This window comes from Cognatundibacterium jejuense, assembly GCF_014284255.1.
GTDB classification, from domain to species: Bacteria; Pseudomonadota; Gammaproteobacteria; order Burkholderiales; family Burkholderiaceae_D; genus Undibacterium; species Undibacterium jejuense.
In genome coordinates this window covers 1-57671 of record NZ_JACOFV010000011.1, presented here as the reverse complement: position 1 = coordinate 57671, position 57671 = coordinate 1, and the positions used below count along the sequence as shown (strand labels likewise).

The window sequence follows — 57671 nt, the reverse complement described above, 5'->3', positions numbered from 1 at the left end:
AGTGATTAAGCGCGAAAAACATGAAAAAGCGACGACAGCAAAAGAAGTAAAAAATGGTAGTCTGACTCAGGCTCAGGGCAAACAGTTGAACAAAGAAGACAATTCAATCCGTCGTGAAGAGCGTGCCGATGCAGCGGCTGATGGCGGTCATATCACTAAGGGTGAACAACGTCAGTTGAATCGTCAGGAGAACGCTGTCAACGCACAACGTAAAGCAGACATTCAATCTAATCAGGCTGGTGTTTCAACCGGCAAGTAATTCCAACTAACGGTTCAGCATTTGATGGGCGGCCAGAATAGGCCGCCCATCATTTTTTACAAGCACATGCTCATGCTCAGTGATCTTGCTCAGTGCTCTTGATGAATATGAGGTTTAATCACCTTCAACTCAATTTGGTTCTGCTCAACTGTTTTCATCTCCGCATGTTGGCGTAAGGGTGTATCAATTGCACCTTGATATTCATACGCGCTTGTTCCCTTTGGATGTTGGTACCAACCGGGATCTTTATAATCGCCATGAGCCTGATTGTTACGCACTTTTAAAACGCTAAACATGCCGCCCATTTCAAGACTGCCATAAGGACCATCGCCGGACATCATTGGCAAAGTATTTTCTGGTAATGGCATCTGCATCTTGCTCATGTCACCCATGCCGTTTTCACCCATTGCCATATACGATGGCATGAGCTGACTGAGCTTTTCCATCACAGCAGTCTGATCCACGCCTATCATGGTTGGCACGCTATGACCCATCGCGTTCATGGTGTGATGACTCTTGTGACAATGAAAAGCCCAGTCACCTTCTTCGTCGGCGATGAATTCTATCTGGCGCATTTGTCCGACCGCAATATCAGTCGTCACTTCTGGCCAACGCGCCGTTTTTGGAATCGCCCCACCATCTGTTCCGGTGACATAAAATTCGTGACCGTGAATATGGATGGGATGATTGGTCATGCTTAAATTACCGACACGAATTCTGACCCTGTCATTCTTACGTACGTTCAGGCTATCAATGCCCGGAAACACCCTACTGTTCCACGACCACAAATTAAAATCAGTCATCGTCATGATATTCGGTCTGGTAGCGCCAGGTTCAATGTTATAAGCGTTGATCAGAAAAACAAAATCACGATCTACTTCATCTATCAAAGGATGCGCATGGCGTGGATGGGTTATCCATGACCCCATCATACCCATTGCCATTTGTGTCATTTCGTCGGCGTGGGGGTGATACATAAAAGTGCCCGGTCGCCTCGCAACAAATTCATAGACATACGTTTTTCCTGGCTGTATTGCCGCTTGCGTTAAACCAGAAACGCCATCCATGCCATTGGGCAAACGCTGTCCGTGCCAATGCATACTGGTAGCCTCGGGCAAGCGATTCGTGACAAAGATACGTACACGATCCCCCTCCACCACCTCAATTGTTGGCCCCGGGCTTTGCCCGTTGTAGCCCCACAGTTGGGCTTTCATGCCAGGTGCCATCTCTCTCACCACTGGCTCGGCAATCAAGTGAAATTCCTTGACACCATTGTTCATGCGCCATGGCAAAGTCCAACCGTTTAAGGTCACTACCGGACGATACGGACGACCATTTGTGGGTGTCAACGGTGGCATGGTGTTTGGGCTCACCTGGCTCACTACTTCTGGTAATGCGGCGAGTGCAACTTTGTTGACGCTGGCTGCTGCCATCGCGCCACCTGCAATACTACTCAGACCAGCTGCCTTTAAAAAATGTCTTCTTGAATTCATAGCTTTTACTCTTGGGAAAAGTTGGAGCAGCACATTGCACAGATGTGTTGAAATAAGATGTGGGACTCACTCATTTATATTCCTTGAATCCTGGCCGCTCGTAATATGTGGCGCACCAATAATTTCCGCTTGCAAAGCTGCGTCCGCCAACCAAAAATCTTGTTCTGCCTGAATAGCAGCGATCACGCCATGGACTTGCGTACGCGCGTCATCCAGCAACTCAAAAACACTGACCAACATACCGTTGTAGCGCAATTGGTTTTCACGCAAAATTTGTTCATGCAAAACCAAAACATCAGTGTGGTAATGCTGAGCAATGTCATAGCTAGTCAGATAAGCAGAATACGATTCCCTCAATGTTGAGGCCGCATTGCGCATCACATTTTCTAATTCAAAACTGGCGGCGCGTGTATTGGCGTTCATCGAATCGCGTTGCAACTGTCCTTGATCAAATAATGGCAAGCTAAAGCTAATCTGTGTAGTGCGTTTTGTGCCCGCATCGCTGAGACTATTAACGTCAACGCGTGTGCCTGAGCTGTCCGAACCAGTTTCACGCGCCACACTTAGCTGCACATCAGTCCAACTAGTCAAGGAGGTTAAACCTTGCCGCTTGGCCGCATACTCCAAATGATTTTTTGCGAGTCGTATGTCCAATCGCTCTGCATTTGCAGCGTCTTTGATTTTTTCTGCATCGATAGGCACTGTAGGTAAGTTTGGCAAACGCTCTGGCAAATGGAGCATTTGCTTTTGCTCATCTGTCAAACCAAGTAGGCGGATTAAATTCTCGCGACTACTGACCTCACGCTGTTGTGCCGCTTTAAATTGCATAAAGGCATCTGCATAAAATGCCTGCTGCCTTGCAGCTTGCAACTTACTGAAATTTCCGGCATCACGCATCTGTTTCGCTAACGTCGCGCTCGATTGCGCCACATCGTTGACTTGATTTGCATAAATAAAACTTTGTTTCGCAGCGACCGCATCAACCCATGCCTTACGTACTTGAGTAATACGATTTACCACCTCGATACTCATTTGCAATTGCCCTTCACTGATCTTACTCTGCGCCAGATTCTGTCTTTGCGATAAGCTCAACAAATCAACTAAGCTAAAACTAATCATACGCGAAAGATCTGAAGCATCGCCGCGACGAATACTTTCCAGTGTCAATAAAGGATTGGCAATCTGCCCGCTCTGCGCAGCAATAGCGCCGTTTGCAGCATGTCGTGCCAGCAATCCCTGTAAAGCCGGATTATTGACCAGTGCGATGTGAACCGCATCATTTTGCGACAAACCTTGCTCACGACTTTGCGTCAATAAATCTTTTGTTTTGGCTTCTTGGATACGAAATTGCTGGCTCCCTCCAACCATTTCAAGGCGACCTCCAGTGAAAGCCGGAATCGTCTCATTCACCTTCAAGATTGCATTCTGCGCATCAAAGCTGCCGCAAGCTGATAAGGTGAAAACTATAACTGAGGCGCTCATCAATGAACGCGTACTAAGTGAAAAAAATGGCGGCATATCATTCCCGTCAATATTCTGGGCAAATTAAATGCCTATGCAAGAGCAAAGAAGGATCTGTTACCCATCCTTACAGCAAAAAGCATTAAATCATAAACTCAAAAAAGAATCCGCTAAAAAGCGGGATCGCGTCATCAGGAAAGCAAAGATTTGGGGGGACGTTCCGGTGTGCCAGACACCAAAGAAGAAAATGATGAGGGATAACTATTATATGCAACAGGAGAAAAATCTGACGGTATCGTCAGGCCAACTGAAGTGAGCAAAGCAAGCCCACTGCAACAAGCTGCATTCGCTTTGCAATGGCCATGTAAATCAAGTTGATTTGAAGAAATTTTTTTAACGTCGTTTTCAACACCTTGCGAGCTAAGCGAGATCTGCCGGTGCTGTTTGCACGGTGACATCGATGCTACGGATACTGACGGAAACCAAACCTGTCCACATAACGACATGCTACTGACTGCAAACCCTTGCAAAGGTAGCATTATCAGCAACAAATATATCGTCAATGAGCGCAATGAAAATCGTTTCATAGGCGGAACTTATCACATTTGAGCTAAATACTCAAAATACTCACCACTGCCAGTAGTTTTTCAAAATGCAACACACTTTCTATGTCTTTTGGGCAATATTTGCACGAGTATTTTTCGTAAGTGCTGAGTCAAGCTCCTTATTTGTTGATTGTAGAAAAGTGAAGCTTTTTAAATAATACCAATTCTGAACCGAAATCACGTCCCGATCAAAATCATCTAAGTAACTGTTTTATAAGGATTAAAAAAAATCTTATCGTTTTTGTCCTTGAAATACCAGCACCTCGCCCATATAATTAGCACTCGTTGGGAGAGAGTGCTAACAAAGTCTTTCCCCAGCTTAAATTGAATTCAATAGTATTCCCTCGTAATTACTCGCAAATTTAAAGGAGCTTGTATGAACCTTCGTCCCCTGCACGATCGTCTGATCGTTAAACGTCTGGATCAAGAAACAAAAACTGCATCCGGTATCGTTCTGCCTGACGCGGCAGCAGAAAAACCAGATCAAGGTGAAGTATTAGCCGTTGGCTCAGGTAAACAATTGGATAACGGCACTGTGCGCGCACTCGAAGTCAAAGTTGGCGATCGCGTATTGTTCGGCAAATACTCTGGCCAATCTGTCAAAGTTGACGGCAATGAAGTGTTAGTTATGCGTGAAGAAGACATCTTCGCGATCGTACAGAAATAATTCCTGTATTCCTAAGTAGTTAGAAATCCTCAAGATTCCGGAGAAAATAACATGGCAGCTAAACAAGTAATTTTTGGCGATGACGCACGTGCGAAAATCGTTAATGGCGTAAATATTCTGGCTAACGCGGTTAAAGTAACACTGGGCCCTAAAGGCCGTAACGTCGTTTTGGAACGCTCTTTCGGCGCACCAACAGTGACTAAAGACGGTGTTTCCGTTGCTAAAGAAATCGAACTCAAAGACAAGCTGGAAAACATGGGCGCGCAGCTCGTGAAAGAAGTTGCTTCCCGCACTTCTGACAACGCTGGTGACGGTACAACAACAGCAACAGTATTGGCACAAGCTATCGTTCGCGAAGGCTTCAAATACGTTGCAGCTGGTTTCAATCCAACAGACTTGAAACGTGGTATCGACAAAGCAGTTGTAGCTATTGTTGCAGAGATCAAAACTCTGTCCAAGCCAACAACAACGAACAAAGAGATCGCTCAAGTTGGTTCTATCTCTGCTAACTCTGACCAAAACATCGGCGATATCATCGCTCGTGCCATGGACAAAGTAGGTAAAGAAGGCGTGATCACAGTTGAAGATGGTAAATCTCTCGACAACGAACTCGACATCGTTGAAGGTATGCAGTTTGACCGTGGCTACTTGTCACCATACTTCATCAATAACCCAGAAAAACAATCCGTTATCCTGGAAAACCCATACGTTCTGTTGTTCGACAAAAAAATCTCGAACATCCGTGATCTGCTCCCAGTTCTGGAACAAGTGGCAAAATCTGGCCGCCCACTGTTGATCATTGCTGAAGATGTTGACGGCGAAGCGCTGGCAACTCTGGTTGTGAACAACATCCGTGGCATCCTGAAAACAGCTGCTGTTAAAGCACCTGGCTTTGGTGACCGTCGTAAAGCAATGTTGGAAGACATCGCTATCCTGACTGGCGGCCAAGTAATCGCTGAAGAAGTTGGTCTGACACTGGAAAAAGCAACTCTGGCTGATCTGGGTCAAGCTAAACGTATCGAAATCGGCAAAGAAAACACCACAGTGATCGACGGCGCAGGCCAAGCAATCGGTATCGAAGCACGTGTTAAACAAATCCGCGCTCAGATCGAAGAAGCAAGCTCTGACTACGACCGTGAAAAACTGCAAGAACGCGTTGCCAAATTGGCAGGCGGCGTTGCAGTGATCAAAGTTGGTGCTGCAACTGAAGTTGAAATGAAAGAGAAAAAAGCACGCGTTGAAGATGCGTTGCATGCTACTCGTGCAGCGGTTGAAGAAGGCGTTGTTCCTGGCGGTGGTGTTGCTCTGTTGCGTGCACGTGCAGCTGCTGGCGTGATCAAAGGCGACAATGCTGATCAAGAAGCCGGTATCAAACTGGTTCTCAAAGCAATCGAAGCTCCATTGCGCGAAATCGTTGCCAACGCTGGTGGCGAACCAAGCGTTGTTGTTAACGCGATTTTGAACGGCTCTGGCAACTTCGGTTTCAATGCTGCAAACGACACCTACGGTGACATGATCGAAATGGGTATTCTGGACCCAGCTAAAGTAACTCGCTCTGCATTGCAAAATGCAGCGTCTGTTGCTGGTCTGATCCTGACGACTGATGCTCTGGTTGCTGAATTGTCTGAAGACAAACCAGCAGGCGGCATGGGTGACATGGGTGGTATGGGCGGCATGGGTGGCATGGGCGGTATGATGTAATATCGCTTGCTACTCGCTACAGAGTCGCATTCATCAAAGCCCCGCAGCGCAAGTTGTGGGGCTTTTTGCTTCTTGTGGGTAAATGTAACTTAAAACAATGCACTCTACACCATCGCTGCCCCACCATTACCACGTCCTTCTCCTTGCGGGAAAAGAGGTTTGAAGGGCTGCACTTGCCTCACAACGATAACCATTTAATAAATTTATCGAACTTCTTATATCGCACTGCATCACAAGCAAATTGTGGTTTTCTCCTGATGATGCTTGACAGTCTGATGACAGACTTAGATACTGCGGCACCTGAAAGAAAACTTTCATTTTTACTCGATTAAAGTCGTCTTTTTGATGGTTTTATCAAACAGATGCTTTACCCTCGCTTATTACCCTAAACACGACGCTGGAGACATAATGGCGCTGCAACATCTATCCGATGAACAGATAAAAACCTGGACCCGATCCCAAAAGGACGAATGGTGGTTCACCAATATTTACCGTGGTGACATGGCGCAATTGACACTGCGTTCCGCGCTGACTGGTTTCATACTAGGTGGCATCTTAGCCGCGACCGCTTTATATATTGGCGCTAAAACGGGTGTCGGTATTGGGGTTGGGCTGACATCCGTAATTCTGGCTTTTGCCATGTTTAAGTTGCTGGCACAAGCAGGTTTGGCGAGTGATTTCACGGTGCTTGAAAATAACTGTACTCAGTCGATTGCTACGGCTGCAGGGTATATGGTGTCACCATTAATGGCTAGCCTGACTGCCTTCATGCTGGTCAGCGGAAAAATCATCCCATGGTGGCAAATGATGGTCTGGATGGTTGTTGTGGCTATTTTGGGCGTCTTGATTGCATTTCCGATGAAACGCCGTTTCATCAATGAAGACCAGTTACCCTTCCCTGAAGGGCGCGCCTGCGGTGTCGTTTTAGACTCTTTGTACACTGGCAATGCCGATGTAGGAATGTATAAAGCGCGCTTGTTAGCCATGACAGCAGTATTTACAGGACTGTATCAGATGATCGTCAGCGATGGCTGGATGAAATTGATACAGTTCAAAATTCTACGTATGGACCAATGGGCCGGCATGAAAGAGCCATGGAATTTACACGAGCGTTTTGATGATTACTATTACGCTGCGATGGTCAAATACGATCTGTGGTCACCAAAAATTGCTGGCGTTGATTTTCGCACGCTAGGCCTGCGTTTTACGGTAGATGCGGCGATGTTCGGCGTTGGTGGCTTGATGGGTATCCGCGTCGCCAGCAGCGTCTTATTGGGTGCTTTCATCAATTTTGTGATCCTGGCTCCCATCATGATTAACCAAGGTGAAATTGCACCACGCATTGGTATCGATGGACATATCGTTGCACTCACACGCGCTGAAATTGTGAACCAATGGTCGCTCTGGTGGGGTGTCTCGATGATGGTGGTTGGCTCATTGGTAGGCTTGTTGGCTAAACCTGAAATTTTTACTAACGCTTTTAAGAGTCTGAAGAAAAAAGCGGCGCCCGAACCGAGTAACGACGTCCTAAAGGAGATTGAACTGCCTTTATGGGTATCGTACGTTGGCGTACCTATTTTCAGCGTCATCGGCGCCGCCGTAACGCACGAATTTTTTGGTGTTTCCTGGTTACTGTCCTTCATCTCATTGCCATTGATATTTGTGTTGACCATTATCGGTATTAACTCGATGGCGCTGACATCATGGGTGCCGAGTGGTGCACTGGCAAAAATCACGCAATTCTCAATTGGTGCGATTGATCATGTGAACCCAGCCAATAATATTCTGCCCGCTGGTATGACGGCCGAAGTAGCCATGAATGCGTCGAATTTGCTGTCTGATATTAAACCTGGCTATATGCTGGGTGCAAAACCACGTCAACAAGCGATTGGTCACGTGATCGGTATTTTCTCCGGCGCCTTGGCTTGCGTCCCGCTTTACTACTTGTTGTTCCTGCCCGCCGACGCAAATGGTGTTCGTAGTACAGCCACTATTTTGACTGAACAGTTTGCATTTCCATCAGCGGTTCAATGGAAAGGCGTCGCAGACCTGATTGCCAAAGGTGTCCACAGTCTGCACACCTCTGCGGTGATCTCTATGGTTGTGGCTGCGGTGAGTGCGGTAGTCATTGAGGGCGCGCGGATTGTCACTAAGGGACGCTTCCCGTTATCCGCCGTATCGATAGGTCTTGGTGTTGTGTTGCCACCAGAATCATGCCTGGCGATGTGGATAGGTGCGATGGTGTTCTGGTACATGGGTCGCCGCAATGCGACACCTGGCACCAAGGGCTATGACTTCTGGGTCGATGGTTGTGAACCTATCTGTGCTGGCTTGGTTTCTGGCGCAGCATTGGTCGGTATCGGTAATGCAATTATCAATGTGCTGATCTGAGTCAGCGCACCAATGAAAAGCCCCGCCATTGTGCGGGGCTTTTTTACTTGCGTGGTGGCATAAACTGCATTTGCTGTTCGACAAAACCATCAAAGGCTTCGAGCAATGGCAAATATTTTTCTTCATCGTTTTCAAGCCGCATTAGCGCGTAAGTACTCGCTTCCAGACTGGAAAGTTGATCAGGCTTATGGGCTTTACGTATGCGGTAATGGGATGCGGGCATCGCTGTCAGACTGAGCCTTGGCAAAGTTTGCAATACCGGATTGAGATACAGCATCTTGCGACTTTTGCGCCAGGTGGCGTCCAGAATCACTAAACGAAGTCCGCGAGGGTCTTGGTTTTCCTGAAATCGAGTCTCAGTTGACGTAACCAGGTCAATAGCTTGATTTTCACCGGTATCCGGATACAGAAGCACAGGTTGTAACGCATACGAACCAGGGTTCTGACAAGATGGTGCATGTAATACACTTAAAAGCTCATCAGCCGCAAAATTTTCACCGATGATAATTTGCGATGCTTGCAAACAAAGATCAAGTAAGCGAGCACTTCCTTTCGCATTATTTACTTCCATTGGATGTTGCAAAATCAACACTTCGACCAGATTCGCGATCGGTTTTATCCAACGGCAGATACAGTTAGTAAGTGGACGCTGACATTGTGCACAAGCCTGGCGAGAAAGACTGGCATGAAAGATAAATTTGGCATTGCCTGTACTCATACGAAAATCAAAAGTATCGCTTTCAAAAAAACTGGAATTGTATTTTGCTTAACGAATATGAAACACACTTTTACACGGTTTCACAACGCCAGTCTGCAGCTTAGACTATCATACCTAGATCAGTCATTCGTTTTTTTGCTTACATGAAACTATCACGCTTACTTATTTTTGGCATTTCCGTGCTGATCTCCGCTTGCGGCGGTGGAACAACGACACCAGTCAGTGACACAACAACGTCAACGACGATTCCGACGCCACCCTCCACGCCACCAACGCCGCCTCCAACGACACCGCCAACCTTGCAACAAAAACCTGGGGTGCTGGCGACCAATCTCGGTTTATCGAAGCGCTTACTGCTAGGTTTAGGCACAACCAATGTGTCCGATATTCAGACGCAAAATATTCATGTCGATATCTACGACCAATACCTGACTGGTGTCGGCAACGGGGCGTGGCCAACCTGGAATAACCCTTCTGGTGCCTATGTGCAGGTGGTTGCAAAAAATGCTACTAGTCTTGGTGCAGTTCCTATGTTTACGCTATATCAAATGGCGGCGAATGGCGATGGCAATCTGAGCGGCTTAACCAATCCCACGTTTATGAGCGCTTACTGGAGCAATGTCAGGCTATTATTTCAACAAATCAAAATTTTCGGAAAACCAGTGTTGGTTAATTTCGAACCTGATTTTTGGGAGTACGCGCAAAGAGCAAGCACTAACGCAGACCCTACCTCGGTTACCGCGCTCGTCAACAGCAACACTGATTGCGCTAATTTACCCAACAACGTGGCTGGGGTAGCCCAATGCCTGCTATTGACGGCACGCACTTACGCGCCGAATGCTTACGTTGGATTTCCACCGTCTTTGGCAAGTGATTTGTATCCTGCCTCCGTAGGTTTCATGCAAAAGCTTGGCACAGCAAAGGCCGACTTTGTCGTCATGCAAACTCTGGATAGGGATGCAGGTTGTTTTGAGGCCATACCTCAACCTTCGTATTGCTCACGTCCCGGAACTGCCTGGTATTGGGATGAAACCAATACCAACACACCTAATTTCGCACAAAACATCGCACAAGGCAGCAATTTCAATACCAGCCTGCAGTTACCACTGCTCTGGTGGCAAACGCCTTTGGGCGCGCCCTCGACTACGCCTGGCGGCTCGTCAGGACAATGGCGGGATAACCGGGTTCACTATTTTTTAAATCACGCGGCAGACCTGGTAGCAGCCGGTGCAATCGGCGTGGTATTCAGTGCAGGAGAGGTGCATCAGACGACCATTAATACCGATGGCGGACAATTCAAAAAACTGTCGGGCATCTATTACACATCGCCAGCGGCTCTGCCCTGATATTTATACTGAACGTTTCAATAAATCCGTCAATGCTGGTAGCAATGACGGATGTTTAAACTGGTAACCCAATGCGCTGATCTTAGCGGGGATAACGCGCTGTCCTCCGATCAGTAACTCGGACATCTCGCCCAACGCCAATTTTAACAAAAATGCCGGTGTGACAAAAAATACCGGTCGATGCAAAGCCAAAGCCAGCAATCGGGTAAATTTACGATTCGTCACGGGTTCTGGTGCCACCATATTGAAGCATCCAGCGGCATTGTGGTGCTGCAACAAGAACTGCAGTATGGCAACATAGTCATCAATATGAATCCAGCTCATCCATTGATAGCCGTTACCGATTCTGGCCCCCAGACAGAGACTAAACGGTAAGTGCATTTTCTGAAGCATACCGCCAGCGGCATCAAGCACGAGTCCTGTACGCAAAATGCAGGTACGTATTCCCAATGCGGCGGCGGCCATCGCAGCGGCTTCCCAATCAACGCATAGCTGAGCGCCAAAGTCACCGCCCGCTTGCGCTTGTTCGCTCAAAATGACATCGCCTCCATCGCCGTAATAACCAATCGCGGAACCACTTAAAAAAATTTGTGGGCGATGGGACGCTTCACGCATTTTTTGGATTAAGCTTTCCGTTAAATCAATACGGCTCTGGCGTAAAATTTGTTTGCGACGCTCACTCCAACGAGCGTCAACGATGGGTTCTCCGGCAAGATTGATGACCGCATCAAATGACGTATCACGATGGTATTCGTCTAGGCTGGACATCGCAGTCACACCAGCGCCGCACAAGACTGACACTTGTTGGCTGCGACGACTCAAGACAGTAAGCTGGTGACCTTGAACCAGAAGCGCAGCACATAAACGACGCCCGATCAGTCCCGTTCCACCGGTGATTAAGATACGCATGATCCCCTCTATTTAATTGCTTTATAGCAAACTTGTCGTAACAGGATAGCCACTCGTCTTAACGAATTTCTTCGATAATCCGCAGATTATCATCAAAACTCCAAATGCGTCGGATCTCCAAAACATCATACTGCGCGGCAATACTTGGCGGAAAAGCAGCATATCTCGCATTGATACGCACGATATTGCGCACCGCCTGATCAATATCTTCCCTTCCGCTGGAACGAAGTATCGTAATTTCCTCCACGCTGCCATCGCGACGTATAGAAACGCTGACTAGCGGATCACCACGTGACTTATTGCTGGAACTTTGTGAGTAATTCAAATTACCATTGCGTTCTATTTTTTGTTTCCAGCTATCTGCATACATACGCAATTGCACGTCTTTTTCTATGTTGTTGAGTATTGTATGTCGTCTGGCTTTTTCATCCAGTAAAGGCAATGGCGGCTTGCCTTGCAACAAACCTAGCCCTTGCGCCGATTCGCGTGAACGATTTGCCAGATCGCTGCTGAGCAAACTCTTAGGTAACACAAAAGCGCCTGACTTATTCCCTGTCGCAGTCTCAGCGCCAGCATGTACGCTACCACTGCCAAACATGTCATCACCGCTTGCACGCGCCGATGTCCGACTGTCTTTTCCTGACATTTCGCTTTGACCTTTGGTATTTTGGTTCGCGATTTGTGCTGCTTGTGCTGCTTGGGTTGCTTGGGTTGCTGCCTGCGCCGCAAGAACAGCCTGGGCGGCTTGTTGTTGCGCCAATTGACGGGCTTGCAGCTGACGCTGAATTTCGGCTTCTTGCAATGCCTTTTCTTCAAGCTCTTCTTTTTGCTGCCGCACTTTTGTCACTTCACGTAAGCGTTCTTTGCGTTGCAATTCTTTTTGAGCTAGTTCTGCTTGCAATTGTTGTTTAAGCGCTTCGTCAAACTGTCGTGTGGTTTCGGTACGCTGTTGTTGGGTCAAAGCAAGCGTTGCGGCGGTCGCAAGCTCCTGTTGCGTCTTTAAGTTTTGCTCCTGCGCTTGCTGTTCGACTTCCAATTGCTTTTTCAAAGCAGCCGCTTGTTGAATTTGTTCTGCTTGACGACGATTGTCTTCATCCAGTTGCTGCAGAATTTTGTCTTTTGCTGCGTTGTCCTGCGCTTTTGTGGCTAACAAATCCTGAGTACGTTGCAGAATTTCAGCTTCCCTCTGTTGCTGTTTGCTATGATCAACTTCAAAACGAGCAACGCTAGCGACTGCGGCATCTGTATTTGCCGTCGGTGGAACAATTGTTGGTTCTGGCTCGGTTAGCATTTCTGCCTTTGCCTCCAGGGGCGCGGCAACTACAGGCTCTGGAACTTTAGAAACCAATTCTTGAACCGCATCCTCTTTTTTCACTTCATCAGGATCACGCACGGCAACGACAAAACTATCGTCTCGCAAAATATCTTGCGTGATTAAATCCGGCATTTCGGTAACAATGACTTTGTGCGGGCGCTCTGATTTTGCGATGCTGGCAGATTTTCGTTTAGGCGCTGTCAGCAACTTATTCTTTTCTTTATTTACTTCTTTTTTAATTTCTCTTTTGAGTATAGTTGCAGCTTGAGGATGCAACGCTGGCGGCGCAATGAGTTGAAATCCGTGCGGTGCAATTGTTAGTTCTGGCTTCGCTATTGGCGGGACTGGTACAGGAACAACAAGTGGTTTTATTGGGGATAAAGGTGTGGGTAAGGCATTTTCAATCTGCACCGTCATTGCCGGTGCCAGTAGCGTCGCGGCACTATGTTCTAACTTCGCTGAACCTGCGCCTGGTAATCCTATCCCAGGCACACCAAATTGCAAAGACAAAATAAAAGCATGCAGCAGCACAGAAAAAACAATAGCGGCTGTCAGGCGACGCTTCACCTCTATGGGCATGTGATGTTCGTTTTTTGCTGGAAATAGATTCATGCAAATTTTAATGTTCAATCAAATTGGGGCATTTTTTAATCAGCCCTGTATCTGTGTGCAGCGGGAATATTTAGAAGATTGCTAATGATTTTCTAAATTCGACCGCTACTTTAGCATCCATATCAGTTAATGGCTGCATTTTTGCCATCCATCTGATAATCAATTACCTGCTCAGATTGAGTCGTCACATCGTGCTGTGCCGATTTCCACAACTGCATATCCATTTCAGAACAAGACAGGTCTTCGTCAGGCAACGTATGCTAGCGATATTGAACTATTTCCGGAGCTTCTATGAAAAAAATAATGATAATTGATTCGCATACCGGTGGTGAACCTACCCGTGTGATTGTCGGTGGCGGCCCAGATCTAGGGTCTGGCTCAGTCACGCAACAATTGCATATTTTCAAAGAACAATTTGATCATTTTCGCACTGCGACTGTGTGTGAACCGCGTGGTTCTGACGTTTTAGTTGGTGCACTGGCCTGCGCTCCATCAGAACCGGATTGCGTTGCAGGAGTGATTTTTTTCAATAACGTCGGCTATCTCGGCATGTGTGGTCACGGCATGATAGGCTTTATCGTTACTTTGGCTTATCAGGAAAAAATCAATGTCGGCACGCACCGTATAGAAACACCAGTTGGCATTGTCGAAGCGGAGCTACATGCAGATCACTCAGTGACGGTACGTAACGTGCCAGCCTATCGTTTTAAGCAGGCGGTCAGCGTTGAAGTACCAGGAATAGGGATGGTCAAAGGTGATATAGCATGGGGCGGCAACTGGTTCTTCCTGATCAGCGAACACGGTCAGGACTTGCATCTTGCCGAAGTAGACAGCTTGACCGATTACTGCTGGCGCGTACGGTTAGCATTGGAAGCCAATAAAATTACTGGCGAAGATGGCGCACTGATCGACCACATTGAATTATTTGCAGCGGCAAGTGACGCCGCGAATCACAGTAAAAACTTTGTGCTATGCCCGGGTAAAGCTTACGACAGATCACCATGCGGTACTGGCACTAGCGCCAAGCTGGCGTGTCTTGCTGCGGACGACAAACTGGCACCGAGTCAGGTATGGCGACAAGAAAGCATACTGGGTAGCGTATTTGAAGCTTCATATCAACTTCACATTGCATCCGGCGTTGATCAGGCAAATTCTGCAACACCAAAAATTTTGCCTATCCTGCGCGGCACGGCGTTTGTGAATGCCGAAGCAAGCTTACTGTTGAACGAGCGAGATCCGTTTGTGTGGGGCATACGATAAGCTTTTCTACATTGCTAGGTCTAAGTAATTATTACGTCACGATATTCGCTTGGTGTCATACCGACTGTCGCTTTGAAAACGCGCGAAAATGCGCTGTGGTCCTGATATCCGCAGGCCAGCGCAATATCGGTAATACTCAATTCAGCCTGCCCCAACATGGCTGATGCGGCATCAAGCCGGATTTTGACCATCATCTGACGTGGCGTCAGTGAAAAAATTTTATGGAAATTTCTTTCTAACTGCGCAACGGATAAACCTGTTAATTTCACCAAATCTGCCATTTTGATCGGTTGCGCGTAGTGTTGGTGTATATGGGCTACTGCTGCCGCGATTTTTTCATACACAGGATGCCGCTGATCAGGACTGGCCAGATCGCGTGAGATACCGGTCATGCCTATGATTTTGTGTTGTCGGTCACGTAAAGGTATTTTCTGAGTCAGGCACCAACCCGGTGAACGATTAGGATATAAATGCAATTCGAGCTGATCACGCAATTCTTTTACACCGCTCAACACCATTGCATCTTGTGCTGCGTAGTTCGCTGCTAATCTGCTTGGGAAAACATCGCTGGCTTTGCGTCCCAACAAGGCCGATTTTTCTCTCAGACCACAACGGCGCACCAGTGTTTGATTGACGACCACATAATGCCCGCCGAGATCTTTCACAAAAAATACAATATCGCTCATTGCGTCAAATAAAATTTCAGAAAAAAAGGCATCGCTCACCAGCGCAGCCAAGTCCTGGCGTTGTTTCCCTGAAGAACAAATGTTTTTTTCCATCAACCTACAACCTCCGCATACAGCGACAAAAAAATATATCAATCCTATGCAATTTTACTCGCGGTTTGGTGTCGAACCCAAGTTACCGTATGAGATCAAACTTTCACGTCAATTAAACAATTTAAAATTTTGCAATTAACCATTTTTACTGAGTAAAATTTGAAAATATGTTGATATGATCAAGTTAAGATATATTTATATTGAGTTAATCTACATCTATGCGTATCAATCCAGAAAATCCTGCCCCTGCCGAAAAAAAACGTGCTGCCGATATCGCCTATGACAAGCTGGAAAGCTTGATCGTGACGATGGAACTCACTCCTGGCGCCCCCATTATTGAGGCTGAACTCATACAAAAAACCGGACTAGGTCGTACCCCATTGCGCGAAGCACTGATGCGTATGTCCTCCAATGGCTTAATACGACAAATGCCACGGCGTGGCCTGGTGGTTAGCGATATTGAGGCATCCGCGCATTTGTCCCTCTTAGAAACACGGCGGGTGCTGGAACGCTTAATTGCGCAAAATGCCGCTGAAAGAGCGTCGACACAACAAGGTAAAGAGTTGGTCGTTTGTGCCGAGCAGATGCTGATTTCCGCCAAACGTCGAACCTTGACTGAGTACATGGAGGCGGATCAGGCTTTTGACCATATCGTCCAAGATGCCTGCAACAATCCATCAGCGGTGGCAGCAGTGATTCCACTGATCATCAAGAGCCGGCGTTTCTGGTACGCCTATCAGCATGAGGGCGATTTAGAAGAATGTGCACGATGCCATTTACTCGTAGCAAAGGCAATTGCCAAAGGCAAAAAAGAACTCGCTACCAAGGCAATCGATGGCTTAATGGATTATCTGGAATCCTTCGCAAAAACCACCGTTGTTTAGTCTTAAAATCAATAAAACCGTATCAGTCACGTCCGATGACGGATGAATGCGGCAAGCGACGAACATTAGGTAACGCTTGCTGCATTAGCCAACGTTTAAATTATATCATCTGATCTCGGGCAAGCAAATGCGCCCAAAAAGAACACGTCATCAAGATCGAGATCATGGCAACACTGAGACTGAGTTGATAAAAAAGATGAGGCGACAAACCGCTGAAAGCCACGCAAGCGATGATTTTTTATCACCAACATGAGATAGCGATTCATTGCTGGATACTCGGGAGTTTGCGATAGAAAACAGCAACGTAAAGATCAAGCTATTTTTTTGGCGAACGCTTTTCAATAAACGCAAGCACGCCTTCTTGTGCGCTAGTTTCCATCATATTACAGGCCATGGTTTGCCCCGCCAATTGGTATGCCGCTTCGACACCCATTTCCAGCTGTTTATAGAATAGTTGCTTACCCATGCTGATGGCAGACATGGGTTTGCTGATAATGCTGTCCACCAATTCTGTAATACAAGCATCCAACATATCAGCCGGAACAACGCGATTAACGAGGCCGCGCTGCAATGCCGTTTGCGCGTCCATAAAATCACCGGTCAATAACATTTCCATCGCTTGCTTACGCGAGATATTACGCGACAAAGCCACGGCGGGCGTTGAGCAAAATAAACCGACATTGATGCCAGAAACCGCAAAACGCGCACTATCCGCCGCCACCGCAAGATCGCACATCGCCACCAGTTGGCAACCCGCCGCTGTCGCGATTCCGTGCACGCGTGCAATGACCGGTTGCGGCAAGTGTTGTATCGCCAGCATCAGCTTGCTGCATTGCTGGAATAAGGATTGATAATAGGCTTGCGAAGGATTGGCTTGCATTTGCTTCAGATCGTGCCCTGCGCAGAAAGCTTTTCCGGCTGCCGCCAATACAACAACACGCACTTGTGTATCTTGTGCGATCGTCTTCAATGCTGACAGCAATTCCGTCAGCATTTCTTCGGATAACACATTAAAACGCTCGCCATGGTTGAGCGTCAAGGTTGTGACGCCAGCCTCATCCTGACGTAGCAGCAAGGCGGAGCTAGCGTTGTGAATCATTCCTGATCCTCGTCCTCGATTTCTGGCTCCATGCCGGTTTGTACGCTCTTACCTTGACCCAACAATACAGGTGGCACATAGGTTGCCAGCAAATGTTCGCGACTGGCTGGTGTTTCCAGACTGATGCGTCCTAAAGCGCCACTTCGATAATCGAGCAATAAGGTATGAGACGCTTTTTCAAAATCCCAATCACCACCCTTGAGTTTGTAGCCGCGCTTCATGGCAACACCTTCAACGACCGCAACGGCATCCATACCGTCGAGATTAAAGCCGTACCGTGTCACCAGTGACTTTGGATAATGCAGCAGTAATTGCTCTGCGAGGAAAGTCGCAATTTCTTCTTCAATCAAGGCGTTGATACCAATCGCATGACTGGCTGCCAGCATCAGACCATCGGTAGGATGCTCAATCTTAGGCCACAACATTCCAGGCGTGTCGGTCAAAATCATATTTTTGCCAAGATACAATCGTTGCTGGGTCTTGGTCACCGCTGGTTCGTCACCAACGTTGGCAACGCGCTTTTTGAGCAAGGCATTCATCAACGTTGATTTACCGACGTTGGGAATCCCCATGATCATCATGCGTAGAGGCTTGGTTGGCACAGCACGATGCGGTGCCAGTTTTTGTGCAAAGCCAGGTACTTTGGCCACATCTGCTGGCTTTTTGCAACTCATCGCTAATGCAAAAACATCTTTTTGGGCGTTATAAAAATCCAGCCATTGCTTGGTGGCGTTAGGATCGGCGAGATCGGCCTTGTTTAAAATTTTCAGACACGGACGCTGACGGAATACGCGCAGTTGCTCCACCATGGGATTGCAACTTGCTTGCGGGATGCGTGCATCCAGCACTTCAATCACCAAATCGGTGTTTTCCATGGTTTCCGCCGCTTTCTTGCGGGCGGCGTTCATGTGGCCGGGGAACCATTGTATGGACATGCTTATTCTTCTTTTTTGCTAAATCAAAGCGATATTGTACGGAAGTCTGTCGTGCTTGACCCAAAAGTTTCATCTCTGATCTTCAAAATTAGCCAATATTAGGGGGTATAGGCAATTTTCTTATTATTCCCAAGGTGTATAAACGATGTTTAAAAATACTCATAGGGAGTATAAATTCATACATATATCAACTTTGAGGGGTGGTTGACTCGCTGCAAATAAAAAATGTGGCGCTGAAATCTTCAGCGCCACATCCAGTATATGAACTTCGTCTACTTCTGTCAGCGATCAGTGCGCATTTATCGTGACCGGAACAGATGCTGTAGCGGACCGTCCCAGATTATCAGTTACTGTCACTTTCAGGGTATAGCTACCGGTGACGGGATTTGGCCAGCTAGCAACCAATGACATACCGCTACCCATAGAGAAGCTCATGCCCAGTGGCACGCCAGAGATCGAGACCGACAAACCAGTCGCGCCAGCATCGGCAAAGCTAATCGTTCCCGACATCGGCTTACCAGCAACACCTGTCATTGGAGCGGCAGTAATAATTGGACCGACTGGCGTTGCAGCGCTGATTACAACAGCGTACACGCCCTGACCACTTAAACCAGTCTTAGTATCTTTCACTGTCACTGTGACGTTATAGCTACCAACGACTGGATTTGCCCAGTTGACCACGCCTGCGGTGCTGATTGTCATTCCGGATGGTGCGCCACTCAAGCTGTATGTCAGTGGATTGCTATTGGCAACAGTCACGCTGAATGACAATGCAGTACCAGCCTTGCCGGAGATGCTGCCACCTGGAACCGTTGGAGCAGGTTGCGCTGCAATCGTAACAACATACACGCCCTTGCCAGTTAAACCATTTTTGCTATCCGTTGCAGTCACGGTCACCGAGTACGTACCCAAAACTGGCGTCGCCCAGCTTACGACACCTGCGCTGTTCACGGTCATACCAGACGGTGCGCCGCTGAGTGCCAAGGTCGTTGGATTCACATCTGTCACGCTGACGTTGAAAGAAAATGCAGTACCGACTTTGCCGCTGATCGCGCCACCCGTCACCACTGGAGCAACTGGGGGTGAAATTTTTACTGTGTACACACCACTGCCAGACAACTTGGCCTTGCTGTCTACCGCCGTAACAGTCACAGAATAAGTACCAGCAACTGGCGTTGCCCAAGTCACTACGCCAGCAGCATTGATCGTCATGCCAGATGGCGCACCGCTTAAGCTAAAGGTCAAAGGATTTGGCGATGAAGCTGATACCGTGAATGAGAGTGCTGTACCGACCTGACCACTAATGCTTGCGCCTGTCACTACTGGTGCACTTGCAGCGCTATTACCTGCCAGATAGGTCAGCAAACTGGTGACATTGGGCGTACCCAAGCCAGTCGTTTCGTCGTAACCAACTTTTGCATTACAAGTCGAGCAGCTACCATCGGAACCGGAAGTTACATCGTAAAACGTACTCGCGTAAGAACCTGGTACGCCAGCAATCTGTCCATACAATACTGGCTGCGTCAGACCCAAAGCAGCTTTTGCGTTTTGCGCACGAATCGCATTCGCAACAGTAATTACGCCTGCCCACTGTGGTGTTGCCAGGCTTGTACCACCAGCACTCAACCAGCTGACAGTACTGCTACCCTGATTGATCACTGCCAGATATTGACCAGTAGAGGGATCTGCATTGAAAGCCACGTCTGCAACGCTGCGGCGTGGGAGGCTACCAACGCCTGGTACACCACTGGCTTGATACGATGGCGTGGAAGTATAAGCACTGATACCGCCACCCGTGCCGGACCATACCGTTTCAGAGCGAGAACCGCTACCTGAATAAGCGAGCGATGTACCACTGACTGCCAGCACATTCGGCGATACAGCCGGCCAATCGACAGCTGCGCCAGAATCACCAGTCGCAGCGACGTATGTCATTTTGGCGCCAGTAAAAGCGGAATCAACAGATGAAGTCCAATTTCCCTCAGAAGCACCAAAGCTCATCGATACCACGCCTGGCCCCATCGCATTAGCGAGTTTGACGCCGCCAATCAAGCTATTGAGGGACGCATCTGGTGCTTCGATCAACACAATTCGCGCCAAAGGTGCAGTCGCATGCGCCCATTGCACATCTAATGTAATTTCCGTTGCCCAGCCTGAATCGTATGCCGGAGCAGTACTCGTCATCGTTCCATTTGAAGTGTTATAAACGACAGACAATACACAACCCGCGGTAACTGAAGCTGGCGCCAGCGGCAAACTCGCGTTCGTCGCTATTGTTTGTGTAGTACAAGTTGGCAAGCCAAATTTTTGATTGAACGCTGCCAGCTCTTGAACAACGTAAGGATCATGTTGTGCATCGACCAGATAAATTGTTTGACCAGCGCCTAACTGCGCCGCTTGCGCAGCACTTAAACCAGTCGTATTCGCGGGCAAAGCTGGCAAACCGTAAGCAGCACGAATCTGTGCAGGGGTATAAGTAACGACCACCGCATTATTCACCTTTGGTTGAATAGACTGGTCAGCAGAGATGTTGCTTGCGCTGAAGTTTTGCCCCCCACGAGTTGCATTCAATATGTCAACCGTCAAGCGGCGGGACGACAAGCCTTGTAGTTCAGTTGGAACAAATTGCTTATTTGCTGCTATTTGGGCAGAGCTATTAGCATCCAACGCATCAACGTCTGAAGGTTCATTTAACAGTACTGGTGCGATGTGAAATGTTGGTGTCGCTATTTGATCAGGTGGTGTAGCAGCGGAGCCGATAACTGGCAAATCTAAAGTCGTCGTCGCGGTAGAGATTTGTGCAACGGATGAATTGGAGTTGGCACTGGTAGAACTGGTGCCGCTACCACAAGCACTCAACAAAGCCAAAAGCCCTGCAGATACCAAGGTACGAGCGAGTGGAGCAGAAAGGGTAACAGGAACAGAAGAAAACAATACGTTTTGTTTGATACTCATGGTGTCAGCTCTCCAGGATGGAAAAAGGCTGCGCACGCACGGTGACAGAAAAATGAATTCGCCCACCGGCAACCCCGCTACCTTAGCGATCTAACGCCGTAGGCCGGAAGCTTTGCGTCCCCGACTTTCATCGGGTTTGCCCAAAAATTTTACTTCAAAATACAACACACAAAGTTTAAGAAGAAAACTCGAAAAATCAAAGCAAACAAATGTTAATTATCACAGATAAAAATAGTGTTCTGACAAAAAATTGTCTTTATAAATCAACTATTTACTAACATTTTCTATTTTCACATATCGTCTTCACATTATTTCCGAAATTGAACACAGATGCTCTTGCAAAGTACACAAACTCACTGCCTTATATGCCCTTTTTTTATGGACTGTTTTTTTGCTTCTGCTCGTTTTTCTTAACGCCTTCAGACAGGTAATCAATCAAGTCATTGGGCACTGTTAAAGACAGTTGATAATGTTCAATTTGAAAACCTTCAGACGTATTTCGCACCACGCCAGAAGCCTGGCAAATGCCCATTTGCGTTTGTAATTGCTCATCAAACCAGATGACGCTTTGATCGATCGTCATTGCCACGTGACGATCCAGCACTTTAAATGCCCAGGCGCTGGGTCGGGCAAAAGCCGGTTTCGCCCAGACCTTAAAGTCCTCACGCGTCCAGCGCTCTGTTTTGTCGGTACCAATATATACGCCGTCTTTTGCTATTTTATCGAAATAGGCCATGCGCGAATGCGCTGCATCATCGTGCCATTCGTCGATGAATTGATTGAGTTTTTGTATCGTCTGGACCTGACTTTCCTCGGCGACCACCGGGAGGCAAACGAGAAAAGACAACAGAGAAATGAAACCTAAAAGTTTTTTCATAAAATAGCCTTGTACCTTCATGTAGCTGATTGCACTTGAGTTTTCTCAAAAAAAATTAGCCAATGTAAGTTGACAGAAATCGGGACTTGATAATGCTTGGCTAAGGGTTATGCCACTTTCAAATTTTCCAGAAAATCGGCAGTCATCGTAGGAATAAATTCGGTAATCGTATAGCGTGCGATTGCTTCGCGGTGAAACGGATCTTCTTGTATCAATGCCTCAACTTCATCCCTTGAAGCACAGTTCGCAATAATGATACCGCCAGTGCGCGGCTCCTTACGTCCCGACATCACAAACTTAGCACTTGCGTAGTATTTTTCAAGAAATTGCCGATGTTCGGGAATAAATTTTTCGACTTCGGTTAAAGCTTTTATGTAATCTAAATCAATAATAAACATGACCTTAAATTGAATTAAAAAATCGTTGTTAATCGTTGTTAAACTATCCAATAATCTATTTCTGTAATCTCACTCAAGGTCAGCGAGAATTTTCACATGAGCGGTAACGCTACGCGCCAGGGCCGATAAATTGTAACCACCTTCAAGGCAACTGACGATGCGACCATGTGAATGCGTCTTTGCAACGCGCATAATTTGTTGGGTGATCCACGCATAATCGGCTTCAACCAGACCTAATTGCCCCATATCGTCTTCTCTGTGCGCATCAAATCCGGCCGAGATGAATATCATTTCAGGCTTAAATGCCTCAAGTGCTGGCAACCATCGTTCTGACACCAACTCACGTATGACGTTGCCGTAACTATGCGCAGGCACCGGCACATTGACCATATTGCTAGCGGGATGCTCTGTTCCAGAATAGGGGTAATATGGATGTTGAAAGAAGCTCACCATCAATACCCTCTGGTCACCATTAAAAATCTCTTCAGTTCCGTTGCCATGATGAACATCAAAATCGACAATCGCAACCCGTTGTAAGCCACGTACCTCCAATGCATGTTTAGCGGCAACCGCGACATTATTGAACATGCAAAAACCCATGGCTTCTTTACTGGTTGCGTGGTGTCCTGGCGGTCGTATGGCACAAAATGCGTTTTCAATTTCCGCATCGATTACCGCATCAGTGGCAGCAACAGCAGCACCTGCGGCACGCAAAGAAGCGCGCCAGGTATAGGCGTTTAAAGAAGTATCTGCATCCAACGGAAAATGATCATATTCGGAACGTTCAGATGGGCAGTTTTCGCGTATCCGATATATAGCGTCGGCCGTGTGCACTCGCGCCAGATCCGACTCCAGAGCCGCTGGCGCCTCGCGATAGTCAAGTAGCGTATTGATGCGGCTGGCAATCAATTGATCTTCTATTGCCTGCAAACGTTCGGGTGATTCTGGGTGCCAGGAGCCCATTTCATGCCGTTTGCAGTCGGCGTGGGTGTAATAAGCAGTTGTCATGTCTCAAATTCTTATTTATTTATTCAAGTTTCCGCCTATTTGCCTTGTTTTGCAAATAGCTTGCTGCAAGCAGCATGGTTTGCCACAGATGCCGCAGAATCAGTTTACACTGTGATTTAAATTTTTATTCGAGGAAATCTATGTTTTCCAAAGTGCATCAAGTCGCCAAACAGGTCAATAACGTGATTATCGGCAAAGAACTGCAAATCCGGCAGGCTCTAGTGTGTCTGCTTGCTGGCGGCCATTTGCTTATAGAAGATTTGCCTGGTGTCGGTAAAACTACACTCGCGCATGCATTGGCGATTTCTTTAGGTTTAAAATTTAACCGATTACAATTCACCAGCGACTTGTTGCCAGCGGACGTCGTTGGTATATCGATTTTCGACCGTGAGAAGAATCAGTTTATTTTTCATCCTGGTCCGGTGTTTACACAGGTTTTGCTGGCAGATGAAATCAATCGCGCCACGCCGAAGACCCAATCTTCATTGCTGGAAGCGATGGAAGAAAGACAAGTATCTGTCGAAGGACAAACCCGTGCCCTGCCAAGCCCCTTTTTTGTCATTGCGACTCAAAATCCGGCGCATCAGGTGGGTACCTTTGCCCTGCCAGAATCTCAGCTTGACCGCTTTTTAATGTGTTTGTCACTCGGTTATCCTGATGCTGCCGCCGAACGCGCATTGCTTATGGGGGAAGATCGCCGCGCTTTATTGGCGCATTTGCCAGCAGTGATGCAATCAAGCGAACTCATTCAGGCGCAACAAGAACTGAAAAAAATCCACACCTCCGCAGCACTGGTCGATTATGTACAAGCATTGGCACACGCGACCCGCCAGGGTGATTTGTTCGCGGAAGGTATGAGCCCACGTGCTTCGATTGCACTTTTGCAAGCAGCACGCGCATGGGCCGCAATGGAAGGTCGTGATCACGTGATACCAGAAGACGTACAAGCAGTCATCATCCCCGTCATTGCGCATCGCTTGCGACCAATCAAATCCGTTACTGGAAAAATCAATATCAGCAGCGAATTACTGGCCGAATTAATGAAGCGTGTACCAGTTTAAGCAAACGGTATGGTCATGCTCATCTCTCTGCGCCAGCGTTTGCGAAAAATGATTTTTCTGGAGAACAAACCAGAAAGTGGCGAAGTACTCCTGAAACAAAGGCGCGTCTTCACACTCCCCAGCAAACCCGGATGGATGTTTATCCTTTTGCTGCTGCTCATGTTTGTAACGGCGACCAATTACAATCTGAGCCTCGGGTTTGCATTGACTTTTGTGTTGGCTAGCATTGCAATGGTGAATACTTTTTTTGGTTTTCGTAATCTCGCGTATTTGCATCTAAACGCGGGGCCAACACAAGCTGTATTCGCTGGCGAGGAAACGCAATACACGGTATTTTTAATCAATCGTCGCGCCCATCAGCGTTATGCAATTTGGGTCGGTATTGCCGAGGCTGGACACCCGGAAACTGCCGTTGATATCGGCGGACAAAGTCAAGTCTCATTGCAGCTTAGCTATCCGACAAAACAACGTGGCTGGCAATCCATCCCCAGAATCCGCCTGCAAACCTGGTTTCCGTTAGGCATGTTGAGAGTATGGAGCACTTGGTTACCAGACTCACAAGCGCTGGTCTACCCTCAACCAGAACTCAATGCTCCCCCGCTTCCAGTGACTGGCGTAAGCAAAGATACCGAACATGGTCACTCAGGTCATGAAGATTTTGCCGGTGTACGTGCATATCAGTCGGGTGACCCTTTAAAACATCTTGCATGGAAACAAATCGCCAGAGTTGATACGGCGCTGGGCGGTCAATTAGTCACCAAACAATTTGCTGGTGGTACTGGTAGCGACATCGTTATCGATTTTGCAGCGTTGCCACGAATCTTGGATACCGAACTTAAACTCTCACGTATGACAAGTTGGGTGATGGAAGCGGACCGCAACGGATTGCTCTATGCATTCAAGCTAGGCAGCAGCAATTTTGCTGCTGCACAAGGTCCGGCACATCGTGACGCCTGCCTGCGTGCTTTGGCACTTTATGAGTTATAAATGATGCGCCTAAATTTACCCGGCCGTTTATCTTCGCGTATTTTGAGTCGCGACAAAGTAGATACGCTACTTTTGCTGACCGCCTGTTTGTGCGTACTACTTCCGCATGCAAGCCATGTCACATGGTGGGTAAATCTTGCCTGCGGTGGATTATTAAGCTGGCGCGCGTGGTTAACCTTCAATGGCAGACGTTTACCCCCGTCATGGCTACTGCTGCCGATTGCGGGGTTAATGATGGCCGGTGTGTATTTGACGCACCACACATTTTTAGGCCGCGAGGCTGGCGTGACGATGTTGGTGCTACTGCTGACCTGTAAACTATTAGAGATGCATGCCAAGCGCGACCTATTCGTCGTCATCTTCCTGAGTTTCTTTTTGTTGCTGAGTAGTTTTTTCTATCAGCAAAGCATAGGTGCAGCAGCCCTCGCATTGCTCGGAACTGCGTTGTTAATTACAGCGCAACTGTCTTTTCAATATACGAATCTGGTACCTTCGTTAGGTCAAAAATTCAAATTAGCCGGCACCTTAGTAGGTCTGGCGATTCCTCTGACGCTATGTGCGTTTCTGCTCTTCCCGCGCATACAGGGCCCGCTTTGGGGCTTGCCAGGCGACGCACATAGTGCTCGCACCGGATTGTCCGAAACAATGGCGCCCGGAGGAATCAGTAATCTGGTGCAATCAGAAGACATCGTGTTCCGCGCAAAATTCGACCAACCCATATTGAACAAATCGGTCTTGTATTGGCGCGGTATCATTTTGACCGCCTTTAATGGACTTACCTGGAGTACGAAGGCAACCAGGCTAGGAAAAAAATCAAGCTATTCTGAATTCTCAGGCAACCTAATCCAGCAAGAAATCGTCCTGGAACCCCAAGGCCAACGCTGGATCTTTGCACTCGACTTGCCAGTTGAAGCGGCGTTGTTTGCTGATAAAAATACCTCCAGCCTCAATGCAGATATGGAACTGAGAAGTCAGGAACCTATTCTTAATCGCTTACGTTATCAAGTACGCTCTGCGACACATTACAAATATTTACCCGATCTGCAAGACGAAGAATTAGTTGCAACTCTTGATTTACCTGCTGGTTACAACCCGCGCACATTGAGTTTTGCGCAAGATTTACGGCAACGTTATAGCGACGATAATCAGTTAATCAAAGCCGTATTGGATTTTTTCAGAAAAGAAGAATTTGTCTATACGCTGGAACCACCGCTACTGGGCACCAATAGCGTCGACGATTTTTTTTTCAAAAGCCGTGCCGGGTTCTGCGAGCATTTTGCCAGCTCGTTTGTCATTCTCATGCGTGCCGCCAATATTCCGGCGAGAGTAGTGACAGGTTATCAGGGCGGAACAAAAAACGATATTGATGGCTACTTTGAAATTCGTCAGTCGGATGCACATGCGTGGGCAGAAGTTTGGCTAAAGAAGCAGGGTTGGGTCAGGGTCGATCCGACCGCCGCAGTAGCGCCCGAGCGAGTGATGCTCAATCTGGCCAGAGCCATTCCACAACGTGGTCTGGCAGGTCTGGTCGGCCAAGCAGTTTCTGGAAATTCTTTGGTGCAAGCCTTGCATATGCGCTGGGATGCAGTGAACAACTCTTGGAATCAGTGGGTTTTAAATTACAACCAAAATTCGCAAAGGCACTTACTCGATTCGCTTGGCTTTAAAAACGTTGACTGGGCGCAAATCAGCTTACTATTTTTTATCGTCGGAAGCATTGCGATCAGCATTGTTGCCCTGCCCTTAGTTCTTAACAAACCCACAATCCCAGCGATCGATAGAGTATACTTTTCATTCTGCAAAATCATGGCAAAGCATACCGAGCCAAGGGGTATGAATGAAGGTCCTCAAGCATTTTTATGGCGACTCAGGCTTGCTTTACCAGCAGACAAAATTCTGCCAGCAGAACATTTTTTAAATTTTTATATTGCTGCAAAATACGGTAAGCATGAGTTACCGGAAAGCAGTGTCACTAAACGCCTGAAAGCCTTACTGGGCGCCTGCAAATAAATTGTCTATGTTCAAAAAAACTTCTAAATTTCTTGCTCTGTCCTGCGTTTATGTCGCAATGTTGAGCACCTACTCCCCAAGCAGTTCAGCGACTGATAACGTCGTAAAAAAAAGTAAAAAAAAGCAAACAGCGACCAAAAACCAGCAAGCAGACGTTCATTTTACGCAATGGAAAGAAGTATCCGTATTCATTACCGATATGGTTGCAAAACATGGTTTTCAGGCGGATGAACTCAATGCTATGTTTGAGCAGACGCGGTATATCGAAACCGCTCGACAACTGATGCGCCCAGCGCCACCTGGAAAGCCCAAAAATTGGAAAGCCTACCGTGCGCGCTTTGTTGAACCCTACAGGATTGACGCTGGTGTCGCATTCTGGAATAAAAACGCCGATCTATTGGCGCGCACCGAGCAGCAATACGGGATCCCGGCCGAAATCATCGTTGGTCTGATCGGTGTAGAAACCATCTACGGCAAAAATACCGGTAGTTTCCGTGCTATGGACGTATTGACCACCTTGGCATTTGATTATCCAGAAACACCAACCCGCGAAACCCGTATGCAATTTTTCAGGTCTGAATTGGAAAATTTATTGGTACTGGCGAAAGAATCCGGGGCTGATCCATTTGCCTTCAAGGGGTCTTACGCTGGTGCAATAGGCTTACCACAGTTTATGCCTGGTAGCATCCGGCAGTACGCAGTCGATTTTGATGGCGATGGAAAAATCAATTTAAACGAATCAGCCGCTGACGCGATCGGCAGTGTTGCAAACTATCTTTCTTTACATGGCTGGAAACGCAATCTCCCTACAGTTTTTCCCGCTACATTGAGCCCATCGGATGAAAACCAGGCACAACTAAAAACTGCCATTTCAAAAGGTTTGCGCGCTACTTATACGCTCAATGACCTAAAAGGATTTTTAACAACACCAAGCAGTGATGCGCCAGACGGAATTTTGTACGGTGTGATCGATTTACAAAATGGTGAAGACGCAGACGAATATTGGCTGGGCACTGATAACTTTTTTGCTATCACACAATATAACCGTAGCTATTTTTACGCGATGTCGGTCATTGACCTTGGTCGGGTAATTAGTGCCGCACGGCAAAATTAAAAAGTGATAGCGATAAGAAAACGACTTTTAACAATATGTTTCACTTGAACCAATTGATCTAAAGCACATTATGTCCAATACTGCAATGGCACGGAGCGAAAACCATGCAAAATTACATGTCGATGGCATCCATCATTTTTTTCAAAAAATATAATTGTTTTTCGAGACGGATTAATCTAAAGTAACTAAATCTAGTTGATACAATGGCATGCAAACCAAGCAATGTGTCAATAGATTTAACAATGTTTTGCTATTTTTATGATAAGCAATTTCTATTTTAAAGATACAATATTACCGTATGATTAATTCTCATTGAAGCAACTAAATCCAGCATCAATAGACTAGACAGCGAGGTAATTATGGCAAATTTGACCCAGCTTGAATCGGATGAAATAGACTACGATCCAAACAATCTTTTGGATACTCTGATCAAGCAATTGCATTTAAAAAACGACGCAGCACTCTCCAGAGCATTGGAAGTTGCGCCACCAGTAATTAGTAAAATCAGACATCGCCGTCTGCCAGTTGGCGCGTCGTTGTTGATTCGTATGCATGAAATTAGCGACGTCAGCATCAAAGAATTGCGCGAATTGATGGGCGACCGTCGTGCGAAATTCCGTATCAGCGACAAGCAATTCAAACCAAAAGACGCTGCATAAAAATACTTTAAGTATTGCCATGCAGTACTTTAAAGACAAAATACCGAAGCTACTCAGAGAGTAATTTCGGTATTTTTTTATTTGCAGATCAAAAATACAACACTACAAATTAAATCAATCTACCCGCTGTAATTCGGGTAGTTTGATTGTTTGAAAAACCGCTCAACAGGATCAGGCAGGGAACACTCCGGTCGACAAATAGCGATCACCACGATCGCAAACGATGAACACAATCGTCGCGTTTTCTACAGTTTCAGCTATTCTGAGTGCGATTTGACACGCTCCTGCTGCAGAAATACCACAGAATATACCTTCTTCTACGGCGAGGCGACGTGCCATGTGTTCAGCATCGGATTGCGTCACAGATTCAACCTGATCAACCCTCGCCTTGTCATATATCTTCGGCAAATACGCTTCTGGCCATTTACGGATGCCTGGAATTTGTGAACCATCCTCTGGTTGCGCACCGATAATCTGAATATCTTGATTCTGTTGTTTTAAGTACGCAGAAACACCCATGATCGTGCCAGTAGTACCCATTGCGCTAACAAAGTGTGTGACCCTACCGTTCGTATCGCGCCAGATTTCAGGACCTGTTCCTTCAAAGTGCGCCAGAGGATTGTCGGGGTTTGCAAACTGATCCAGAATCACACCTTTACCTTCTTTTTGCATCTGCTCAGCCAGATCACGCGCGTATTCCATACCACCTGTTTTTGGCGTCAATACAATCTGTGCGCCATAGGCAGCCATGCTTTGGCGGCGTTCAATACTGAGATTTTCTGGCATCAATAAAACCATCTTGTAGCCGCGCATGGCAGCTGCCATTGCGAGGGCAATACCAGTATTGCCGCTAGTTGCCTCAATCAGTGTATCGCCTGGTTTAATCTGACCGCGCTCTTCTGCACGCTTAATCATAGACAAGGCTGGACGATCTTTTACTGAACCGGCCGGATTATTGCCCTCAAGCTTGCCAAGAATAATGTTATTGCGACGCAGGTTGTCAGCTCCGGGTATGCGCTGCAACTGTACCAGCGGCGTATTTCCTATTGTGTCTTCTATCGTCAGATAAGCCATTTTCAATGTCTCTAGTCAGTCAAACGTTCATTCTAATCGTAGCTGCAAATACGTGCAGATTTGTCATATGCATATATCGCACATACTTTATGGCTTTTTGCTGCAACATCGTATATTTTCGTCAAAAAAACATGAAAATATGAATTTCAGCCGATATTCTGATCCGATATCTACTTTATATATAATTCAAATAAGCAAATAAAAAAAACCTCTGAGCATTCGTCAGAGGTTTTTTGTCGGTTTAACTAACATTACTTGGTTTTGCTATCTTTAGTTGCGGCTTTCGCGGACGTCGAAGTTGTCGTGTTTACAGATGTCGCATTACTGGCTGTAGCGCTAGCAGCTGATTTTGGCTGACCATTGACAGTCAAGCCAGCTTGCGACATTTTCACTGAGTTTTTATCACCGATCCCTCTGACGCGTGTTTCAAAGTCAGCCCAGTCTTTAAAATTACCGTTTTTCGAGCGCTCCGCAATGATCGCTTTAGATTTTGCCGGACCAATACCTTTAACGCCATCCAAGGCTGCCTGATCCGCTTTATTCACATCCACATCAGCAATCGCAAACCCCATTGTGACGATCATCGTGGCAGCAGCTAACAATAATTTTTTAAACATGAAATCACTCCTAAAAATAGTTATCGATTCAAACCCGGTAGAACTTCGCTGCAAATTTACCTGAGTTAATCCTTAAGTAAATAACGATCAGCCACCCCAACGGTTGACTATTTTTCACTATTTTTATCGTGATTCTTACTGACCTGGAAATAGCTCTTCACGGGAAACTGTCGCGGTTCCCAGCTTACCAACGACAATACCACCAGCCCGATTGGCAATGACAACTGCATCCTGCATAGACATGCCATTTGCCATCATGACCGCCATGGTGGCAATCACGGTGTCGCCTGCACCGGATACGTCATACACTTCGCGTGCCATTGCCGGGACATGAACAACGTCATTCTCGGTGTATAGCGTCATCCCTTCTTCGGAACGGGTCAGCAACAAGCCTTGCAATCGCAAATCCTGACGCATTTTTTGCGCCTTTGCGGTCAGCTCGTCTTCGCTATACCATTCACCAATCACTTGCCTGAGTTCGGATTTGTTTGGCGTCAACAAGGTCGCACCGCTATAACGTGCAAAGTCACTTCCCTTAGGGTCAACCAGGATGGGCTTGCCAGCATTTCGGGCGGCCTCAATCATGGTCGTGACATTCACCAGACTGCCCTTCGCATAATCGGAAAAAATCACGACATCATGCGAGCCTAACAACGCATTAAAACGATTGAGCTTGTCGTTCAATACGTGTTCAGTCGGACGTTCTTCAAAATCGATGCGTATCAACTGTTGCTGACGTCCAATGACGCGCAATTTGATAATGGTCGATATCTGCTTGTCGCGACTCAGATACGAGCCTATTCCAGACTTTACCAATAAGTCGCTGACAGTATTACCTGCCTCATCATCGCCAATCACCCCCATCAGACTAGCGTCAACACCCAAGGCAACCGTATTTAAGGCGACATTAGCTGCGCCACCAAGACGCTCTTCACGACGCTCCACCCGCACAATCGGCACCGGCGCTTCAGGAGAAATACGATTGACTTCACCAAACCAATACCGATCCAGCATCACATCGCCAGCGATGAGAATACGTTTCTTCAGAAAATCGGCTGTACTAGTGCGTTCTTTATATTCCGCTTGTGAACTCACTACTCACCTCATTTACGCGTCAGTACGGAACGGCCTATCCCATGGTATTCAATACCGATTTCGGTCATAACACCTGGTTCGAATAAATTGCGGCCATCAAAAATAATTGCTTGCTTCAGACGTGCTTTCACCTGATCGAAATCCGGGCTGCGGAACGCTTTCCATTCAGTCACGATCGCCAGCGCATCGGCACCATCCAGGGCGTCCATAGGACTTGTCGCAAAACGAATCGAAGACAATAACTCCGGCGTATCGGCAAAATCTAATGCAAACACGCGCTTCGCTTCTTCCATCGATACCGGATCGTAGACGGCAACTGTTGCGCCATTACGCAGTAATTCACCCAACAAAACACGAGAAGAGGCAGCACGCATATCGTCAGTATTTGGTTTAAATGCCAAACCCCAGATGGCGAAGTGTCTGCCTTTTAGATTTTGCTCGAAACGCTGCAAAATTTTATTGCCCAAGACTTGTTTCTGACGCGCATTCACTGCTTCCACAGCTTGCAATATCAATAGATTTAAACCGTAGTCTTGCGCAGTACGTTCCAGTGCCTGCACATCTTTCGGGAAGCAAGAGCCGCCATAGCCGCAACCAGCATACAAGAAACTGTGTCCAATGCGTGGATCAGATCCAATCCCATGACGTACGGCTTCGATATCAGCGCCAACATGATCAGCCAGATTTGCTAATTCATTCATGAAAGAAATACGGGTCGCCAACATTGCGTTTGCTGCGTATTTGGTGAATTCCGCAGAACGTACATCCATCCAATACGTGCGTTCATGATTACGGTTAAACGGCGTGTATAGTTTTTTCATCATGCCGCGTGCTTTTTCACCTTGCGGAGAATTATCGCAACCAATGACGATACGATCGGGACGCATAAAATCCTCTACCGCCGCACCCTCTTTTAAGAATTCAGGATTAGATACTACTGAGAAATTGGCATCCGATCCGCGTGCTGTCAGTTCTGACTGCAGAGCAGCTGCAACGCGGTCTGCAGTACCTACAGGTACCGTAGATTTGTCGACCACGACCTTGAAAGCATTCATGTATTTACCGATATTACGCGCTGCTGCCAACACGTATTGCAGGTCGGCAGAGCCATCTTCGTCAGGAGGCGTACCTACCGCAATAAATTGCACGTCACCATGAGCAACGCTGGCTTCGACATCGGTAGAAAAACGAATACGTCCTGCAGCGCGATTGCGTGCAACGATTTCTTCGAGGCCCGGCTCATGAATGGGGATGCCACCGTTATTGAGTATCTCAATTTTTTTGCTATCGACGTCTAAACAGAAAACGTCATTACCCAATTCGGCCAGGCAAGCGCCCGTGACCAAACCGACATAGCCAGTACCAATAATAGTAATTTTCATTTTGTGATCACAATCTAAAAAATGCTGATGTTCTGTATCGATGCTATCGCGGTGATTGATACAAGCTGTTTTACTCATCGCTACGTCCTTCGCATGAAGGATAAAAATCAATTCACCTGCTCAACCACCGTTGATACTTATTAATTCATCACGTTCAATTCTTCTGTGCGGCGTGGCGGGTAGGTTTCCCACCGGCTGCACCCAGGACAATGCCAATAAAACTGGCGCGCTTTAAAGCCGCAATGCGAACATTGGTAACGTGCCAGCTTTTGCGCATACCCATGCACCAGATTTTTCACAATAGCCAACTCAGGACGAACTTCTGGTGGAGCATCTAACATCCGTGCATCCAGTAATTTATCCAGCCCAAGTAGCGTTGGTGTACGACGTAATTCATCGCGCACCAATTGATTCGCTCCAGCAACAGAATCGAGCTCTAAAGTCGCTTTAAATACGACTTCCAATAAATCAATCGAAGGCGCTTCTGCCAGATAATTCTTCAACAAATTCAGACCTTCTTGCGGACGTTCGAGCTTGCGATAGCCATCCATCAGGCGTTGTGCGACCAACGCCACATGCGGCACACTTTGCTGCTCAACCCGACGCCAAGTGAGTACGGCTTTTTCAATATCGCCGTTAGCTTGATGGACGTCGCCGGCAAGGATAGTTGCTCGCACATTGTTTCTATCTGTTGCCAGCGCTTTATCGAGCATTGCCATCGCGGCATCCGCGTTAGTGTGAACCAATTCATCTTGCGCGATTTCGCAGTAAAACTGAGCGATTTCTTTTTGACGACCACCCGCCCCCGCTTCTTGCAAAGCGTGCGCCGCCTCAATCGCACGTGACCATTCTTTTTCACGTTGATATATTTCCAGCAACGCGCGTCGGGCTTGCGCCTCGAAATTACTCGACAACAACACCGTAAATGCTTCTTCAGCACGGTCAAGGAGGCCAGCTTTCAGATAATCCTGTCCCAATTCAAATCTGGCCTGAGTTTTTTGTTCTACGGGTAAATCTGGACGCGCCAGCAAATTTTGGTGAACCCGAATCGCACGTTCGGTTTCACCACGACGGCGGAACAAATTACCCAACGCAAAATGTAATTCAACCGATTCCGGGTCAAGACGAACAATCTCAATAAAAGCGTCAATCGCTTTGTCGGGTTGTTCGTTCAACAAAAAATTCAACCCTTTAAAATAACCTTTTGGCAGGCTGCGCGACTCCGATAACAACTGACGGATATCAACACGGGCAGCAATCCAGCCGAGGGTAAAAAACAAGGGGATGCCTAGCAACCACCAAATTTCAAAATCCATTTTTTCTTATTTTCTTTCAACATAGCCAACAATTTACCGGCAATTTCAGACCAGGTTAGAAACACAAAAATATGCGCTAACCCTGCCGCTATTTAAGTGTTACGAATGCTATCAGGTTGTGGCGCCTGTGTGCTGGCACGCTCTGCCTCTTCCCGTTCTTTTTCAATTTCGGCCAACGTCTTTTTATGACGATGCAGGTCTCGACGATGTCGAAATACCATTGGTACCATCGCTAAAATTCCCAACACTGCACCTGCAACAAAGAACACCAGAAGCATGATGACCAACGGCGCTTTTTGCTCATATCCGAAAAAATAACGGAGCGTCACTTCGCTATCATTCTTTAAGGCAAAACCAAAAAACAAAACGAAGAGTATAAGAGTAAGCAGTCTGGAAACATATTTCATGGACGCATCCTAAAAATGGAGAGTAGCACACCAAGTACCGCATCAAGTGCCGTACCAACATTGAGGTAATTTTGCGTAAGTCCGCCGATATTGTGAACTAATATTGTGAACTAATTGAGTAATAAAGTAGACATTGTACTGAAAAAAAACGGCATACCGGAAAAACCGATATACCGTTCTTATTTTGCGTCAATCGCAAAGTCCGACGACCCGTCTAATCATCACGTATCGGCTGCCCAACCATGGCATCGACACGTTCGCGCAATTCCTTACCTGGTTTAAAATGCGGTACCCGTTTTTCAGGAACCATCACTTTATCGCCAGACTTAGGATTACGACCTATCCTTGGTGGACGACTGTTCAGAGCGAAACTGCCGAAACCACGGATCTCAATGCGCTGTCCGGTTGCCAAAGCATCGGACATTGCATCAAGGATGGTTTTGACTGCGACATCCACATCTTTAGCTACCAGCTGTGGATATCGCTCTGCCAGACGAGCTATCAGCTCCGACTTCGTCATATGTATAAGACCTAATGACTAGATTAAGCTTAGTTTTTGTTGTCGAGCTTAGCTTTCAACAACGCGCCCAGGCTTGTAGTACCAGAAGCTGCGTTAGCATCAACTGTTGTCGACATTTTTTGCATTGCTTCTTGTGTTTCAGCGCTATCTTTTGCTTTGATAGACAACTGGATACCACGTGCTTTACGGTCGATGTTCAGAACCAAAGCTTCAACGCTGTCGCCAACTTTCAGGTGTGTACCAGCATCTTCCACGCGGTCGCGGGAGATTTCTGATGCACGCAGGTAGCCTTCAACGTCGTCTGCCAATTGGATTACTGCACCTTTAGCTTCAACAGATTTCACTGTACCAACAACGATCGCACCTTTGTCGTTCATTGCGCAGTAGTTGTTGAATGGGTCACCTTCCAATTGCTTAACGCCCAGGGAAACGCGCTCACGCTCAACGTCGATTGCCAGAACGATGGCTTCCAGCTCGTCACCTTTCTTGAACTTGCGAACTGCTTCTTCGCCAGCTTCGTTCCAGGACAAGTCAGACAAATGTACCAGACCGTCGATGTTGCCGGACAAGCCGATGAACACGCCGAAGTCAGTGATAGATTTGATTGCGCCACGAACTTTGTCGCCTTTCTTGTGATTGATCGCGAAATCATCCCAAGGATTAGCTTTACATTGTTTCATGCCGAGGCTGATACGACGACGTTCTTCGTCGATTTCCAGAACCATGACTTCAACTTCGTCGCCCAATTGAACTACTTTGTTTGGTGCAACGTTTTTGTTTGTCCAGTCCATTTCGGAAACGTGTACCAGACCTTCGATACCTTGTTCTACTTCAACGAACGCGCCGTAGTCGGTCAGGTTAGTTACTTTACCGAACAAACGTGTGTTCGCTGGGTAACGACGTGACAAACCTGTCCATGGATCGTCGCCCAATTGTTTTACGCCCAGGGAAACACGGTTTTTCTCTTGGTCGAATTTCAATACTTTTGCAGTGATTTCTTGACCAACTGTCAACACCTCGGAAGGGTGACGTACACGACGCCATGCCAAGTCAGTGATGTGCAACAAGCCATCGATGCCGCCCAGATCAACGAACGCGCCGTAGTCGGTGATGTTTTTAACAACACCAGTAACCACTGTGCCTTCTTTCAGGGTTTCCATCAATTTTTGACGCTCTTCGCCCATGGACGCTTCAACAACAGCGCGGCGGGACAGAACAACGTTGTTACGTTTGCGGTCAAGCTTGATAACTTTGAATTCCATGGTTTTGCCTTCGTAAGGAGTTGTATCCTTAACTGGGCGTGTATCAACCAAAGAACCTGGCAAGAAAGCGCGGATGCCGTTCGTCAGAACAGTCAAACCACCTTTAACTTTACCATTAACTGTACCAGTAACGATCTCGCCAGACTCCAGCGCTTTTTCCAGCGCGAGCCAGGAAGCCAGACGTTTAGCTTTGTCACGGGACAAAATTGTGTCGCCGAAACCGTTTTCCAGCGAGTCAATCGCTACGGAAACGAAATCGCCGATATTAACTTCCAGGTCGCCCTGGTCGTTTTTGAATTCTTCAACAGGGATGAAGGCTTCAGACTTCAAGCCTGCGTTCACGATCACGAAGTTGTGGTCGATACGAACGACTTCAGCAGAAATCACTTCACCGGAACGCATATCCTGACGTGACAGGGACTCTTCGAACAAAGCTGCGAAGCTGTCTGCACCGGTTGCGAAATCTTGGGACATGAATACAGTAGACATAATATTTACGAGTTAGCCGGAATAGCACAATGGCACTATTTACCGGGTTAGGTTAAACAACCCTTTAACAAGCTTGCCTCATTAAAGGGGACGTACAACACAAGGATCTTTAAAAAATTACGCAGATTTTTGTGTTTTTGCAAACCATTCCAACACGTTTTGCACCGCTTGTTCAGCGGTAATTTCTGACGTATCGAGAATAATTGCATCTGGTGAAGGCTTGAGCGGCGCTGCGGTTCGGGCACTATCCCTTGCGTCACGTTCTATCAAATCTTTTACCAAGTTTTCCATATTAGCAGAAATTCCCTTTTCAATCAATTGCTTATATCGACGACTTGCGCGCGCCTCAGCACTTGCTGTTAAGAAAATTTTTAACTGCGCATCCGGGAAAATAACTGTCCCCATATCGCGCCCGTCTGCTACCAGACCAGGTGTATTTCTGAAAGATACTTGCAAATCCACCAATGCCTTGCGCACCTCTTGCAGCACAGCAATTTTGGAGGCTGCGACTCCAATCGCTTCGGCACGCACTTCGTCTGTAACATCCACATCTTCCAGCAAAACGTGGCCATGATCAAAACGACAAGGTAAGGCACGAGCCAACGCAGCGATTGCAGGCTCATCATCCAGCGCAACGCCTTTGTTTTGGGCCATTAACGCAGTCAGGCGATACAAGGCGCCTGAATCGAGGTAGTGATAACCCAGATGCTTCGCGACGCGATGCGCGACTGTACCCTTACCGGAAGCGGTTGGACCATCAATCGTAATTACCGGGCTGAGTAAGCTCATAGGGGGAGTATCCGTAAAATTCATTCAATTGTCATTACAAGTACAAGAGGTATTTTTAATACAAGGGGGAGTATCAAAAAAGCTCTGTATGGTTAATTTTAGCAAATGCTTCAAAATAATCCGGAAAGGTCTTGGCAACACATTGCGGATCATTGATACGCATCACTGCACCGCGTCTGGCTTTACCATCCAAACTTGCGAGCGAAAAACACATTGCCATACGATGATCGTCGTAAGTATCGATCGTTGCTGGCAAGATTTGCGCTGGCGGGGTGACTTTCATGTAATCAGCCCCCTCTTCCACTATCGCACCTAGCTTGCGCAATTCCGTTGCCATGGCTGATAAGCGATCAGTTTCTTTGACGCGCCAGCTCGCAATGTTACGCAACGTGGTGGTGCCATTGGCATATAACGCCGCAATCGCAATCGTCATTGCGGCATCAGGAATATGATTGAAATCCATATCAATCGATTGCAATATGCCATTCGATCGCACTTCTATCCAGTTATCGCCACGGGTAATGGTCGCGCCCATTTGCTCCAATGCTTCGGCAAAGCGAACGTCACCTTGAATACTGTCACGCCCGACCCCCTCAACTCGCACCGGACCGCCGGCAATAGCGCCCGCTGCCAGGAAATACGAAGCCGATGATGCATCACCTTCGACATGCACCACGCCAGGTGATTTGTAATGTTGTCCTTGCTTAATGGTAAATACTTGCCACGCATCGCGTTGCACTTCGACGCCAAATCTTTGCATGAGATTAAGCGTAATTTCTATATACGGCTTAGAAATCAATTCACCAACGACTTCAATCACAACATCATGCGCTTTCGCCATGAGAGGCGCCGCCATCAGCAAGGCCGTTAAAAACTGGCTGGATACATTACCCTTGACTTGCAAACGCTGAGCGTGGATATGCCCGCGGCGTATGTGCAAGGGCGGATAACCAGGATTGCCGGTGTAATCGATTTGCGCACCAGCGTGATTTAAAGCTTCGACCAGATCGCCGATCGGGCGCTCATGCATGCGCGCAACGCCATGCACCGTGTAATCGCCACCGAGCACTGCCAGGGCTGCGACTAATGGACGTATCGCGGTACCCGCATTGCCCATAAACAGATCCGCGTTATGATGTGGGAAATTACCACTGGCACCATGCACGATGTAGTTCTGTGTTTCGCCGTCACGTTCCCAATGTACGCCCAATTTTTGCAAGGCATTGAGCATCACCATCGTGTCATCAGAGGACAACAAGTCTTTAATTTCGGTCACACCTTCAGATAAGGCGGCCAACAGCAATGTACGATTAGAAATACTTTTAGAACCCGGCAGGCGCACTGTTCCCTGAACTTGCATCACAGGTTGCAAATCGATGTAATGCGGATAATGTTTGCTGTGTTGTGTCATTCTCGTTTGATCTTTTATTTGGGTTTTATCTTTGGATAAATTAAAAGCCGCGGCAATTAATCGCCACCTTCTCGCTGCTGTTTTTCGGCTGCTTCAATCGCGCTAATCCAATTATGCCGCGCCTTTTGCGCATTGCTATAAATGTCTTCAATTGCAGCTCCATCCGCCTGCACCAGATGTTCGCGCAGTATCGCTAAACGTGCGGTGTAAGAATCCAACTCTTCCAGCATTGCCACGCGGTTGGCAAGCGTAATGTCGCGCCACATTTCCGGCGAAGAACCAGCGATCCGCGTAAAGTCCCGAAAACCACTGGCGGCATATTGGAACAAGGTATCTGCATGCGGCTTACGTGCCACATCGTCCACCAAGGCATACGCCAGCAAGTGTGGCAAATGACTGACCGCCGCAAATACAGCGTCGTGCTGCGCGGGATTAAGCTGATGAATGATCGCGCCGCATTGTTGCCATGCCCAGGCAACTGCCGCCACGTCGTCATTGGTATTTTCTGGCAAACGCGTAATCACGACTTTTTTACAAACGTACAAATCAGTCAATGCAGCTTCCGGACCATTCAACTCACGCCCTGCAATAGGATGCGCAGGAACAAATTGTGCGATTTTGTTACCCAAAGCCGCACGTGCCGCGAGCACCACATCTGCCTTGGTACTTCCTGCATCAGTAACGATGGTTTTCGCATTCAAAAATGGCACGATCGCACGCAAGATGCTTTCAGTTTGCGCGACAGGTGCTGCAATCATAATCAGATCGCTGCCGGCAACAGCCTCTTCGACCGAATCAGCAATATGATCAATGATGCCCAACTGCTGCGCTGTTTCCAGCGATGTACGACTACGACCAACGCCTACGATTTGCCTGACCGCGCCAGACTTTTTTAACGCTAAGGCAAATGAACCACCGATTAAACCAACACCGAAAATGGCGATACGATTAAACACTGTTTGCATCGTTCGCTCACAAAGTACACGGGTAAGAACCCAGGACCTTAAAGAAGGCCGCCTTGTCATTCAAATCTGCCATGGCTGCTGCCACCTTGGTGTCCTGCACATGCCCTTCTACGTCAACGTAGAAGTAATATTCCCAATTGCCCGTACGTGCCGGACGCGACTCAAAACGCGTCATCGAAACACCGTGTTTAGAGAGCGGCGCCAGCAGGTTGTAGACAGCACCGGCTTTGTTTGGCGTTGCTAAAACGATCGAGGTTTGATCCTTGCCACTTGGCGTGGTTTGCAAACGCCCGACGACCGCAAAACGAGTGCGATTATGCGGATCATCCTGAATATGCGCACTGACGATGCCGAGATTGTATTGCTGACCTGCGATCTCGCTGGCAATCGCCGCAACGGTGAAATCGCCACTCGCCATGCGCGCTGCTTCTGCATTGGAAGCAACCGCATGTCGCTCAATATGCGGATAGTGTTGGTTCAGCCACGCCTGGCATTGCGCCAGAGCCTGAGAATGGGCGCAGATGCGGCTCACACCTTCCATATTGCCGGATTTACCCATCAAACTATGCTGGACTGGAATCGCCAATTCACCACTAATGATCAGGCTGGTTTGCAACAGCAAATCGAGGGTGCGGTTAATCGCACCTTCAGAAGAATTCTCAATTGGCACGACACCAAAATCTGCCGTACCGGCTTCGGTTGCGCGAAACACTTCGTCGATCGAAACGCAAGGTAAAGCCTGAATTGCGTGTCCAAATTGTTTATAGACTGCTTGCTCACTAAATGTGCCGACTGGCCCTAAAAACGCCACAACGACGCGACGTTCCAGTGCACGGCAGGCCGACATAATTTCACGGAAAATCAGTTGAATATCGTCACTCAATAAAGGGCCAGGATTGCGCTCCGCTACGCTGCGTAATACCTGCGCTTCGCGCTCAGGTCGAAACACTGGTGCGTTGGTTTCTGCTTTGACGTGACCGACTTCTTCGGCAACCCGTGCGCGTTGATTCAACAGATCTAAAATCTGCGCATCAATGGCATCTATTTTTTGACGTAAAGGGAGTAATTTATTATCGCTCATGCTGTACCTAAAAACCGTGTTTGATCGTTGTGTAGGCAGCTCGCACTCGCGGCGAGCTGCGTGATATTTCGTGTACCTATACCAGACTTGTGATCTGGCCCGGCAGCGCTACGGTTTCCAGGTGATGGCGGATACCATGCTCAGAAAGCGCTACCGAACAAGTGTTTGCATTTCAGGATTTTTTTGATCGCTGATTTTATTGCGTATTTAATTGCGTATTTAATTGCGTATTTAATTATTTTCGTCGCTGATGCGACAACAAGCCATATTACCGCAAGTCTACTTGTGGGAAGCTTGCGCAAATTCCTGCATAAAATGAACTAAAGCCTGCACGCCTTCAAATGGCATTGCGTTATAGATCGAAGCACGCATACCACCGACCGATTTATGCCCTTTTAATTGCAGCAATCCACGCTCTTTGGCCGCTGCAAGGAAGCTGGCATTCAAGGTTTCATCTTTCAGATAAAACGGTACGTTCATGCGGGAGCGATAGGCCTTTTCAACACGATTTTCATAAAAGTCTGTCGAGTCCAGATAATCGTAAAGCAAGGTCGCTTTGGCGATATTTTTTTGCTCCATCGCTGCGACGCCACCCTGACGTTTCAGCCATTGGAACACCAAGCCCGCAATATAAATTGCATAGGTTGGTGGCGTGTTATACATAGAACCATTTTCAGCAACGATTTTCCAATCGAACGCAGAAGGACAGCACGGCAACGCCTGCCCCAATAAATCATCGCGCACTATCGCAATGGTTAAACCAGCGGGACCAATATTTTTTTGCGCTCCACCAAAGATGACGCCGTAACGGCTCACATCAATTTCACGCGACAAAATATGTGAAGACATATCTGCAACGATAGGCGCGCCATTGGTATCAGCTGCGACGTCCGGCACGAAATGATATTCAACCCCATCAATGGTTTCGTTGGTGCACAGATGCACGTACGCGGCATCGGCTGTCAATTTCCAGCTATCACGTGCAGGCACAGAGGTGAATCCGTTTTCAGCAGCAGAGGCTGCGACATTCACCTTAGCGTATTTCTGCGCTTCTTTGATGGACTTGCCACTCCACGAACCGGTATGTACAAAGTCGATTGTCGCATCTGGACGCAAGCCCATTAAGTTCATGGGAACAATCGCGTTCTCACCTAAACCACCACCCTGCAAAAACAGGATTTTGTAATTTGCCGGGATCGCCAGCAAATCACGCAAATCTTGTTGCGCGGCATCCATGATAGACATGAATTCCGCGCCCCTGTGACTCATCTCCATGACAGACATACCGCTGCCATGCCAATCTAACATCTCGGCAGCGGCTTGCTGCAAAACCTCTTTAGGCAAGACCGCCGGACCGGCTGAAAAATTGTAGATGACCGTCATTTATTTACTCCGCTACATTAGCATCTGGACTTGTACCTGAAGCATTTCCATCGACTTCACCAGCATCGGCGGCATCAGCAGATTCGATTGCATCAATCGCCTCTGGATCTGCATCCGTCTCAACAATACGCTGCAAGCCAGACAGTTTAGTACCGTCTTCAACAGCAATCAGTGTCACGCCTTGTGTTGCACGACCCATTTCACGAATTTCAGAAACGCGGGTACGGATCAACACACCACCCGTTGTAATCAGCATGATTTCATCAGTTGCTTCAACCAGGGTTGCAGCAACGACTTTACCGTTACGCTCAGACGTCTGGATTGCGATCATCCCTTTGGTACCACGACCGTGACGTGTGTATTCCGTGATCGGTGTACGTTTGCCGAAGCCATTTTCCGTCGCTGTCAAGACTGATTGCTGCTCATTTTCTGCCACTAACAAAGCAATCACTTGTTGCGATTCATCCAGATTCATACCACGAACGCCACGTGCGGTACGCCCCATAGGACGTACATCATTTTCATCAAAGCGGACTGCTTTACCAGAATCAGAGAACAACATGACATCGTGTTTGCCATCGGTCAATGCTGCACCGATCAGGAAATCGCCTTCATCCAAATCGACCGCAATAATGCCGGCTTTACGTGGGTTACTGAAATCCGTTAACGGTGTTTTCTTCACAGTACCAAGGCTAGTCGCCATGAAGACATAATGATCTTCAGGGAAGCTACGGTTATCGCCTGACAAAGGCAGAATGACTGTAATTTTTTCACCGTCTTGCAGCGGGAACATATTCACAATAGGCTTACCACGTGAAGTACGAGAACCTTGTGGTACTTCCCAGACTTTCAACCAGTACAAACGACCACGGTTACTGAAGCACAGGATGTAATCATGTGTATTGGCGACGAATAATTGTTCGATCCAGTCATCGTCTTTGGTTGCTGTCGCCTGCTTGCCGCGACCGCCGCGTTTTTGCGCGCGGTATTCAGACAGCGGTTGCGATTTCATGTAACCGGTGTGTGACAAAGTCACGACCATATCTTGCGGCGTAATTAAATCTTCGGTTTCCAGATCCGTGGCGTTATGCGTGATTTCTGAACGACGTACATCTTTGTTGCCTTCGCCGTATTCGTTTTTCGCTAATGTCAATTCATCTGTGATGATGGTTGTCACGCGCTCTGGCTTCGACAAAATATCGAGCAAATCAGCGATTTCAGCCATCACATCTTTGTATTCGTTGACAATCTTGTCTTGTTCCAGACCAGTCAAACGTTGCAAACGCATTTGCAGAATTTCTTGCGCCTGATCATCCGACAGTTTGTATAAACCGTCATTTTGAATACCATAATGCGCCGGAAGATTCTCTGGGCGGAAAGCAGCGATACCACCTGGATTGTCAGCCGCGGTACGTGTCAACATTTCACGTACCATGGAGCTATCCCAGGCGCGGGTCATCAATTCTTGTTTCGCGATTGGCGGTGTTGGCGCCGCTTTAATGATCGCGATGAAATCATCAATATTAGCCAGAGCAACAGCCAGACCTTCGAGCACATGACCGCGTTCACGCGCTTTGCGTAACTCAAATACGGTACGGCGTGTCACAACCTCACGGCGATGCGACAAGAAGCATTCCAGCATTTGCTTTAAATTCAGCAATTTTGGCTGACCATTGACCAGCGCCACCATGTTCATACCAAACGTATCTTGCAATTGCGTTTGTTTGTACAGGTTATTGAGAACGACGTCGGGCACTTCGCCGCGCTTTAATTCGATCACAACGCGCATACCGGATTTATCTGATTCATCGCGAATATCAGAAATACCTTCGAGCTTTTTGTCGCGCACTAATTCAGCGATACGTTCGAGCAAAGATTTCTTATTGACCTGATATGGCAGCTCATCGACGATCAGTGCAGTGCGATTATCTTTGCCGAATTCTTCAAAATGCGTCTTAGCGCGCATCACAACGCGGCCACGGCCAGTGCGATAACCATCGCGTACGCCAGAAACGCCATAAATAATACCGGCAGTCGGGAAATCTGGCGCCGGGATAATTTCGATCAGCTCATCAATTGTGCAATCTGCATTGCGCAGCACGTGCAACGCACCGTTAATGACTTCAGTAATATTATGTGGCGGAATATTCGTCGCCATACCCACCGCGATCCCGGAAGCGCCGTTGATCAGCAAGTTAGGAATACGGGTCGGCAATACGGATGGTTCTTTTTCTTTACCATCGTAGTTAGGTACAAAATCGACGGTTTCTTTCTCGATATCGGCCAGAATTTCATTGGCGATTTTATCGAGACGACATTCGGTATAACGCATCGCCGCGGCGTTATCGCCGTCGACCGAACCGAAGTTACCCTGACCATCAACAAGCGTGTAACGCAAAGAGAAATCCTGCGCCATACGTACCAAAGTGTCGTAAATAGAAGCGTCGCCATGCGGGTGATACTTACCCATGACTTCACCGACCACACGTGCACATTTCACGAAAGGACGGTTATAGACGTTGTTCATTTCATGCATCGCGAACAATACGCGACGATGCACTGGCTTTAAGCCATCACGCACGTCCGGCAAGGCTCGACCAACGATCACGCTCATGGCGTAATCGAGGTAACTCTTGCGCATTTCTTCTTCAAGGGAAATCGGGAGTGTTTCTTTTGCGAATTGATCCATTGGCAGGCCGGCAAATTAGAGCTTGGTTAATTGACGACGCTATATATACTGATGTAAATCTCGTGATGCGATTCTAGTGATGTAAGCTTGCTCAAAATCTGTACGCGTTTTTATCAACGATAACCGCCCGACTTCGCGTACAAAAATAATATGCATCCAGAACCTGAGTTAAGGACGATTGCACAAGATCCATCAATTTACATAGCGTTTAACTCTTGATTCTAACATGCCTCACGCACCTAAAGCGGCATAAATAGCATTTATGCACAGATCTGCGACGCTGAGTGAGCTCAATGATGTGCGTATATTAAAAAGTCTCAAAAAATACCCAGACAATTTTGAATAAACTGCTGCATTGCAACATTCAAACACCAAAAAAGGGCCAAAATTTTCAATTTAAGTGCGAATAAAACCCGCTTTTTCAACAAAAAAATAGCCTTTTATCCTTAAATTTTGATCTTTAAACGACAAAAAAAGCACACTTACCAGTACTAATTTGAGCTAAAAACAAAGATTTACAATTCAACAATACCACTGAAAATCCGCTTAAAATTAGTCTAATTTCATCAAACTCCTTATATTTCGTTGCCAATACACGACATATTTGCCTCTTTCTCAGTTTTCCGAATTAACAAGAATGCCAATGACTTACGCATCTATGGCAAAATGGCGACGAATGGTAAAAGTCTGCTTGAAGAAATAGTATTGTCATCAAGCACATGGTATCATCCGGTTTTATGCAGCATTTTGCGCAGTTTATCTGCGGTAATTCAATCTCACCCGAGAGGAGAAATATGAAAATTTTAGTTAAGCTCGTTATCGCAGCGTCCGCAGTGGCTTCTTTTTCTGCATTCGCACAACAACAAGACATCAAAGCAAGCACACCTAACAGCGCATACGTTCAAGACGGCCGCGGTGTAGTTGCTATGGATCCATTTGGTCTGTGCTGGCGCACTGGCTACTGGACACCAGCTGATGCGGTTCCAGGTTGCGATGCACCATTGGTAAAAGAAGCTGCTCCTGCACCTGCACCAGCTCCTGCACCAGTAGTTGTACCAGCACCAGCACCAAAACCAGCTCCAGTTCCAACTTCCGAAAAAGTTACTTTCGCTGCTAGCGCATTGTTTGACTTCGACAAAGCTGTATTGAAACCAGAAGGCAAAAAACAACTGGACGACATGGCTGCTAAGTTGAAAGAAATCAACCTGGAAGTAGTAGTTGCTGTTGGTCACACTGACTCCGTTGGTACAGACGCATACAATCAAAAATTGTCTGTTCGTCGTGCTGAAGCAGTTAAAGCTTACTTGGTAACTAAAGGTATCGAAGCTAACCGTGTTTACACTGAAGGCAAAGGCAAAAAACAACCAGTTGCTGACAACAAAACAGCAGAAGGCCGTGCTAAAAACCGTCGTGTAGAGATCGAAGTTGTTGGTACTCACACAGTAACTAAATAATTAAACTCCGGTTTATTTATTGAAAAACCCCGCTTCGCGGGGTTTTTTATTTTTTACTGCATTTTTCTCTTCGTTTCTCATCTCCTTCCATCCAACATCAACACCATAGCAAATGACGCAGCAACTCAATCTTTCATGAATTGATGTCGGCTAATGCGATAAGTCTCTGAATCGCCTACAATACGTTCTTTGCCATTAGCACCTCGCGTGCCTCAGCGATTACATCATGTCTACCATCAATGCCGACCCAGCAGAAATTCAAAAATTCAGTGAACTTGCCCATCGCTGGTGGGATCCGACCTCAGAATTCCGTCCACTCCATGAAATCAACCCACTACGCCTGGAATGGATTAATCAGCGCATTCCGCTGGCAGGTAAAAATATCATCGACGTCGGTTGTGGTGGCGGTATCCTGGCTGAGTCCATGGCAAAAAAAGGGGCCACGGTCACTGGCATCGACTTATCTGACAAAGCCTTAAAGGTTGCGGATTTGCATAGCCTGGAATCTGGCGTATCAGTGCGCTATAAAAAAATTCCCGCCGAAGAAATGGCAGAAATGGAAGCAGGTCAATTTGACGTGGTCACTTGCATGGAAATGTTAGAACACGTTCCAGACCCCGCATCGATTATTCGCGCCTGCACCAGAATGGTCAAACCGGGAGGGCACGTTTTCTTTTCAACCTTAAATCGCAACGTCAAATCGTATCTGTTTGCGATCATCGGCGCTGAATATGTGCTGCAATTGCTACCAAAAGGCACGCATGACTATGCCAAATTTATTACTCCAGCAGAACTGACTCAGGATGTACGCAATGCCGGCCTGGAATTACATGCAATGAGAGGCCTGAGCTACAACCCGCTGACAAAAATGTATTCACTTAATAACGACACGAGTGTTAATTACATGATTGCTTGTACAAAGCCAGCTTAATATAAAGCACAGGGCAGCGCCAACGTATTCCGGAGGGGATCAGATTCAATATTTGATCCCCTTCTTTTGATTTCAATCACATACCATGCAAATTCCAAAAGCCATTTTATTTGATCTTGACGGCACCCTCGCCGATACCGCTCCAGACCTGGCAGCCGCGATCAACGTCATGCGCCGCAACCGGGATTTACCTCCCACACCTTATGAACATTTGCGCCCTTATGCGTCCGCCGGCGCGCGCGGCCTGATCGGCGCTGGTTTTAATATCAGACCGGAAGATCCGGAATACGAAGCGATGCGTATTGAATTTTTAAATCATTACGCATCAGCAATTGCTGATCAAAGCACACTTTTTGACGACGTACCACATCTACTCAACGGACTTGATGCCTTGCAATTACCGTGGGGCATCGTCACCAACAAAGCCATGCGCTTTACCGATGCACTGGTGCCCTTGCTCGATTTAAAACAAGCCCGTTGCATCATCTCTGGTGATACCACGCCGCACTCCAAACCACATCCTGCACCATTATTCGAAGCGGCAAAACAGCTGGCAATAGCGGCAGAACATTGCTGGTACGTTGGCGATGATTTGCGCGATATTCAAGCCGCCAAAGCGGCTGGCATGTATAGCATTGCCGCAGCATGGGGCTATTGTGGTGCAACTGAGCCTACTCATTGGAATGCTGATCTGGTGCTTTATAGTCCATTAGAATTGCTGGAAATCGTACGTAGCAAACATTTAGCGTAACGCAGCTATTGAATACCCTGTCCTTCGCCCCCATTATTGAGGTATACTAGCAAGGCTTAGGGGTCGACCAGGTTTCGACAGGGGTTGCAAAGCAGCGCAGGGCATACCGAGGCCAGACTACCTCGTAAATACAATCTGAAATTTATAACTGCAAACGATAACTCGTACGCATTAGCCGCTTAATACCGGCTAACCTTACACTACCTCGTCCATAGGGTGGGCTGGCAACAGCAGTAAGGACATTCATATGGAATCGTCTTGAGTCGGGTTACTTGGCTCAGGATTAAATAATAGGTAACTCGTCTTGCCGCAGCGTGTGCGTCCGCGTCGTCAAGATTAAATCAAATGGCAGCACTAAGTATGTAGAACTGTCTGTAGAGTGCTTCTGGACGCGGGTTCGATTCCCGCCGACTCCACCAGAATATGATTTAAAATCAAAAATTTACGATTTTAAAATAATCATTAATCGTGGTTATTTCTGGTCGTTTTGATACCAGAATGTCAACAAAATGACAGCAAGAGAAAGCTCGCAATTGCGGGCTTTTTTATTATCAATGCAACTTATTTCACTGAGGCTGAAACCCGACTTCAGTCATTCCGTAAATTTCGCCACCAATCACCGAACAATCAACAAGAACGCACAAATCCTCAATAATATATCAATCTCCCCTCTCGATCGCCTCTAGCGTAACCCACCGCTTTGAGACAAGTGACATTCATTGCCAAAGTCACATTCCGTAAATTGAAAAACTCCCCCCTTTGCTGCGGTTTAAATTTACGTTGAAACATACAATCGTTCCAAGCCTGTCTTGGATAAGTGCTCACCTTGACCGACTTTGTCAGCCAATTGTGAGGACAGATTCACACGCAAAAACGCACACACTTCCTGGCGGAAATTTTCTTCCCCAGCGGTAAAATTCAAATCCTTCTGGTCTTACCTCAATAAATTTCAAACAAGCCGGCGGCACCCATACCACCCGCAATACACATCGTAACGACCGCATATTTAATACCCCGCCGACGACCTTCGATCAGTACATGACCAGCCAGACGTGCCCCCGTCATGCCAAATGGATGACCAATGGAGATCGCGCCGCCATTTACATTCAGACGTTCATCTGGAATGCATAGACGCTGTTGACAATAAATACTCTGAGACGCAAACGCTTCGTTGAGTTCCCACAAACCGATGTCATCCATTTTTAAGCCATGGCGAGCGAGTAATTTTGGTACTGCAAAAACAGGCCCGATACCCATTTCATCGGGCTCACAACCAGCGACGACCATGCCACGAAACGCGCCCAATGGCGTAAGGTTGGCACGATTCGCTTCTTTAGCTTCCATTAACACGCAGGCTGACGCACCATCTGATAACTGAGAAGAGTTTCCCGCCGTAATGAAATGCTCGACACCGCGCACCGGCGCCAGTTTTGCCAGCCCCGCTAAATTGGTGTCGAGACGATTGCATGTATCCGCATCCACCGTCACAGCGCGTTGCGATACGGTGCCAGTGGCCTTGTCGGTGACTGCCATTACGGTACTGCAGGCGACGATTTCGTCGCGGTAACGTCCAGCCGCTTGGGCTTCAGAAGTTTTGCGCTGACTTTGTTCAGAAAAAATATCTTGCGCTTCGCGGCTGATGCCGTAGCGTGCGGCGACAATGTCTGCGGTTTCTATCATGGATAAATACAGATCTGGTTTGTGTTCCATTATCCATGGATCAAGGCTAGATGCACCGTCCTCACGTGTACGTATCTGAGAAATACTTTCGACGCCACCAGCGATCATCGCGGGCGCACCGTCGACCACGATGCGGCCAGCGGCCACGGCAATGGCTTGCAAGCCAGACGCACAAAAGCGATTGACCGTTGTGCCCGCAATGCTGATCGGCAGTCCAGCGCGGATGATGGTTTGACGTGCGATGTTACGACCGGTTGTACCTTCAGGGTAGCCACAACCAATAATCGCATCTTCGATCAACGCAGGATCAATCCCTGCGCGCTGTACCGCAGCACCGACAGCAAACGCGGCGAGTGCAGGACCAGAGGTAATATTGAATTCACCTCGATGTGCTTTCGTGAGCGGGGTACGGGCTGTTGAAACGATGACGGCTTCGCGCATGATGTTGGTCTCCTGAAATCTGAAATCTGAATTTTGAATTTTGAATTTTGAATTTTGAATTTTGAATTTTTTATTAACCAGGAATTACGCAAGATAGTTCAGTGCAACATCTTGTGAAGTGTTTTCAACCGGTGTTATATCCTGGACTATCACTTCGTTTGACATGATGCGACTCTCCCAATGGCATAGCAGCCAAGTTAGCTGAGTGTTGAAGTGTCTAGATTGTCATTAGAACAGTGAGAGCCATCACTTCATTTCTTGACATGGACACTGATATTAGTGCGTTTCTTGGGGATAGACAATCTATCTGTACTACCTTCTTTGCTTTAATAAATGTCTCGAATAAGAAAGCAGATGCTTTTTTATATTTCGATGGTGTTGAAAAATAGCGCCCCATGTACATAAAAAGCGATACAAAAATAAAAACCCGGGTTGCAAGCCCGGGTGATGGTTCAATCAATCAATTTTCCATCATTTCCAAAAAATGGAAATGGCCCCGGGTAATTGCCTATCAGCGCGGTGTGGCTGATTAAATGGCCGTCGTTCCACCAGTGCAGCAAATATCCTGGTGGTTCCATGCAGAAGTGACTTGGGGCTGAAGGGTTAATTTCTAACTCAATCTGATGCGCGGGACTGGGGCTTGTCATCGCCGGACGACCACCAACATGAGCGTGAATCGTGCGATGTAAGTGGCCACATAAAATGGCACTGACCTGCGGGTGGCGAGACATAATCTCAGCGAATTCCTCACGGCCTTTCAAACCAATATCATCCATATGCCCGATACCAGTTAAAAATGGCGGATGGTGCATCATGATCAGGGTAGGTACATCAGGCTGCTGTTGTAAAGTCTGGTCTAACCACCCAAGCCTCTCCTGGCACAACTCGCCTCCACCGGAGAAAGGTATCAGAGTATCGAGACCAATGATGCGAAAAGGGTATTCATCATTGATCGCAAAATGTAAAAATCCGCTCGCAGGCAAATAGCTCGCATCTTTAAAAGCACGACGCATTGCATCACGTTCGTCGTGGTTACCGGGAATAGCGATGATACGCTGCCTGATCGGGGCAAGTATGCTACGTAGATAGTCGTATTCTTCATCACGCCCCAGATCAACCAGATCCCCTGTCAGTAAAATAAGATCCGGTTGAATTTTTAACTGCATGATGTGGGCAACGCAGTCACGTAGCATTTGAGCGGTATCGACGATGTTATACGCCACCTTTCCAGGCATTTTGATATGGGTGTCGCTGATTTGTGCGATTAACATAGTGGCTCCTATAAGACGATAATGCCACGCGTATCAATGTGCAATCCGACCATATCGCCAGCTTTGAAATCGTAGCGGCTATGACTATCAATCACCAGTGGTTGCGGCTCGCCGACGTCGACTAGAATACGCGTACGGTCGCCCATGAAAACAGCTGTGTTGACGGTACCGCGTAAGCTAGTATTCTCATGCGCTTCGGCGATTTTAATATCTTCCGGACGGAACAAAATCGAATGCGCGGCGGTGTCTGGCTGCTGCCATGCCAACTGTCCCGCGTTACAAGAAAATATCCCGTCACGGATCTTGCCATTTAAACGATTCATGATGCCAATGAAATCCGCAACAAAGGTATTCGCAGGTTTCTGATAAATTTCACGCGGTGTACCTATTTGCGCAATGCGGCCATGCTCCATGACGACGATACGATCCCCCAAAGCCATTGCTTCAGTCTGGTCATGTGTGACATAGACAGAGGTGATTTTTAACTGACGTAATAAGCCGTCGATTTCGAGACGCAGACTATCACGTAGTTTGGCATCGAGTGCCGTTAAGGGTTCATCCAGCAATAAGGCACGCGGTCGTACCGCAATCGCCCGCGCCAGTGCGACACGCTGACACTGACCACCCGACAATTGCGTAATACGGCGATCTGCCAGACGTTCAATTTGCATCATCGCCAGCATTTCAGCGACACGCGCCTTGCTTTCTGCTGATGGCATTTTGCGGATTTTTAAACCATAACCAATGTTTTCGGCAACAGTCATGTTCGGGAATAAGGCATATGATTGGAACACCATGCCGACGTTTCTTTTTTCTATCGGCAATGCAGTAACATCGACGCCGTCAAACATTACTTTACCACCTTGATCTGGCTGTTCCTGACCTGCGATCATACGCAACGTCGTGGTTTTGCCGCAGCCCGACGGACCGAGTAATACCAGAGTTTCGCCAGCATGAATATCAAGACTAATTGGCTCCAGTGCTCGAGTACCATCGGCAAACGTCTTACTGCATTGTTGCAGCGAAATAGAGAGAGAGGATTGCATTTCCATTATTTGCTTTCTGTCGCGAGTTCTTCAGGTACAAAGCGCACAACACGTGCTTTACCGATAGCCTGTATCGCCAATAACAAAGGGGTGATCAGTAAAAAGAAAATCAAGGTGTAGGCACTGCCGATTTCAAAACGCAAAGAGGCATAAGCATCCGCCAGACCAACAGGTAAAGTTTTGGTCAGCGGCGTATGCAACAACCAGGTCATATTAAATTCACCAACGGATAAGGTGACGACCATTAGAGAACCAGCAAGTATGCCCGCACGGCAGTTAGGCAATACGATATCGACAAAACGTTGTGCAAAGTTTGCCCCCAACGAAGCAGCACCCTCTTCCAGGGTTTTTAAGTCAATAGCGTGCATCACAGCAAGTACGGAACGCACCATAAATGGCAAGGTGAACAGCACGTGACCGACCAGAATAAATAACCAGGAAGTCCGAAAACCGGGCACTCCACCAAAGGTGACAATCAATGCCAATGCGGTTGCCAGACCAGGAATCGCAATCGGCAAGACCAGCAATTCTTCGATAATTCGACTCAGGCGATTTTGTGTCCGCACTAATACATAGGCAGTCGGAATACCGAGAATCAAGGTGACGATCAAACACGCAACTGATAGTCCAAGTGATGCGAATAAAGTATCGCGATAACCATCCCAAACTTCCAATACCCAACGCAAAGTCAGACCGCTTTCCAGCCCCACCTGATAATTCGTCGTAACACCCGCAAGCATAGACATGCCAACTGGTACAATCAAAAATACGCAAACCAACAGCGTAAATAGCAACTGCAAAACAAATAAAACTCTATTTCTTGTCATCACTTTTTCCTTGCATGCCTTATGCCGCAGCAGCGACGGTTGCACTACTTGCGCTACGTGCCAATGCGAGGACGATCCACGTGACAACCCCCAACACAAAGCTAAGGGCGGACGCCATCGCAAAATTAGCAGACATTGTAAATTCGGTATAGATCACCATCGGCAACACATCGATACTTGAGGCCAAAGTAAATGCCGTACCAAACGCACCAACGGCTGTCGCAAAGCAAATGGCACCGGCAGAAATCATCGCAGGCTTCAGCCCCGGAATAATTACGTCAACCAAAACGCGCCATGGTGATGCGCCTAGTGAGCGAGCTGCCTCTTCTAAACGTGGATCAAGTTTTTCAGCGGCCGCCATGACGGTCAAAATCGTACGTGGCACCGAGAAATAAACATAGCCCATGAACAAACCAGACAAAGAGTAAGCGAACACCAAACGATCATGCCCCAGAGCTTCACTCAGATCGCCGATAATGCCCTGACGCCCGGCCAGCATGATGACCATGAAGCCAATTACGACGCCAGGAAAAGCTAAAGGTAAAGTCAGCAAACTCACCAACAAGGCATTACCTGGGAATTTATGACGCTGCAAAAAGACGCCGCTAATCCCGCTGATGATGAGCGTGACGATCGTGGTAGCTAGGCCAACTCCTAAGGTCGTCAATAAAGAATTCAGATAATTGTTGTCGGTCAGAATAGCTGTATATGCTGACCAGCCTTTGACCCCACCACCACCAATCATAAATAGCTTGGCCATTGGCAGCAAAAAGAACGCGGAAAAGAATATTCCTGTCGGAAGTAATAATAATGTCAGGCGACGGGTTTCAGTAGGCATTTGCGATGAATGTAAAGAACAGGGGGCATGACATGAAGGAACAGTTGGTGATCACTTCATCTATAGCGTTGCAGTTCATGCTCCAAAACGCCAATATAAGGCGCTTTGGAGCATTGATATGATCCGAATTACTTCCTTATTTCGCTTCGTTCTTATAACGTTCAATGATCATATTTTGTGCTGCTGCCAGCTTCTTCAAATCAACAGGTTTTGCACGTTCATATTCACTGTCAGGCAAAAATTTCGCCTTAGCTGCGGCTGACAACTTCTCCGCAAATACCGGACGCAAATACGCATTGCCCCACATTTGCTGGCTTTCGTCAGACAATACAAAGTCTAATACTTTTTTACCGTTTTCTTGGTTAGGACTATTTTTTACCAACGCCATGACGTAAGGGAAAACTACGGTGCCTTCTTTCGGAATCACGAATACGACTGGTGCTTTGTCGGTATATTGACCGCGATACGCATTAAAATCGTAATCAATCAGAATAGGAATTTCGCCGCTAATTACTCGAGAATAAGAAGTTTGCTTAGGAACGATGGCCTGATTTTTGACCAGCGCCTTAAAGAAATTGATACCAGGAGTAATGTTTTCATAAGTGCCGCCCAAGGCGAGATTGACTGCCATCACGCCGACCTGCCCGACAGCAGCAGAAGTCGGATCAAGGTAACCGACGAGGCCCTTGTATTCTGGCTTAAGCAGATCCGACCAGCTTTGTGGAACAGGCTTTTTACCTAAGGCGGCTTTGTTAATGAATAAGCCCAAAGTGCCTGAGTGAATGGTGAACCAGTTACCTTGCGGATCTTTTAAATCGGCGGGAATTTTATCCCAGTTTTTTGGTTTATATGGCGTGATGATCCCGGCTTCACGCGCCTGATCAGAAGCAATACCACCGAGATAAACAACGTCAGCAACGGGATTTGCTTTTTCCGCAATCATTGCAGTAATAGATTGGCCAGAATTTTTATTATCAGGTGGAATTTGTATGCCCAAACGCATTTGTATCGTTTTTAATTGGGTACCCCAATCTGCCCATTCTGGCGGACAGTTATAGCAAATTGCGCGGTTCTGCGCCTGTACACTACCACTCAATGCGATCAAGCCCAAAGCAAACGAGGCGACAACATGCTTCATCTTGAATAATTTCATAATCCACTTCTCCTGAAGTTACGGGGTAAAACGGGGTCGGAACAAATAATTAAGCGAACACCTGCCTGGTGCAATTGCTTTTCCAACTCAATGGAAATAGGTTTGTCGGTAAAGACAGCGGTTGCATCCGTAATGTGGCCACCACGGACTGTCGCACTGCGTCCAAATTTACTGTGATCCAAGACTAAGAATCGCTGACGACAGTGTGTACTCAATTCGGTCCGCATATGGACTTCGTCACTGCTGAAGTCCAATAATGTGCCATCTTCAGCGACGCCAGCGACACCGTAAATACCTATATCGACGGAAAAACGGCCAAAGAAATTGTGAGCCTCACTGGAGACCATATCTTGATCGAGATTGCGGATACGACCACCAGCAAGAGTAATTTCGCACTGAGGATTAGGTGATAAGGCAACAGCTACATTAATATTGTTAGTCATGACGCGCAGATGCGTATGTTCAACCAATGCGTGTGCACATTGCTCTGGCGTTGTTCCTATACCAAAAAACAAAGAGGCATCTTCAGGGACTTCCTTCGCAACCCGACGGGCAATCGCTCGCTTAGCATCAATGTTTAAAACCTGGCGCATCGGGTAGGCGAGATTTTCGCCGGTGCTGGGAACATCAACGCCCCCGTGACGGCGTCGCAAAATACCATGATCACAAAGTAAATTGACATCGCGTCGTATCGTTTGTGGCGTCACATCAAATTGCGCCGCCAGACTTTCTATGCTTTGAAAACCTGCAGTTCGCACCAGTTCGACAATCGCCTCGCCGCGTTCAATTGAACTGCGAACAGGAATTGGAAATGTATCAGAAGGAATCGTTTTAGACATGTTCATATGGTGAATCATTTTCACATGTGCCTACTATATGATAGGTTTGTTACGCGTTCATGACTGTTTACGTCCTTACATTTGTGCATTCAATTTTCAGGTGAATAATTTATATCAATTATCCATGTTCATTTGAAACTTCAGAATGATGTATAAAAATTCATTGAGTAATGTAGCAACAATAAAAAAAGACCGCAGTTTATTTAGGCTTTTAAAGTGCAAGCCGTACGGTAGTTTTAGGCGGACTGAAATCGACGGTCGCAGCCGTCCTACATTGCAGAGTTTAAGAGCGAGTCATTGCGGGGCGAAGAACGGTGAACGGTGAACGGTGAATGGGATTTGATAACCTTGGTGATTGTAGAAGAATTTCTGAATCACAAAAGCAAAACCCCTCGCTGTTTTCACAGAGAGGGGTTGCAATTTGGAGCCTGACGATAACCTACTTTCACACTGGTTG

General features: G+C 47.2%; 48 protein-coding genes, 1 other RNA gene and 1 riboswitch (1 of these 50 running past the window's edge). Of the genes, 16 read left to right on the top strand and 33 right to left on the bottom strand.

The window, feature by feature from the left end:
- Positions 1 to 259 carry the 3' portion of a hypothetical protein gene (locus H8K32_RS12525; RefSeq protein ID WP_246447332.1) on the top strand. Its footprint begins 122 nt before the window's first position, so only the last 259 of its 381 coding nucleotides appear in the window; its start codon lies beyond the left edge, outside the window; the stop codon is at positions 257 to 259.
- Between the two features lie 89 nt (positions 260 to 348).
- Here H8K32_RS12525 and H8K32_RS12520 read toward each other — a convergent pair whose 3' ends face one another.
- Together H8K32_RS12520 and H8K32_RS12515 are read right to left on the bottom strand one after the other, a co-directional pair.
- Positions 349 to 1752: a multicopper oxidase family protein gene (locus H8K32_RS12520; RefSeq protein ID WP_186912877.1), complete on the bottom strand. Its 1404-nt coding sequence runs from the start codon at positions 1750 to 1752 to the stop codon at positions 349 to 351.
- 66 nt (positions 1753 to 1818) lie between these two features.
- Positions 1819 to 3234: a TolC family protein gene (locus tag H8K32_RS12515; RefSeq protein ID WP_186912876.1), complete on the bottom strand. Its 1416-nt coding sequence runs from the start codon at positions 3232 to 3234 to the stop codon at positions 1819 to 1821.
- Between the two features lie 960 nt (positions 3235 to 4194).
- On the opposite strand from H8K32_RS12515, the gene groES reads away from it, so the two are divergent.
- The 3 genes from groES (at position 4195) to H8K32_RS12500 (ending at position 8577) form a co-directional block, all read left to right on the top strand.
- Positions 4195 to 4485 (top strand): co-chaperone GroES, encoded by a 291-nt coding sequence (gene groES / locus H8K32_RS12510; RefSeq protein WP_186912875.1) that lies wholly within the window; start codon positions 4195 to 4197, stop codon positions 4483 to 4485.
- A 51-nt stretch (positions 4486 to 4536) separates the two neighbouring features.
- Positions 4537 to 6186: a chaperonin GroEL gene (gene groL / locus H8K32_RS12505; RefSeq protein WP_186912874.1), complete on the top strand. Its 1650-nt coding sequence runs from the start codon at positions 4537 to 4539 to the stop codon at positions 6184 to 6186.
- Positions 6187 to 6594: 408 nt separating this feature from the next.
- Positions 6595 to 8577, top strand: coding sequence for an OPT family oligopeptide transporter (locus H8K32_RS12500; RefSeq protein ID WP_186912873.1), 1983 nt, complete (start codon positions 6595 to 6597; stop codon positions 8575 to 8577).
- A 43-nt stretch (positions 8578 to 8620) separates the two neighbouring features.
- On the opposite strand, the gene H8K32_RS12495 is transcribed toward H8K32_RS12500, so the two are convergent.
- Positions 8621 to 9295, bottom strand: coding sequence for a tRNA-uridine aminocarboxypropyltransferase (locus H8K32_RS12495; RefSeq protein ID WP_186912872.1), 675 nt, complete (start codon positions 9293 to 9295; stop codon positions 8621 to 8623).
- Between the two features lie 143 nt (positions 9296 to 9438).
- Here H8K32_RS12495 and H8K32_RS12490 point away from each other — a divergent pair, with 143 nt between their 5' ends.
- Positions 9439 to 10641 (top strand): hypothetical protein, encoded by a 1203-nt coding sequence (locus tag H8K32_RS12490; RefSeq protein ID WP_246447331.1) that lies wholly within the window; start codon positions 9439 to 9441, stop codon positions 10639 to 10641.
- 3 nt (positions 10642 to 10644) lie between these two features.
- Here the strand turns inward: H8K32_RS12490 and H8K32_RS12485 are convergent, their stop codons facing one another.
- Together H8K32_RS12485 and H8K32_RS12480 are read right to left on the bottom strand one after the other, a co-directional pair.
- Positions 10645 to 11550 (bottom strand): TIGR01777 family oxidoreductase, encoded by a 906-nt coding sequence (locus H8K32_RS12485; protein ID WP_186912871.1) that lies wholly within the window; start codon positions 11548 to 11550, stop codon positions 10645 to 10647.
- A gap of 58 nt (positions 11551 to 11608) precedes the next feature.
- Positions 11609 to 13477 (bottom strand): TonB family protein, encoded by a 1869-nt coding sequence (locus tag H8K32_RS12480; protein WP_186912870.1) that lies wholly within the window; start codon positions 13475 to 13477, stop codon positions 11609 to 11611.
- Positions 13478 to 13768: 291 nt separating this feature from the next.
- Here H8K32_RS12480 and H8K32_RS12475 point away from each other — a divergent pair, with 291 nt between their 5' ends.
- Positions 13769 to 14737 carry a proline racemase family protein gene (locus H8K32_RS12475; RefSeq protein WP_186912869.1) on the top strand — a complete coding sequence of 323 codons (969 nt, stop codon included), beginning with the start codon at positions 13769 to 13771 and terminating at the stop codon, positions 14735 to 14737.
- Positions 14738 to 14757: 20 nt separating this feature from the next.
- Here the strand turns inward: H8K32_RS12475 and H8K32_RS12470 are convergent, their stop codons facing one another.
- Positions 14758 to 15516 carry an AraC family transcriptional regulator gene (locus H8K32_RS12470; RefSeq protein ID WP_186912868.1) on the bottom strand — a complete coding sequence of 253 codons (759 nt, stop codon included), beginning with the start codon at positions 15514 to 15516 and terminating at the stop codon, positions 14758 to 14760.
- A 218-nt stretch (positions 15517 to 15734) separates the two neighbouring features.
- Here H8K32_RS12470 and H8K32_RS12465 point away from each other — a divergent pair, with 218 nt between their 5' ends.
- Positions 15735 to 16400, top strand: coding sequence for a GntR family transcriptional regulator (locus H8K32_RS12465; RefSeq protein ID WP_186912867.1), 666 nt, complete (start codon positions 15735 to 15737; stop codon positions 16398 to 16400).
- Between the two features lie 316 nt (positions 16401 to 16716).
- Here H8K32_RS12465 and H8K32_RS12460 read toward each other — a convergent pair whose 3' ends face one another.
- From H8K32_RS12460 to H8K32_RS12435, 6 genes are all read right to left on the bottom strand, one after another.
- Complete coding sequence (locus H8K32_RS12460; protein WP_186912866.1) at positions 16717 to 17499, bottom strand: enoyl-CoA hydratase; 783 nt, start codon at positions 17497 to 17499, stop codon at positions 16717 to 16719.
- Positions 17496 to 18434, bottom strand: coding sequence for a ribosome biogenesis GTPase YlqF (gene ylqF / locus H8K32_RS12455; RefSeq protein WP_186912865.1), 939 nt, complete (start codon positions 18432 to 18434; stop codon positions 17496 to 17498). The genes H8K32_RS12460 and ylqF overlap by 4 nt, the downstream gene beginning before the upstream one ends.
- A gap of 288 nt (positions 18435 to 18722) precedes the next feature.
- On the bottom strand, positions 18723 to 21389 hold the full coding sequence (locus tag H8K32_RS12450) for a S53 family peptidase (protein ID WP_186912864.1): 2667 nt from the start codon (positions 21387 to 21389) through the stop codon (positions 18723 to 18725).
- A gap of 64 nt (positions 21390 to 21453) precedes the next feature.
- Positions 21454 to 21540: riboswitch (cyclic di-GMP riboswitch) on the bottom strand.
- 225 nt (positions 21541 to 21765) lie between these two features.
- A complete protein-coding gene (locus H8K32_RS12445; RefSeq protein WP_186912863.1) occupies positions 21766 to 22266 on the bottom strand; it encodes a nuclear transport factor 2 family protein in 501 nt (166 codons plus the stop codon).
- Between the two features lie 107 nt (positions 22267 to 22373).
- Complete coding sequence (locus H8K32_RS12440; RefSeq protein ID WP_186912862.1) at positions 22374 to 22664, bottom strand: YciI family protein; 291 nt, start codon at positions 22662 to 22664, stop codon at positions 22374 to 22376.
- Between the two features lie 69 nt (positions 22665 to 22733).
- Positions 22734 to 23672, bottom strand: a complete 939-nt coding sequence (locus tag H8K32_RS12435) for a histone deacetylase family protein (protein WP_186912861.1) — start codon at positions 23670 to 23672, stop codon at positions 22734 to 22736.
- A gap of 140 nt (positions 23673 to 23812) precedes the next feature.
- Between H8K32_RS12435 and H8K32_RS12430 the strand changes: the two genes are divergently transcribed.
- From H8K32_RS12430 to H8K32_RS12410, 5 genes are all read left to right on the top strand, one after another.
- The gene (locus tag H8K32_RS12430; protein ID WP_186912860.1) at positions 23813 to 24733 is read left to right on the top strand and encodes an AAA family ATPase; all 921 of its coding nucleotides are present in this window, start codon (positions 23813 to 23815) and stop codon (positions 24731 to 24733) included.
- A gap of 9 nt (positions 24734 to 24742) precedes the next feature.
- Entirely contained in the window at positions 24743 to 25720 is a 978-nt protein-coding gene (locus H8K32_RS12425) for a DUF58 domain-containing protein (protein ID WP_246447330.1), read from the top strand.
- The gene (locus H8K32_RS12420; RefSeq protein WP_186912858.1) at positions 25721 to 27730 is read left to right on the top strand and encodes a transglutaminase TgpA family protein; all 2010 of its coding nucleotides are present in this window, start codon (positions 25721 to 25723) and stop codon (positions 27728 to 27730) included.
- A 7-nt stretch (positions 27731 to 27737) separates the two neighbouring features.
- A complete protein-coding gene (gene mltB, locus H8K32_RS12415) occupies positions 27738 to 28844 on the top strand; it encodes a lytic murein transglycosylase B (protein ID WP_186912857.1) in 1107 nt (368 codons plus the stop codon).
- Between the two features lie 359 nt (positions 28845 to 29203).
- On the top strand, positions 29204 to 29503 hold the full coding sequence (locus H8K32_RS12410) for a hypothetical protein (protein ID WP_110257001.1): 300 nt from the start codon (positions 29204 to 29206) through the stop codon (positions 29501 to 29503).
- A 171-nt stretch (positions 29504 to 29674) separates the two neighbouring features.
- Here H8K32_RS12410 and cysM read toward each other — a convergent pair whose 3' ends face one another.
- The 14 genes from cysM to gyrA form a co-directional block, all read right to left on the bottom strand.
- Complete coding sequence (gene cysM / locus H8K32_RS12405) at positions 29675 to 30577, bottom strand: cysteine synthase CysM (RefSeq protein ID WP_186912856.1); 903 nt, start codon at positions 30575 to 30577, stop codon at positions 29675 to 29677.
- A gap of 251 nt (positions 30578 to 30828) precedes the next feature.
- Entirely contained in the window at positions 30829 to 31194 is a 366-nt protein-coding gene (locus tag H8K32_RS12400; RefSeq protein ID WP_186912855.1) for a ComEA family DNA-binding protein, read from the bottom strand.
- A 135-nt stretch (positions 31195 to 31329) separates the two neighbouring features.
- Positions 31330 to 32289 (bottom strand): D-glycero-beta-D-manno-heptose-7-phosphate kinase, encoded by a 960-nt coding sequence (rfaE1, locus tag H8K32_RS12395; protein WP_343067999.1) that lies wholly within the window; start codon positions 32287 to 32289, stop codon positions 31330 to 31332.
- Positions 32290 to 32297: 8 nt separating this feature from the next.
- On the bottom strand, positions 32298 to 33671 hold the full coding sequence (locus tag H8K32_RS12390) for a UDP-glucose dehydrogenase family protein (protein WP_186912976.1): 1374 nt from the start codon (positions 33669 to 33671) through the stop codon (positions 32298 to 32300).
- Positions 33672 to 33811: 140 nt separating this feature from the next.
- The gene (gene lapB / locus H8K32_RS12385; RefSeq protein WP_186912854.1) at positions 33812 to 34987 is read right to left on the bottom strand and encodes a lipopolysaccharide assembly protein LapB; all 1176 of its coding nucleotides are present in this window, start codon (positions 34985 to 34987) and stop codon (positions 33812 to 33814) included.
- Between the two features lie 92 nt (positions 34988 to 35079).
- Positions 35080 to 35394 (bottom strand): LapA family protein, encoded by a 315-nt coding sequence (locus H8K32_RS12380; protein WP_186912853.1) that lies wholly within the window; start codon positions 35392 to 35394, stop codon positions 35080 to 35082.
- 214 nt (positions 35395 to 35608) lie between these two features.
- Positions 35609 to 35914, bottom strand: coding sequence for an integration host factor subunit beta (locus H8K32_RS12375; RefSeq protein WP_186912852.1), 306 nt, complete (start codon positions 35912 to 35914; stop codon positions 35609 to 35611).
- A gap of 29 nt (positions 35915 to 35943) precedes the next feature.
- Entirely contained in the window at positions 35944 to 37650 is a 1707-nt protein-coding gene (gene rpsA / locus H8K32_RS12370; RefSeq protein ID WP_186912851.1) for a 30S ribosomal protein S1, read from the bottom strand.
- A gap of 132 nt (positions 37651 to 37782) precedes the next feature.
- The gene (gene cmk / locus H8K32_RS12365) at positions 37783 to 38454 is read right to left on the bottom strand and encodes a (d)CMP kinase (protein ID WP_186912850.1); all 672 of its coding nucleotides are present in this window, start codon (positions 38452 to 38454) and stop codon (positions 37783 to 37785) included.
- A gap of 73 nt (positions 38455 to 38527) precedes the next feature.
- Positions 38528 to 39865 carry a 3-phosphoshikimate 1-carboxyvinyltransferase gene (gene aroA / locus H8K32_RS12360; RefSeq protein ID WP_186912849.1) on the bottom strand — a complete coding sequence of 446 codons (1338 nt, stop codon included), beginning with the start codon at positions 39863 to 39865 and terminating at the stop codon, positions 38528 to 38530.
- A 56-nt stretch (positions 39866 to 39921) separates the two neighbouring features.
- The gene (locus H8K32_RS12355; RefSeq protein WP_186912848.1) at positions 39922 to 40830 is read right to left on the bottom strand and encodes a prephenate dehydrogenase; all 909 of its coding nucleotides are present in this window, start codon (positions 40828 to 40830) and stop codon (positions 39922 to 39924) included.
- 7 nt (positions 40831 to 40837) lie between these two features.
- Positions 40838 to 41911 (bottom strand): prephenate dehydratase, encoded by a 1074-nt coding sequence (pheA, locus tag H8K32_RS12350; RefSeq protein WP_186912847.1) that lies wholly within the window; start codon positions 41909 to 41911, stop codon positions 40838 to 40840.
- Positions 41912 to 42190: 279 nt separating this feature from the next.
- Positions 42191 to 43294 (bottom strand): 3-phosphoserine/phosphohydroxythreonine transaminase, encoded by a 1104-nt coding sequence (gene serC, locus H8K32_RS12345; protein ID WP_186912846.1) that lies wholly within the window; start codon positions 43292 to 43294, stop codon positions 42191 to 42193.
- Between the two features lie 4 nt (positions 43295 to 43298).
- A complete protein-coding gene (gene gyrA / locus H8K32_RS12340) occupies positions 43299 to 45983 on the bottom strand; it encodes a DNA gyrase subunit A (RefSeq protein WP_186912845.1) in 2685 nt (894 codons plus the stop codon).
- Between the two features lie 794 nt (positions 45984 to 46777).
- Between gyrA and ompA the strand changes: the two genes are divergently transcribed.
- The 4 genes from ompA (at position 46778) to ssrA (ending at position 49538) form a co-directional block, all read left to right on the top strand.
- Positions 46778 to 47437: an outer membrane protein OmpA gene (gene ompA, locus H8K32_RS12335; protein WP_186912844.1), complete on the top strand. Its 660-nt coding sequence runs from the start codon at positions 46778 to 46780 to the stop codon at positions 47435 to 47437.
- 226 nt (positions 47438 to 47663) lie between these two features.
- Positions 47664 to 48368, top strand: coding sequence for a bifunctional 2-polyprenyl-6-hydroxyphenol methylase/3-demethylubiquinol 3-O-methyltransferase UbiG (gene ubiG, locus H8K32_RS12330; protein WP_186912843.1), 705 nt, complete (start codon positions 47664 to 47666; stop codon positions 48366 to 48368).
- 85 nt (positions 48369 to 48453) lie between these two features.
- Positions 48454 to 49119, top strand: coding sequence for an HAD family hydrolase (locus H8K32_RS12325; RefSeq protein ID WP_186912842.1), 666 nt, complete (start codon positions 48454 to 48456; stop codon positions 49117 to 49119).
- 59 nt (positions 49120 to 49178) lie between these two features.
- Positions 49179 to 49538, top strand: a transfer-messenger RNA (tmRNA) gene (gene ssrA / locus H8K32_RS12320).
- A gap of 520 nt (positions 49539 to 50058) precedes the next feature.
- Here ssrA and H8K32_RS12315 read toward each other — a convergent pair.
- The 7 genes from H8K32_RS12315 to H8K32_RS12285 all read right to left on the bottom strand — a co-directional run bounded on the left by H8K32_RS12315 (position 50059) and on the right by H8K32_RS12285 (position 57220).
- Complete coding sequence (locus H8K32_RS12315; protein WP_186912841.1) at positions 50059 to 51240, bottom strand: acetyl-CoA C-acyltransferase; 1182 nt, start codon at positions 51238 to 51240, stop codon at positions 50059 to 50061.
- Between the two features lie 452 nt (positions 51241 to 51692).
- Complete coding sequence (locus H8K32_RS12310; RefSeq protein WP_186912840.1) at positions 51693 to 52511, bottom strand: phosphodiesterase; 819 nt, start codon at positions 52509 to 52511, stop codon at positions 51693 to 51695.
- 8 nt (positions 52512 to 52519) lie between these two features.
- Positions 52520 to 53557 (bottom strand): ABC transporter ATP-binding protein, encoded by a 1038-nt coding sequence (locus H8K32_RS12305; protein WP_186912975.1) that lies wholly within the window; start codon positions 53555 to 53557, stop codon positions 52520 to 52522.
- Positions 53558 to 53562: 5 nt separating this feature from the next.
- Positions 53563 to 54384: an ABC transporter permease gene (locus H8K32_RS12300; RefSeq protein WP_186912839.1), complete on the bottom strand. Its 822-nt coding sequence runs from the start codon at positions 54382 to 54384 to the stop codon at positions 53563 to 53565.
- A 19-nt stretch (positions 54385 to 54403) separates the two neighbouring features.
- Complete coding sequence (locus tag H8K32_RS12295; protein ID WP_186912838.1) at positions 54404 to 55222, bottom strand: ABC transporter permease; 819 nt, start codon at positions 55220 to 55222, stop codon at positions 54404 to 54406.
- A 136-nt stretch (positions 55223 to 55358) separates the two neighbouring features.
- Positions 55359 to 56375: an ABC transporter substrate-binding protein gene (locus H8K32_RS12290; protein WP_246447328.1), complete on the bottom strand. Its 1017-nt coding sequence runs from the start codon at positions 56373 to 56375 to the stop codon at positions 55359 to 55361.
- Positions 56372 to 57220 (bottom strand): DeoR/GlpR family DNA-binding transcription regulator, encoded by an 849-nt coding sequence (locus tag H8K32_RS12285; RefSeq protein ID WP_186912837.1) that lies wholly within the window; start codon positions 57218 to 57220, stop codon positions 56372 to 56374. Before H8K32_RS12285 ends, H8K32_RS12290 begins: the two co-directional genes overlap by 4 nt.
- Positions 57221 to 57671: the final 451 nt, after the last annotated feature.

Coding starts and splice junctions, on each gene's coding strand:
- H8K32_RS12465 (WP_186912867.1), top strand. CDS start 15,735: ATGCGTATCAATCCAGAAAATCCTGCCCCTGCCGAAAAAAAACGTGCT.
- H8K32_RS12430 (WP_186912860.1), top strand. CDS start 23,813: ATGTTTTCCAAAGTGCATCAAGTCGCCAAACAGGTCAATAACGTGATT.
- mltB (WP_186912857.1), top strand. CDS start 27,738: ATGTTCAAAAAAACTTCTAAATTTCTTGCTCTGTCCTGCGTTTATGTC.
- H8K32_RS12500 (WP_186912873.1), top strand. CDS start 6,595: ATGGCGCTGCAACATCTATCCGATGAACAGATAAAAACCTGGACCCGA.
- H8K32_RS12410 (WP_110257001.1), top strand. CDS start 29,204: ATGGCAAATTTGACCCAGCTTGAATCGGATGAAATAGACTACGATCCA.
- gyrA (WP_186912845.1), bottom strand. CDS start 45,983: ATGGATCAATTCGCAAAAGAAACACTCCCGATTTCCCTTGAAGAAGAA.
- H8K32_RS12295 (WP_186912838.1), bottom strand. CDS start 55,222: ATGCCTACTGAAACCCGTCGCCTGACATTATTATTACTTCCGACAGGA.
- H8K32_RS12495 (WP_186912872.1), bottom strand. CDS start 9,295: ATGAGTACAGGCAATGCCAAATTTATCTTTCATGCCAGTCTTTCTCGC.
- H8K32_RS12325 (WP_186912842.1), top strand. CDS start 48,454: ATGCAAATTCCAAAAGCCATTTTATTTGATCTTGACGGCACCCTCGCC.
- H8K32_RS12380 (WP_186912853.1), bottom strand. CDS start 35,394: ATGAAATATGTTTCCAGACTGCTTACTCTTATACTCTTCGTTTTGTTT.
- H8K32_RS12475 (WP_186912869.1), top strand. CDS start 13,769: ATGAAAAAAATAATGATAATTGATTCGCATACCGGTGGTGAACCTACC.
- ubiG (WP_186912843.1), top strand. CDS start 47,664: ATGTCTACCATCAATGCCGACCCAGCAGAAATTCAAAAATTCAGTGAA.
- H8K32_RS12400 (WP_186912855.1), bottom strand. CDS start 31,194: ATGTTTAAAAAATTATTGTTAGCTGCTGCCACGATGATCGTCACAATG.
- H8K32_RS12445 (WP_186912863.1), bottom strand. CDS start 22,266: ATGAAAAAACTTTTAGGTTTCATTTCTCTGTTGTCTTTTCTCGTTTGC.
- H8K32_RS12515 (WP_186912876.1), bottom strand. CDS start 3,234: ATGAGCGCCTCAGTTATAGTTTTCACCTTATCAGCTTGCGGCAGCTTT.
- aroA (WP_186912849.1), bottom strand. CDS start 39,865: ATGACACAACACAGCAAACATTATCCGCATTACATCGATTTGCAACCT.
- H8K32_RS12490 (WP_246447331.1), top strand. CDS start 9,439: ATGAAACTATCACGCTTACTTATTTTTGGCATTTCCGTGCTGATCTCC.
- H8K32_RS12285 (WP_186912837.1), bottom strand. CDS start 57,220: ATGAACATGTCTAAAACGATTCCTTCTGATACATTTCCAATTCCTGTT.
- H8K32_RS12440 (WP_186912862.1), bottom strand. CDS start 22,664: ATGTTTATTATTGATTTAGATTACATAAAAGCTTTAACCGAAGTCGAA.
- H8K32_RS12435 (WP_186912861.1), bottom strand. CDS start 23,672: ATGACAACTGCTTATTACACCCACGCCGACTGCAAACGGCATGAAATG.
- H8K32_RS12485 (WP_186912871.1), bottom strand. CDS start 11,550: ATGCGTATCTTAATCACCGGTGGAACGGGACTGATCGGGCGTCGTTTA.
- H8K32_RS12480 (WP_186912870.1), bottom strand. CDS start 13,477: ATGAATCTATTTCCAGCAAAAAACGAACATCACATGCCCATAGAGGTG.
- H8K32_RS12425 (WP_246447330.1), top strand. CDS start 24,743: ATGGTCATGCTCATCTCTCTGCGCCAGCGTTTGCGAAAAATGATTTTT.
- ylqF (WP_186912865.1), bottom strand. CDS start 18,434: ATGTCCATACAATGGTTCCCCGGCCACATGAACGCCGCCCGCAAGAAA.
- H8K32_RS12305 (WP_186912975.1), bottom strand. CDS start 53,557: ATGCAATCCTCTCTCTCTATTTCGCTGCAACAATGCAGTAAGACGTTT.
- groES (WP_186912875.1), top strand. CDS start 4,195: ATGAACCTTCGTCCCCTGCACGATCGTCTGATCGTTAAACGTCTGGAT.
- H8K32_RS12310 (WP_186912840.1), bottom strand. CDS start 52,511: ATGTTAATCGCACAAATCAGCGACACCCATATCAAAATGCCTGGAAAG.
- H8K32_RS12290 (WP_246447328.1), bottom strand. CDS start 56,375: ATGAAATTATTCAAGATGAAGCATGTTGTCGCCTCGTTTGCTTTGGGC.
- H8K32_RS12450 (WP_186912864.1), bottom strand. CDS start 21,389: ATGAGTATCAAACAAAACGTATTGTTTTCTTCTGTTCCTGTTACCCTT.
- H8K32_RS12460 (WP_186912866.1), bottom strand. CDS start 17,499: ATGATTCACAACGCTAGCTCCGCCTTGCTGCTACGTCAGGATGAGGCT.
- H8K32_RS12520 (WP_186912877.1), bottom strand. CDS start 1,752: ATGAATTCAAGAAGACATTTTTTAAAGGCAGCTGGTCTGAGTAGTATT.
- H8K32_RS12355 (WP_186912848.1), bottom strand. CDS start 40,830: ATGCAAACAGTGTTTAATCGTATCGCCATTTTCGGTGTTGGTTTAATC.
- H8K32_RS12315 (WP_186912841.1), bottom strand. CDS start 51,240: ATGCGCGAAGCCGTCATCGTTTCAACAGCCCGTACCCCGCTCACGAAA.
- groL (WP_186912874.1), top strand. CDS start 4,537: ATGGCAGCTAAACAAGTAATTTTTGGCGATGACGCACGTGCGAAAATC.
- lapB (WP_186912854.1), bottom strand. CDS start 34,987: ATGGATTTTGAAATTTGGTGGTTGCTAGGCATCCCCTTGTTTTTTACC.
- H8K32_RS12470 (WP_186912868.1), bottom strand. CDS start 15,516: ATGGAAAAAAACATTTGTTCTTCAGGGAAACAACGCCAGGACTTGGCT.
- H8K32_RS12375 (WP_186912852.1), bottom strand. CDS start 35,914: ATGACGAAGTCGGAGCTGATAGCTCGTCTGGCAGAGCGATATCCACAG.
- serC (WP_186912846.1), bottom strand. CDS start 43,294: ATGACGGTCATCTACAATTTTTCAGCCGGTCCGGCGGTCTTGCCTAAA.
- cysM (WP_186912856.1), bottom strand. CDS start 30,577: ATGGCTTATCTGACGATAGAAGACACAATAGGAAATACGCCGCTGGTA.
- pheA (WP_186912847.1), bottom strand. CDS start 41,911: ATGAGCGATAATAAATTACTCCCTTTACGTCAAAAAATAGATGCCATT.
- H8K32_RS12420 (WP_186912858.1), top strand. CDS start 25,721: ATGATGCGCCTAAATTTACCCGGCCGTTTATCTTCGCGTATTTTGAGT.
- H8K32_RS12300 (WP_186912839.1), bottom strand. CDS start 54,384: ATGACAAGAAATAGAGTTTTATTTGTTTTGCAGTTGCTATTTACGCTG.
- H8K32_RS12390 (WP_186912976.1), bottom strand. CDS start 33,671: ATGAAAATTACTATTATTGGTACTGGCTATGTCGGTTTGGTCACGGGC.
- ompA (WP_186912844.1), top strand. CDS start 46,778: ATGAAAATTTTAGTTAAGCTCGTTATCGCAGCGTCCGCAGTGGCTTCT.
- cmk (WP_186912850.1), bottom strand. CDS start 38,454: ATGAGCTTACTCAGCCCGGTAATTACGATTGATGGTCCAACCGCTTCC.
- rpsA (WP_186912851.1), bottom strand. CDS start 37,650: ATGTCCCAAGATTTCGCAACCGGTGCAGACAGCTTCGCAGCTTTGTTC.